49 protein-coding genes and 3 pseudogenes (1 of these 52 running past the window's edge) are annotated in these 57,671 nt (G+C 58.0%); 32 read left to right on the top strand and 20 right to left on the bottom strand.

Annotated features, from left to right (window positions below; translation table 11 throughout):
- On the bottom strand, positions 1–2,095 hold the 5' portion of the coding sequence (locus tag J2T09_RS25720) for a bifunctional diguanylate cyclase/phosphodiesterase (protein WP_306839931.1). The gene continues 83 nt to the left of window position 1, outside the view; 2,095 of the gene's 2,178 nt are visible here — the first part of the coding sequence; it begins with the start codon at positions 2,093–2,095; the stop codon falls past the left edge of the window.
- Between the two features lie 169 nt (positions 2,096–2,264).
- On the opposite strand from J2T09_RS25720, the gene J2T09_RS25715 reads away from it, so the two are divergent.
- Entirely contained in the window at positions 2,265–2,477 is a 213-nt protein-coding gene (locus J2T09_RS25715) for a hypothetical protein (protein WP_306839930.1), read from the top strand.
- Between the two features lie 524 nt (positions 2,478–3,001).
- Here the strand turns inward: J2T09_RS25715 and J2T09_RS25710 are convergent.
- Together J2T09_RS25710 and J2T09_RS25705 are read right to left on the bottom strand one after the other, a co-directional pair.
- Positions 3,002–3,418, bottom strand: coding sequence for an NUDIX hydrolase (locus J2T09_RS25710; protein ID WP_306839937.1), 417 nt, complete (start codon positions 3,416–3,418; stop codon positions 3,002–3,004).
- Between the two features lie 619 nt (positions 3,419–4,037).
- Entirely contained in the window at positions 4,038–4,316 is a 279-nt protein-coding gene (locus J2T09_RS25705; protein ID WP_306839929.1) for a DUF2934 domain-containing protein, read from the bottom strand.
- Positions 4,317–4,518: 202 nt separating this feature from the next.
- Here J2T09_RS25705 and J2T09_RS25700 point away from each other — a divergent pair, with 202 nt between their 5' ends.
- The gene (locus J2T09_RS25700) at positions 4,519–5,217 is read left to right on the top strand and encodes a TetR/AcrR family transcriptional regulator (RefSeq protein ID WP_306839928.1); all 699 of its coding nucleotides are present in this window, start codon (positions 4,519–4,521) and stop codon (positions 5,215–5,217) included.
- A gap of 287 nt (positions 5,218–5,504) precedes the next feature.
- Here J2T09_RS25700 and J2T09_RS25695 read toward each other — a convergent pair whose 3' ends face one another.
- Together J2T09_RS25695 and J2T09_RS25690 are read right to left on the bottom strand one after the other, a co-directional pair.
- Positions 5,505–6,131: a GDSL-type esterase/lipase family protein gene (locus J2T09_RS25695; protein ID WP_306839927.1), complete on the bottom strand. Its 627-nt coding sequence runs from the start codon at positions 6,129–6,131 to the stop codon at positions 5,505–5,507.
- A gap of 69 nt (positions 6,132–6,200) precedes the next feature.
- Positions 6,201–7,109, bottom strand: a complete 909-nt coding sequence (locus J2T09_RS25690; protein WP_306839926.1) for a 2-dehydro-3-deoxygalactonokinase — start codon at positions 7,107–7,109, stop codon at positions 6,201–6,203.
- A 117-nt stretch (positions 7,110–7,226) separates the two neighbouring features.
- Here J2T09_RS25690 and J2T09_RS25685 point away from each other — a divergent pair, with 117 nt between their 5' ends.
- From J2T09_RS25685 to J2T09_RS25640, 10 genes are all read left to right on the top strand, one after another.
- The gene (locus J2T09_RS25685; RefSeq protein WP_306839925.1) at positions 7,227–8,135 is read left to right on the top strand and encodes a dihydrodipicolinate synthase family protein; all 909 of its coding nucleotides are present in this window, start codon (positions 7,227–7,229) and stop codon (positions 8,133–8,135) included.
- Positions 8,132–9,298, top strand: coding sequence for a mandelate racemase/muconate lactonizing enzyme family protein (locus J2T09_RS25680; protein ID WP_306839924.1), 1,167 nt, complete (start codon positions 8,132–8,134; stop codon positions 9,296–9,298). The genes J2T09_RS25685 and J2T09_RS25680 overlap by 4 nt, the downstream gene beginning before the upstream one ends.
- Before the next feature lie 24 nt (positions 9,299–9,322).
- A complete protein-coding gene (locus J2T09_RS25675) occupies positions 9,323–10,594 on the top strand; it encodes an ABC transporter substrate-binding protein (RefSeq protein ID WP_306839923.1) in 1,272 nt (423 codons plus the stop codon).
- A gap of 70 nt (positions 10,595–10,664) precedes the next feature.
- The gene (locus tag J2T09_RS25670; RefSeq protein ID WP_306839922.1) at positions 10,665–11,591 is read left to right on the top strand and encodes a carbohydrate ABC transporter permease; all 927 of its coding nucleotides are present in this window, start codon (positions 10,665–10,667) and stop codon (positions 11,589–11,591) included.
- 10 nt (positions 11,592–11,601) lie between these two features.
- A complete protein-coding gene (locus tag J2T09_RS25665) occupies positions 11,602–12,432 on the top strand; it encodes a carbohydrate ABC transporter permease (protein WP_306839921.1) in 831 nt (276 codons plus the stop codon).
- Positions 12,433–12,434: 2 nt separating this feature from the next.
- Complete coding sequence (locus J2T09_RS25660) at positions 12,435–13,517, top strand: ABC transporter ATP-binding protein (RefSeq protein ID WP_306839920.1); 1,083 nt, start codon at positions 12,435–12,437, stop codon at positions 13,515–13,517.
- Positions 13,514–14,497 carry an NAD-dependent epimerase/dehydratase family protein gene (locus tag J2T09_RS25655; protein ID WP_306839919.1) on the top strand — a complete coding sequence of 328 codons (984 nt, stop codon included), beginning with the start codon at positions 13,514–13,516 and terminating at the stop codon, positions 14,495–14,497. The genes J2T09_RS25660 and J2T09_RS25655 overlap by 4 nt, the downstream gene beginning before the upstream one ends.
- Positions 14,494–16,176, top strand: a complete 1,683-nt coding sequence (locus J2T09_RS25650) for an SMP-30/gluconolactonase/LRE family protein (protein WP_373458645.1) — start codon at positions 14,494–14,496, stop codon at positions 16,174–16,176. The genes J2T09_RS25655 and J2T09_RS25650 overlap by 4 nt, the downstream gene beginning before the upstream one ends.
- Positions 16,177–16,179: 3 nt before the next feature.
- On the top strand, positions 16,180–16,941 hold the full coding sequence (locus J2T09_RS25645; RefSeq protein ID WP_306839917.1) for an SDR family NAD(P)-dependent oxidoreductase: 762 nt from the start codon (positions 16,180–16,182) through the stop codon (positions 16,939–16,941).
- A complete protein-coding gene (locus tag J2T09_RS25640; protein WP_306839916.1) occupies positions 16,941–18,365 on the top strand; it encodes an FAD-binding oxidoreductase in 1,425 nt (474 codons plus the stop codon). Before J2T09_RS25645 ends, J2T09_RS25640 begins: the two co-directional genes overlap by 1 nt.
- A 290-nt stretch (positions 18,366–18,655) precedes the next feature.
- On the opposite strand, the gene J2T09_RS25635 is transcribed toward J2T09_RS25640, so the two are convergent.
- Positions 18,656–20,455, bottom strand: a complete 1,800-nt coding sequence (locus tag J2T09_RS25635; protein ID WP_306839915.1) for a methyl-accepting chemotaxis protein — start codon at positions 20,453–20,455, stop codon at positions 18,656–18,658.
- Positions 20,456–21,073: 618 nt separating this feature from the next.
- Here J2T09_RS25635 and J2T09_RS25630 point away from each other — a divergent pair.
- The gene (locus tag J2T09_RS25630; RefSeq protein ID WP_306839914.1) at positions 21,074–23,986 is read left to right on the top strand and encodes a GAF domain-containing protein; all 2,913 of its coding nucleotides are present in this window, start codon (positions 21,074–21,076) and stop codon (positions 23,984–23,986) included.
- Positions 23,987–24,199: 213 nt separating this feature from the next.
- Here the strand turns inward: J2T09_RS25630 and J2T09_RS25625 are convergent, their stop codons facing one another.
- Positions 24,200–24,610 carry a VOC family protein gene (locus tag J2T09_RS25625; protein ID WP_306839913.1) on the bottom strand — a complete coding sequence of 137 codons (411 nt, stop codon included), beginning with the start codon at positions 24,608–24,610 and terminating at the stop codon, positions 24,200–24,202.
- 219 nt (positions 24,611–24,829) lie between these two features.
- Between J2T09_RS25625 and J2T09_RS25620 the strand changes: the two genes are divergently transcribed.
- From J2T09_RS25620 to malQ, 3 genes are read left to right on the top strand one after another with little or no spacing between them, the layout of a single operon-like run.
- Positions 24,830–25,606, top strand: coding sequence for an SDR family oxidoreductase (locus J2T09_RS25620; RefSeq protein ID WP_306839912.1), 777 nt, complete (start codon positions 24,830–24,832; stop codon positions 25,604–25,606).
- Entirely contained in the window at positions 25,606–27,423 is a 1,818-nt protein-coding gene (gene treZ, locus J2T09_RS25615) for a malto-oligosyltrehalose trehalohydrolase (protein WP_373458644.1), read from the top strand. Before J2T09_RS25620 ends, treZ begins: the two co-directional genes overlap by 1 nt.
- Before the next feature lie 33 nt (positions 27,424–27,456).
- Positions 27,457–29,280: a 4-alpha-glucanotransferase gene (gene malQ / locus J2T09_RS25610; RefSeq protein ID WP_306839911.1), complete on the top strand. Its 1,824-nt coding sequence runs from the start codon at positions 27,457–27,459 to the stop codon at positions 29,278–29,280.
- A 59-nt stretch (positions 29,281–29,339) separates the two neighbouring features.
- Here the strand turns inward: malQ and J2T09_RS25605 are convergent, their stop codons facing one another.
- From J2T09_RS25605 to J2T09_RS25595, 3 genes are all read right to left on the bottom strand, one after another.
- Complete coding sequence (locus tag J2T09_RS25605; protein ID WP_306839910.1) at positions 29,340–29,744, bottom strand: response regulator; 405 nt, start codon at positions 29,742–29,744, stop codon at positions 29,340–29,342.
- 506 nt (positions 29,745–30,250) lie between these two features.
- On the bottom strand, positions 30,251–30,493 hold the full coding sequence (locus J2T09_RS25600; RefSeq protein WP_306839909.1) for a hypothetical protein: 243 nt from the start codon (positions 30,491–30,493) through the stop codon (positions 30,251–30,253).
- Between the two features lie 82 nt (positions 30,494–30,575).
- Complete coding sequence (locus tag J2T09_RS25595) at positions 30,576–30,821, bottom strand: hypothetical protein (protein ID WP_306839908.1); 246 nt, start codon at positions 30,819–30,821, stop codon at positions 30,576–30,578.
- 454 nt (positions 30,822–31,275) lie between these two features.
- Here J2T09_RS25595 and J2T09_RS25590 point away from each other — a divergent pair, with 454 nt between their 5' ends.
- On the top strand, positions 31,276–31,743 hold the full coding sequence (locus J2T09_RS25590) for an Hsp20 family protein (protein WP_306839907.1): 468 nt from the start codon (positions 31,276–31,278) through the stop codon (positions 31,741–31,743).
- 151 nt (positions 31,744–31,894) lie between these two features.
- Positions 31,895–32,188, top strand: coding sequence for a DUF982 domain-containing protein (locus J2T09_RS25585; protein WP_306839906.1), 294 nt, complete (start codon positions 31,895–31,897; stop codon positions 32,186–32,188).
- A 176-nt stretch (positions 32,189–32,364) separates the two neighbouring features.
- Here the strand turns inward: J2T09_RS25585 and rpsU are convergent, their stop codons facing one another.
- The 3 genes from rpsU to J2T09_RS25570 all read right to left on the bottom strand — a co-directional run bounded on the left by rpsU (position 32,365) and on the right by J2T09_RS25570 (position 34,367).
- A complete protein-coding gene (gene rpsU, locus J2T09_RS25580) occupies positions 32,365–32,607 on the bottom strand; it encodes a 30S ribosomal protein S21 (protein WP_306839905.1) in 243 nt (80 codons plus the stop codon).
- A 440-nt stretch (positions 32,608–33,047) separates the two neighbouring features.
- Positions 33,048–33,284, bottom strand: a complete 237-nt coding sequence (locus tag J2T09_RS25575) for a hypothetical protein (protein WP_306839904.1) — start codon at positions 33,282–33,284, stop codon at positions 33,048–33,050.
- A gap of 153 nt (positions 33,285–33,437) precedes the next feature.
- Positions 33,438–34,367, bottom strand: a complete 930-nt coding sequence (locus tag J2T09_RS25570) for a LysR family transcriptional regulator (protein WP_306839903.1) — start codon at positions 34,365–34,367, stop codon at positions 33,438–33,440.
- A 163-nt stretch (positions 34,368–34,530) separates the two neighbouring features.
- Here J2T09_RS25570 and J2T09_RS25565 point away from each other — a divergent pair, with 163 nt between their 5' ends.
- The 14 genes and pseudogenes from J2T09_RS25565 (at position 34,531) to J2T09_RS25500 (ending at position 52,458) form a co-directional block, all read left to right on the top strand.
- Positions 34,531–34,824, top strand: coding sequence for a (2Fe-2S)-binding protein (locus J2T09_RS25565; RefSeq protein ID WP_306839902.1), 294 nt, complete (start codon positions 34,531–34,533; stop codon positions 34,822–34,824).
- Positions 34,821–36,221 (top strand): FAD-dependent oxidoreductase, encoded by a 1,401-nt coding sequence (locus J2T09_RS25560; protein ID WP_306839901.1) that lies wholly within the window; start codon positions 34,821–34,823, stop codon positions 36,219–36,221. The genes J2T09_RS25565 and J2T09_RS25560 overlap by 4 nt, the downstream gene beginning before the upstream one ends.
- Complete coding sequence (locus J2T09_RS25555) at positions 36,221–37,354, top strand: NAD(P)/FAD-dependent oxidoreductase (RefSeq protein WP_306839900.1); 1,134 nt, start codon at positions 36,221–36,223, stop codon at positions 37,352–37,354. The genes J2T09_RS25560 and J2T09_RS25555 overlap by 1 nt, the downstream gene beginning before the upstream one ends.
- A gap of 113 nt (positions 37,355–37,467) precedes the next feature.
- Positions 37,468–39,507: a hydantoinase/oxoprolinase family protein gene (locus J2T09_RS25550; protein WP_306839899.1), complete on the top strand. Its 2,040-nt coding sequence runs from the start codon at positions 37,468–37,470 to the stop codon at positions 39,505–39,507.
- Positions 39,508–39,518: 11 nt separating this feature from the next.
- A complete protein-coding gene (locus J2T09_RS25545) occupies positions 39,519–41,267 on the top strand; it encodes a hydantoinase B/oxoprolinase family protein (protein ID WP_306839898.1) in 1,749 nt (582 codons plus the stop codon).
- 220 nt (positions 41,268–41,487) lie between these two features.
- The gene (locus J2T09_RS25540; protein WP_306839897.1) at positions 41,488–43,032 is read left to right on the top strand and encodes an ABC transporter substrate-binding protein; all 1,545 of its coding nucleotides are present in this window, start codon (positions 41,488–41,490) and stop codon (positions 43,030–43,032) included.
- A 37-nt stretch (positions 43,033–43,069) separates the two neighbouring features.
- The gene (locus J2T09_RS25535) at positions 43,070–44,023 is read left to right on the top strand and encodes an ABC transporter permease (RefSeq protein ID WP_306839896.1); all 954 of its coding nucleotides are present in this window, start codon (positions 43,070–43,072) and stop codon (positions 44,021–44,023) included.
- Positions 44,020–44,835: pseudogene (locus tag J2T09_RS25530) on the top strand (ABC transporter permease); the annotation flags it as partial. The gene J2T09_RS25535 and the pseudogene J2T09_RS25530, both read left to right, overlap by 4 nt.
- A 93-nt stretch (positions 44,836–44,928) precedes the next feature.
- Positions 44,929–46,761, top strand: coding sequence for an ABC transporter ATP-binding protein (locus J2T09_RS25525; RefSeq protein ID WP_373458649.1), 1,833 nt, complete (start codon positions 44,929–44,931; stop codon positions 46,759–46,761).
- 76 nt (positions 46,762–46,837) lie between these two features.
- Positions 46,838–47,878, top strand: a complete 1,041-nt coding sequence (locus J2T09_RS25520) for an NAD/NADP octopine/nopaline dehydrogenase family protein (protein ID WP_306839895.1) — start codon at positions 46,838–46,840, stop codon at positions 47,876–47,878.
- Between the two features lie 55 nt (positions 47,879–47,933).
- Positions 47,934–48,746 carry an IS5 family transposase gene (locus tag J2T09_RS25515; RefSeq protein ID WP_306839894.1) on the top strand — a complete coding sequence of 271 codons (813 nt, stop codon included), beginning with the start codon at positions 47,934–47,936 and terminating at the stop codon, positions 48,744–48,746.
- Between the two features lie 345 nt (positions 48,747–49,091).
- Positions 49,092–50,246: a vWA domain-containing protein gene (locus J2T09_RS25510; protein ID WP_306839893.1), complete on the top strand. Its 1,155-nt coding sequence runs from the start codon at positions 49,092–49,094 to the stop codon at positions 50,244–50,246.
- 51 nt (positions 50,247–50,297) lie between these two features.
- Complete coding sequence (locus J2T09_RS25505) at positions 50,298–51,224, top strand: sensor domain-containing diguanylate cyclase (RefSeq protein ID WP_306839892.1); 927 nt, start codon at positions 50,298–50,300, stop codon at positions 51,222–51,224.
- A 286-nt stretch (positions 51,225–51,510) separates the two neighbouring features.
- On the top strand, positions 51,511–52,458 hold the full coding sequence (locus J2T09_RS25500; RefSeq protein ID WP_306839891.1) for an HD-GYP domain-containing protein: 948 nt from the start codon (positions 51,511–51,513) through the stop codon (positions 52,456–52,458).
- Positions 52,459–52,612: 154 nt separating this feature from the next.
- Here J2T09_RS25500 and J2T09_RS25495 read toward each other — a convergent pair whose 3' ends face one another.
- From J2T09_RS25495 to J2T09_RS25465, 7 genes and pseudogenes are all read right to left on the bottom strand, one after another.
- A complete protein-coding gene (locus J2T09_RS25495) occupies positions 52,613–53,632 on the bottom strand; it encodes a sensor domain-containing diguanylate cyclase (RefSeq protein WP_306839890.1) in 1,020 nt (339 codons plus the stop codon).
- Positions 53,633–54,038: 406 nt separating this feature from the next.
- Positions 54,039–54,515, bottom strand: coding sequence for a hypothetical protein (locus J2T09_RS25490; protein ID WP_306839889.1), 477 nt, complete (start codon positions 54,513–54,515; stop codon positions 54,039–54,041).
- Between the two features lie 167 nt (positions 54,516–54,682).
- A pseudogene (locus J2T09_RS25485) lies at positions 54,683–54,817 on the bottom strand (ATP-binding protein); the annotation flags it as partial.
- A gap of 313 nt (positions 54,818–55,130) precedes the next feature.
- Positions 55,131–56,057, bottom strand: a complete 927-nt coding sequence (locus J2T09_RS25480; protein ID WP_306839888.1) for a DMT family transporter — start codon at positions 56,055–56,057, stop codon at positions 55,131–55,133.
- 74 nt (positions 56,058–56,131) lie between these two features.
- Positions 56,132–56,998 carry an AraC family transcriptional regulator gene (locus tag J2T09_RS25475; RefSeq protein ID WP_306839887.1) on the bottom strand — a complete coding sequence of 289 codons (867 nt, stop codon included), beginning with the start codon at positions 56,996–56,998 and terminating at the stop codon, positions 56,132–56,134.
- A gap of 348 nt (positions 56,999–57,346) precedes the next feature.
- On the bottom strand, positions 57,347–57,520 hold the full coding sequence (locus J2T09_RS25470) for an SDR family oxidoreductase (protein ID WP_306839886.1): 174 nt from the start codon (positions 57,518–57,520) through the stop codon (positions 57,347–57,349).
- A pseudogene (locus tag J2T09_RS25465) lies at positions 57,520–57,671 on the bottom strand (IS481 family transposase); the annotation flags it as partial. The pseudogene J2T09_RS25465 and the gene J2T09_RS25470, both read right to left, overlap by 1 nt.

Raw genomic sequence — 57,671 nt, 5'->3', positions numbered from 1 at the left:
CTTGCAGATGGTCGCAGCCAAGTTCCATAAGTTGCTCTCGCTGCTCATGCGTTTCGACACCCTCTGCCGTGATCATCAGCCCTTTCGCCTGCGCCATGTTGATCATCGCGATCACCAGCGCCCGGCTGTCATCCTTATGCATCTCGTTAATAAATGAACGGTCGATCTTTATTCTGTCCGCCTCGATTTTCTGGATCCGAGAGAACGACGAATAACCCGTTCCAAAATCGTCGATCGCAAAACGGATGCCAGCATTGCGTAACGTTGATACAGCTTGTGCCATGCGGCCGTTCTCGTCTGCAGCAGCACTCTCCGTCAGCTCGATCTCCAGTCGGGACGGTTTTATCCCTGCCTTGGCTAGCGCCGACAGAACTCGAAGGGGATAGCCCGGCGCGGCAAGTTCGGTCGGCGATGCGTTGATCGCGACCTCGATGTCCGGAAACTCAGCCATGAGGGTGCATGCATCCTCAAGGACTATCGCACCGATCTGATTGATCGCGCCGCAATCTTCAGCGACAGGTATAAATACGTCTGGGCTTATGAAGCCGAGTTCTGGATGCTGCCAACGAACCAGTGCTTCAAGGGAGACAACGGCATTTGTTTCTGCTGAAAAGACCGGCTGATAGTGAACCTCGATGCCAGTCTTGCTCTCGACCGCCTCCCGGAGATCGTGCTCCAAGGCGCGCCGCTTCTTCAAAAGCTCGTCCATATGCGTGCCGAATACCGCGTAGGTGTTTCGACCGGCCGCCTTAGCATGATACAAGGCGATATCCGCATGCCTCGTCAGCTCGTCGCCATTGGCGGGGCCGACGGAGGTCGCTACGCCAACGCTGGCTCCAACGGTCACGAACACGCCGTCGATCAGGAAGGGAGTTCGCAAAGTCGCGACCACCGCGTTAGCGATTTCCTCAGCCTTATTCGAGTGTTGAGGCGACAAAAGAATTATGAACTCATCGCCGCCGATGCGGGCGATCAGTTCAGTAGGAAGAAGCTCACGAAGTCGGTGAGCGGCATCTGCAATAAGCTTGTCGCCCACCGGATGACCGAGCGTGTCATTGACCTCCTTAAATTTGTCCAGATCGATGAACAGAACGCTGTGGGTCTCGTGGGCACGAGCATTTTTGAGATCTGTGTCGAGATGCTGGGTGAAGTACGCGCGGTTGGCAAGACCTGTAAGTGCGTCGTGTGTCGCCTGATGTCGAAGTTCGGCCTGGCTCTCCGTGAGACGCACAGACCGCCTCCAAATAATACCTCCCGCGAAACTGGCTGCCGTGAAGATTGCTACGAAGACCAGCCCCAACGCCGGCCTCGTTGCTTGCAACACGCTCTGGCCAGGTCGGAAGGGGATCCAGTGGAAATAACCAACAGTGCCGCCCGACCGCGCAGTAAGGGCAACATAGGAAAGCTGGTCGTCTTTAGGTTTCGACACGCTGAATGAAAGTCGCTCGACGTCATAATCCTTGGACATCAATGTCGGCAGATCACCGTCTAGGAAACGCACCGCGACGTGCAGATTTTCCGAGCCCGGCGCCTGCTCGATATCACCGGTGTCCGACACGATTGGCTTTACGCTGACGACAGCGGGACGAAAGCCAACGAACGCAACATCAGCTTCCCCAATTGACAGCGCCTTGTTGTTAACGCCGCGGCGATCGCCGGAGGCGAGGCGGCTTTGTAATTTCTCTGCTAGTGGTCGGTAAGCCTTCTCTAGTTGATTTGTTCTGGGTGCATTCGGGCCGTTGGCTATGAATTGGTATATTGGCTTAAGGTTTTGACCGAGCACCACTGCTGCATCGTGATCGAAGTAACTGTGCATCCAGGCGCCGAGATTGGTGTCGAGCCAATCGATATTTCTTTCAGACGCGTTCCGCACCGCGTCGTCCCACACGGTCGCACTTTCCTGATCATGTGCAACAGAAGCCTCCAGCTTCGCGACCGTCAGGGTTACCAACACACGCTGACGCTGGGCGGCAACCTCATCGATGGCCCGACTTGCCAATGCTAATGCCAGAAGAAGAGAGAGGGAAATGATCGCCGCGGCGGTTACTGGTAAGGCTAATGTCAAAAACCATTTTGACTGGATGTTTATATGCACTGCGAACCGCCCCATTGTTTCGAAGACGGTAAATCAGCAGTGCTTAATACGCGTAGAACACCTATGGTTAAGGGACCAATATAAAGCAAGCGTACGCTGCCGGACACAGGACATTAATACGTCAATATGTCATGTTTCTAATCACGCTTTTGTTGATTCGGAGTGCAACATGCCATTTTCGACCATCAAGACGCCCGTTCAGCCAGCTGAGTTGAAAATCTTGCAGCGAGTATTTGACAGCATATGCGCAGAGCATCAGCTACCTAAGATTGGCCCAGATGCCGAAGCTCTCGCGCTCATACTCGTGAGACAGCTGCAAAATGGGGTGAAAAATGAGAGCGAACTTGCGGCTTTGGGGAGTGGGTTAATGCATCACGCCTGAGCTCGTTCAGCGCCGGTTCCGAATTCATTTCGCGCCCTTGCTGCAAATCACTTTCTTGTCTACCTGAGATCAGAAGGCTCCCGTGCGGAAGCGATGGGCTCGAATTCTCAGGACATCACGTGATACTGTCGGTCGCACCCTGCAAAGCTTGTAAGGATACTCACTTCGTGTGCAAGGCCCACCCGCATCGGGCGCGGACTGGCAGGCGGCCGTGCGTTTGCGTGAGCGTAAGTATCCCTTGCCCAGCTTGCACCAGCGACGCCGAGTGGAATAGCCCGCCACAAACTTTTAGTCAGTTCGCTGCCATTGCGGTTACAGGGTGAATTAACTGTCAGTCCAAACGCAAAGCTGGCATCACCCGAAAATCTAGTTGCCCGACTGGCGGAAGGGTCTCTGATAATGTTGCGGCAGCATTATTGATTTCGCTGCGGTATTCCAATGGGTCGACAGATCGAACCTCATCACGAGGGCAATGAAGCATCAGAGGGTTCAAGCGAGTAGCGATATCGGCTGTCCACCCCTTATCAAACCGGGCGGATCGCTCGTTCCAATTTTCCGCTTCTAACCATCTCACGATTAGAGGATCGGCGATCTTGTGACGCGAAGACGGCGCGTTCATCCAAACGCAGCAATATTTCCTTCAGCTCCTCTTCATCAACCATCGAAGCTGCTGTTGCTGGAGAGACCCATATTTGCTGGCGCTCGCCATGTTCGGGGAACTCGTTCGCTTGGTCCGTCGCCTTCAAGAGGTGGGTTATGACAACCAGCCGCAAGTTATGGTCCTTTGAATACTCATAGTAGCCGCTTGCTGCCTTCCGAATCTTACCGGAAATGCAAGCCTCTTCAAAAGCCTTTCGCTGCGCTGCCCGGTAAGAGTTTTCACGCCGGCCGATATTGCCTTTGGGAATTACCCATCGGCCGGCCTCTCGGCTTGTGATCAGGAGTATTTCCTGGCTACCTCAATCCGATATCCTCCAGCATAGTGCAGCTGCTTGGTCAGCTCGTCGGCTGTTGATTTTCGGAATTTTCGCCAGAAGGTTAGCGATCTGCTTTCGTGCACCCATGCCGTTCTCCCCAATTCCTCAAAAATATAGCCTTACTGCGTGTCGGTAATAGGAAGCCGTAAAATGAAGTTCTCATATGACTTGGCGGCACCGCAGTGATCTGCGGTCGATTGAGATGACAAACCATGGAGGCTGCTGCCATTTACGCGCGCAAGAGATGCGCGGCTTGTCTCATAACTCTTTCAGATGGCTGCAGCCGCCGGGTTCAGATCGTTGGTTCGGATTTTACCAGGGAGATAAACGCGCCGAGGTCTGGCCCGATGGTTTGCGGGGATACCGTATCGCACGCTGGCGCTGAGAGGTGCCTGACTTCAAACTCACACGCGATATCGGTGGCACGGGTAACGATGAAATGGATCATTAGTCAGCACAGGTCATCACGGTAAACGTGTTTTTGGATCGCAATTCTGCAATCCAGCGAGATGAGCGACAGCTTCCGGAAAGGTGTCGCCATTTACAGATGGTCTTCGATCCGCATCAGGAGGGTCGAACCTGCCTATGGGGACGGGGCCGAATTTTCAGTAGTCGAAGGAGGAGCGGCGGCGGGCCAGTCGTTGGACGGCTCTTGGACCTGTTCGTCTTCTACGGAGCCTGTGCTGGTCGGAGGCGAAACGCCACAATGATGATCGCCGGACCATGTCTGGGCAGCGCCAGTCGCGTTACCACTGACTTCTTTTTCGGCCTCGCTCCAGTGCCGATCCTGCTGCCCGTCCGGTCGTCCTTCCGCCTCCCATTTCGACTGAGCGGCGTTGCGGATTGCGTCTTCGTTGCTCATGTTGTCCTCCTGTTTCCGTGTGACAGAACAAGTGACACCGACGCGAGTTCCCGAAGGAACTGAAGGTGTGGTTACGCAGGTTTGGGCACTCACGGCCGGAGCCTAGTTGAGCTCCTGCCGCGCACGATCGCTTGACTCTCATTCTGCGGGATCGAATAGGTTCTGAAGAGAAGGTATCGAATTCGCCTGCATAGGACCCAAAATGAGCATTCAGCGCCGCCCCGGCAAACCGCCAAAAAAAATCCTGCGTCGCGTGCCGAAACAGGAGCGAAGCAAGGATCGGGTGTCGGAAATTCTCAAAGTGTCTGCCGACCTTATCGGTGAGAGGGGTATCGATGCTGTCACGATGAAGGAAATTGGTTCGCGATCTGGCGGGCCGATCGCGTCGGTTTACCAGTACTTCCCGGACAAGGAGGCAATCGTCGCATCGCTTTACGAGCAGTACGTCACTGAGACCCGCTTCATTCTGAAAGGCGCTCTCGGGAACATCCATACCGCGGCAGATGCGATAACGGCAGCGGAGCTTCTGGTTGATGCATACTATGACGTCATGCGGCAGGGTCCGTCAGCGATCGACATCATGAACGCCATAAAAGCCAGCAAGCTGCTCGGCCAGCAGGACGTCGTCGAGACACGCCGCCAGGTCGAAGACTTTCTCGAAGCAACTGCGCGGTTCGTGCAGGAGGGAAGGCATGACCAGTACAAGAGCACCCTATTGCTGCTTTTCAACATGGCGGACGCGAGCGTGCGCCTTGCTCTGATGCACCCGCCGCAGGAAGGGGCCGAAATCCTGGAGCAATTCAAGGACATTGTCCGAGCGCAAGCGTCCTATTTCTTGCTGGGGAGGTTTCCGGATCAAGTGACTAACCCGGTCCACGGAGCCCGTGTGCGGCCCCATTAGAGTACCGAAGACACCGAGCGTTAAGCTTTCCCTCCGTGCGGTGAATACGCGAGGCAGCTTGGTGGTCCGGAAAGATGGTAGTCTTTAGACGATATACGGTGTGAGACTGTGTACCCGATCTGCCACAAACAGTAGGGAATTCGGCTCAGCGATGCTTTACCTGCTTTCACGCGCAGAAAAATCTTGGCTGACGTTTTGCTGCAGCATCGTTGAATTTCACTGGCGTATTCCAACGGGCCGATAGTTCGCACCCCATTAAGACCTTGGCGATGAAACCGGCTCATGTCCTAATTCAGGAGCCCCTGAAGTCTTCTGAGGGCTGATGACCAAACAGCGTATCCCGCCGCATTCAAGTGGACCAGATCGGGCAGATAATATCGGAACATCGGCAGGCCGTTCTCGCCGATAAGGCCGGTGCTGGCCTCGACCCATGTCGTGTCGTCACGCTCGTTGCACCAGTCGCGGGCCAGCTGGTTGAACTGCGCGAACTCGTGTCGGTAGATCCAGCGGGCCGGGCTATCCTTAATCGACAGGACGAACACCTCGGACTGCGGCAGCACCTGCGAAATTCGGTCGCGCAGTTCCTTCAGATGCCGAAAGGCCGTTTGAGCCGTGAGGCCGTCGCTGGCGATATCGTTTTCGCCGAAATAGAGCGCGATCCTGCGCGGCTTGAGCGGTGTCAGAAGCTGGTCCAGATAATGGATGCCGGAGAGAAACGTGCCTCCGCCAAAACCCAGATTGACGACGTCGAGAGACCCGAGATCTTCTGCGATGGAATTCCAGATCCGGAAGGAGGAAGACCCGTAAAAGGCGATCGGACTATCGGGAATGCCGAGCCGCTCCAGCCGTGCCAATACGGTGATAATATCGTTTTCGTGTCGGCTCGTGCCGATGCTGGCGGGGAAATTGTACATGTCATTCCTCAAGCAAATGGTGGCGCAGCGCCTTGCCGGCCATTGCGACGTCGCGCTGCGCGCCGGGTTTCATGAAAGCGTTTGGCGCAGCACATCCATGGCGCCACGCGTCAGCACGTCGTCGGCGCCCATGGCTATGCCCAGTCCGAACACCTCCGCAGCGATGACGTAAAGATCGTTCAACCCGTCATTGCCGACGATCGTTGCTTCGTCACCGGCCGAATACCAGCCGGCTTCGCGTGCCTGCCTGAATTCCTGTCCGATCACCATGCCGTGCACGTACGAGCGCAGCTGATCGGCGGAGAGCTTGCCCGCAAGGCCGCCCGTTCGCGCCGAAAACAGTAGGGACAGCATGGCGCCGGAGTTCTTCGCCTCGTCGAGACCCCAGCGGTATGCTTCGAGATCGTTGACGGGAGGCTGCGTCGCTCCGCGCGCGATGAACGAATGGTTCAGCAGCAGCGCAAAGATTTCGCCCGTCACGAATGTCTGGAAGCCCTTGATCCGGCCTGCCTTGACCTTCGCCCATTTGCTGTGTGTTCCGGGGATGATCACCGTTGCATCGTGGTCCAGCCCATGACCCACGACCTGGGTTTCCTCGCCGCGCATGACGTCGGGGAAGGGCCGGCGCGCGGGATCGGTCAGGCCCGGCAAAAGCACTAGTTCCGAACCGTTCGGCAGAACCATCCGAACCGTGCCGCGTGCAAGCTCTGCCGAACCGGCCGGGCAGGGCACATAGGGAATTTCGACCCAGCCATTGCGGCTGGTAATCATGCCAAGGGCGACGACCGGCAAAGCGCCGTGAGCGGAAAACCAGGGGGCAATCGCTTTCATGAGTGCGGCCTCGTGGTCGCCTTTGCCGAGCGACGAGATGCCCTGTGGCGTTTCCAGACTGTCGAGTTCTTCGCCGTCATTGCCGACGAGTGCCGCTTTCAGTGACGTTGTTCCCCAGTCGACCACAATCGATGCTGCGTGTCCCATGCCGTGAGCCTCCTCCGCTCGTTTCATCTGGGGGCTTGTCATAGGGCCGTGGGGCGTATAGTGTCAATCTGTGAGTTTATAGTACCACTATATGATACTTCATTGGGAGGTGAGGAAATGGTAGCTGGGCTGAAGGGCATTTTGCCTGTTCTGCCGACGCCCTTTTTGGCGGACGGTGCCGTGGATGAGGCGGGCATGTCGCGGCTGGTGCAGTTCGCTCTCGAACAGGGTGTGGATGGCGTCGTGTTTCCCGGCTTTGCCAGCGAGGTGGAAAGCCTTGATGCCAACGAGCGCGCCAGGCTTCTGAAGATCGTGGTAACCACTGTGGCCGATCGGGTGCCGGTGGTGGCGGGTGCCAGCGCGGCCGATTGGCGCGACGTGGTTGCGCATGGTCGCGTGGCCGCAGATCTTGGCATCCGTTACCTGATGGTGCAGCCGCCGAAATCGGTCGGCACCGATGCGCCGGCACTGATCGAATTTCTCGGCAAAGTCGTCGAAGCGCTGCCGGACGTCGAGATCATCCTTCAGAACGCGCCGGCGCCTCGCGGTTCAGATCTGGCGCCGCAGGCAATCGTCGAGATCATCAACGCCCTGCCGCAGGTCGCCTATGTGAAGGAAGAGACGCTTCCGGCCGGTCCTGCCATCAGCCATATCATTGCACACGCCCCAAGCACGCTGAAGGGTGTGATCGGCGGCGGCGGTGCACGTTATATTCTCGACGAGTATGCCCGCGGCGCGACCGCCGCCATGCCGGCGCTGGAGATCGCCGGGGAGCATGTTGCGATCGATCGGGCGCTTGTTGCCGGTAAGCGGGATGAGGCGCGCAAGATCTATGTGCGTACCCTGCCGCTTCTGGTATTGCAGGCGGTCTATCGCATGCGGCTGACCAAGCATGTGCTTGTGCGGCGTGGGGTAATCGATGGTGTAGGTGTGCGCGCGCCGACCCCTGATCTCGATGCGGCGGCGACTGCCGATATCGATGGCAATCTGGTCGAGCTCGGTCTGCTTTCGCCGGAGGCCGCATGACCAGCCCCATTTCCACCGTCGAGGTTTTTACGCTCACCCAGCCGCGCAAGGTGCCCTATCTCGGCGCATTGCGCGAAGGTGAGGTGGTCAACCCGAACGGTTACATCGTGCGCAAGGGTAATCGCACCGTCTATCCCACTTTCGACCGCAGCGTTCTTGTTCGTCTGACGACACGAGATGGCATCGTCGGCTGGGGAGAGACCTATGGCATCGTCGCGCCCGGCGCGGTCGCGGCCCTGATCAACGACCTTCTCGCCGGTTTCGTGATCGGCCGCGATGCCGCCGATCCGTCGGCAATCTACGATGATCTTTACGACATGATGCGGGTGCGCGGTTATACCGGCGGCTTTTACGTCGATGCGCTGGCAGCGCTTGATATCGCGCTCTGGGATATTGCCGGCCAGGAAGCGGGAAAGTCCGTTCGCGATCTGTTGGGCGGCGGGGCCGAAAGTTTTCCGGCCTATGTGTCCGGCCTGCCAGAAAAGACGCTGCAAGCGCGTGGAGAGCTGGCGAAATACTGGCAGGATCGCGGTTTTGATGCTTTCAAGTTCGCAACGCCGGTGGCCGATGACGGCCCGGCGGCCGAAATGGAAAACCTGCGCAAGGTTTTGGGGCCGGACGCAAAAATCGCCGCCGACATGCACTGGAACCAGGCCCCCGAGCGGGCGCTGGAGCTGATTGCCGAGATGGCGCTGTTCGATCCGTGGTTTGCCGAGGCTCCCGTCTGGACCGAGGATATCGCAGGCCTGGAAAAAGTGTCGAAAGGCACGGATATCCCGATCGCGGTCGGCGAGGAATGGCGCACGCACTGGGATATGCGCGCTCGGATCGAGCGCTGCCGCATCGCCATCGTGCAGCCGGAAATGGGCCACAAGGGCATCACCAATTTTATCCGCATCGGCGCGCTTGCCGCCGAGCACGGCATCGACGTGATCCCGCATGCAACGGTCGGTTCCGGCATCTTTCTGGCAGCCAGCCTGCAGGCGTCCTCGACATTGAAGACGTTGAAGGGGCACGAATTCCAGCATTCTATCTTTGAGCCGAACCGCCGCCTTCTTTCCGGTGACATGGATTGCCGTGAAGGTCGCTATTACCTGCCATCGGGGCCGGGAATAGGGGTGAAGCCATCGGAGGCGGCGCTCGCGCTACTCGAACGTATCTGAATTGGTTCTTTGGAGGAGGAAACCATGAACAAGAGAGTGAAAAGACTGGCGCTCGGCGCCGCGACTGCAACCGTGATGATGATGGCAAGCCTTAGCCCCGCGATGGCTGAGACGGTCCTGAAATTCATCTCGTGGCAGACGGATGATGCCGGCACCGGCGAATGGTGGCATTCGGCCATTGCCGAATTCGAAAAACAGCATCCCGGGGTGAAGATCGAATTCACCAAGGCGGAGCGCAGCTCCTATGCCGATACGATGACGACGTTGTTTGCCGCCAACCAGCCGCCGCAGATCGTCCATCTCGCATCTTTCGAATTCCAGATGTTCGCCGATAGCGGCTGGCTGGAGCCGCTTGATCCGTGGCTGAAAAAAGACGGTATCGACATGACCGGCTGGGCCGGCCAGAAGACATGCGAATGGAATGGCGAAACCGTCTGCATCATGACGAACTATTTTGGTTTCGTCATGGCCTACAACAAGAAGCTTCTGGATGAGGCCGGTGTGGCCGTGCCGAAAACCTATGACGAGTTCATCGCCGCCGCAAAGGCCACCACCAAGGATCTGAACGGCGACGGTATCGCCGACCAGTTCGGCACCGGCCATGAAACCAAGGGTGGTCCGGGCCAGTATCTCACCGAAATGCTCAACTACATCATCGATGCCGGCGCTTACTGGACCGACAAGGAAGGCAATATCACCATCGATACGCCGGAAATGGTCGAAGGCCTGACGCGCTGGAAAACCGTCATGAAGAGCGGCATCAGCCCGGTCGATATGAGCGCCAGCGATGTCCGCAAACTCTTCGCCGACGGCAAGATGGCCATGCGTCTGGATGGCCCATGGCTTTACGGCACTACGGAAAAGGGAACGGCCAAAAGCGATATCGTTTATGTGGCACCGCCGCTGACACCACCGCTTGGCGGTTCGTCGAACGTGCTGGCCATGCCGTCCGATATTCCCGACGACCAGAAGCAGCTCGTCTGGGATTTCATCAAGCTGACGATGACGCCTGAATTCCAGCGTACCTATGCGACCATGGGCGGCAATACGCCGCCAAGCCCGAAGGCAGATGTCTCCGGTGTGGAAAAGACCATTCCGCACTTCCCGGTCTTGCTGGAGACGATGAAGGCGGCCTCGGAAAAGGGCATCGACCGCGTACCGACCGGGCTTGAGCTCTATTACAACGAATTCAGCAAGATGGTGATGGAAGAGAGCCAGCGGATGATCATTCAGGATCTCGATCCGGCTGAAGTGGCCAAGACCATGCAGGCCAAGGCGGAAAGCATCAAGGGCTGATCCGTCGCGAAACCATGGCCCGCAAAGTGGGCCGTGGTGACCACATGAGCATCCGGCAGGAGTACCATTCATGACCGACACCGTTCAGGCGGGGCGGCGCAAGTTCTTTGACCTTGCGCGTCCCAGCCGGCAGCATCTTCTTGGCTATATCCTGATCGCCCCTGCGGTGCTGATGGTTGCCGCCATCATCGTCTGGCCGCTGATCCTGGCGATCGACCTGTCGTTCCAGCAGGTCAAGATCCCGAGGCTCGGCGGCGCCAGCCGGCCGTTTTCGCTGAGCAACTATACGTGGCTGTTTTCCTCGCAGGAATTCTGGCTGGCCTGCTGGGTGACGCTCAAGCTGGTGGTCGTGGTGACGGCCGGCAGCGTCGCGGTCGGCTTGAGCACGGCGCTTCTCGTCAACAACAAGTTCAAGGGCCGTACGGTCGCTCGTCTCGGCATGGCGCTGCCATGGGCCGTGCCGGAAATCATCGCGGTCGTGATCTTTGCCTGGATGTTCGACACCTCTTTCGGCCTGTTCGGCTGGTTGGCGATCCAGCTCGGTTTCGCCGATCAGATGATCCCCTGGGTGAGCAGTTCGACGGCGGCCTTCTGGGCGGTGGCGATCACCATGGTCTGGAAAGGGTTTCCTTTCGTGTCGATCATGTGCCTTGCCGGGTTGCAGTCCATCCCGTCCGATTATTACGCCGCCGCCAAGGTGGATGGCGCCAGTGTTTTTCAGCGTTTCCGCTGGATCACCATGCCGCTGTTGATGCCGGTTCTGGGCGTCACGCTGGTTCTGACCCTGCTCTGGGTATTCCGCGATTTTTCCATCATCAAGGTTCTGACCGGCGGCGGGCCTCTGCGTTCGACGCAGACCCTGTCGATCATGACCTACGATCAGGCTTTTCAGTATCACAACTTTGGCCGCGCCGCCGCTGTCGGTGTGCTGACGCTGGTCATCTGCATCATCGCGAGCCTGCTGATGCTCGGCCGGCGTTCGAAATCGATCTATTGAGGAGGTTCGGATGAAACGCACATTTGCACAGAGCCTCGCGCTTTACGCCACGGTGATCTTCACGCTGTTGATGATCCTGTTCCCGGTCTACTGGCTGGTCGTCACGGCCCTTTCGACGACGAACGAACTTTACCGCCTGCCGCCGACCTTCTGGCCGACGGATCCGCAATGGGACATCTTTGCCCGCGTCTGGGCGGCAAAACCCATCCTCATGTGGCTGTGGAACTCGATGCTTGCCGCCGTCGGTTCGGTTGCATTGTCGATGCTGGTGTCCGTCAGCGCTGGTTATGCGCTGTCGCGCTATTCGATGCGGGGAGGGGCCACGATGGGCCTGTTCGTTCTCACCGCAAAAATGCTGCCGGCTACGCTTCTGGTCATCCCGCTCTTCTCGATCTTTTCGAGCTTTGGGCTGATCGGCAGCCTTTGGACACTCGTTCTGGCACATTCGACGATGATCATTCCTTTCGCGACCTGGATGCTGAAAGGCTATTTCGACACGATCCCGAAAGAACTCGAGCAGGCCGCCATGGTCGATGGTTGCTCGCCGATCGGGGCAATGGTGCGTGTGGTCCTGCCGATCGCGACGCCCGGCCTTGCCGCAACGGCACTCTATGCTTTCGTGCTCAGCTGGGCAGACTACGCCTATGCGCGCACCTTCCTCGTCAACTCCCCCGACAACTGGACGGCCAATCTCGGCATCACCACGATGCAGGGCGAATATGTCACCTACTGGAACGACATCTCCGCCGCATCGGTGTTCATCGCCCTGCCGATCATCGCAATCTACCTCTTCCTCGAACGTTATTTGGTCGGCGGCCTGACCGCTGGCGCGGAGAAATAAGCATGGCCAATATTTCCATTCGCAATGTCAGCAAGTCCTATGGCGCGCTCAATGTCTTACGACCCTTTTCGCTGGAAATCGAAAACGGCGAGTTCGTGGTGCTGGTCGGCCCTTCCGGCTGCGGCAAGTCGACCATGCTGAAAATTCTCGCCGGTCTCGAACCCGCGACCGAGGGCCAGATCTTCATCGGCGACCGCGAGGTGACCGACCTTGCCCCCGGCGATCGCGATATCGCCATGGTGTTCCAGAATTACGCGCTCTATCCGCACCTGACGGTGCGCCAGAATATCGGTTTCGGGCTGAAAATGCGCGGCACCGACAAGACGGAAATCGACCGGCGTGTCGATGACGCGGCACGCATTCTCGAGGTGACGCCATATCTCGATCGCAAGCCCAAGGATCTCTCGGGTGGACAGCGCCAGCGTGTGGCTTTGGGCCGTGCGATCGTGCGCCAGCCGCAGGCCTTCCTGATGGACGAGCCGCTCTCCAACCTCGATGCCAAGCTGCGTGTCCATATGCGCGCCGAAATCGGCGCGCTTCACAAGCGCATCGGCGTCACCACGGTCTACGTTACCCACGATCAGGTCGAGGCGATGACCATGGCCGACCGTGTCGTCATCATGCAGGGCGGTCTCATCCAGCAGATCGCCGCGCCAGATGAGCTGTTCAACAACCCCGCCAATCTCTTCGTTGCCGGTTTCATCGGTTCGCCGGGGATGAACTTCCTCAATGCGGAACTGCGTGATGGCCAGCTTACGGCCTTCGGGCAGCAGATTTCGCTGCCGCGCGCCACCACCCATCAGGGACCGGTCGTCGTTGGCCTGCGGCCGGAACATCTGACGCTCGGTGAAGGACCCGTGACCTTCAGTGTGCGGCCGACGCTGGTCGAAAGCCTCGGTTCTGAGAAATACGTCTATTTCGAAGCCGAAGGGGCCCGGATCGCCGATGGCGAAGACAGCAAGTCGAAAGGCCTGATCGCCCGCGTGTCGCATAGCGGCGCCCTGCCGAGAAACGAGGAGATCAGGCTCGGTTTCGATCCTGCCCAGCTCTACCTCTTCAACTTCAAGACGGGTGAACGGCTATGATCCTCGTCACGGGATCGGCTGGTCGAGTCGGTCGTGCCGTCGTCGCTGCGTTGCGGGCAAAAGGCCGGGCCGTGCGCGGCTTCGACCTGCGACTGTCCGCAGCCGAGGGCGAGGAAATCGTGGGGTCGCTTGAAGATGCGGATGCCGTGGCACGAGCCGTCGAGGGCGTGACCGACATCCTGCATCTCGGTGCCTTCATGTCCTGGGTACCGGCGGATCGCGATCGCATGTTTGCCGTCAATGTCGAAGGCACGCGTCGGCTGCTGGATGTAGCGTCCACGCAAGGCGTGCGTCGCCTCGTGTTTGCGTCCTCCGGTGAGGTCTATCCGGAAAACCGTCCGGAATTCCTGCCGGTAACCGAAGATCATCCGCTGGCACCGAATTCTCCCTACGGCCTGACCAAGCTGCTGGGCGAGGAACTGGTGCGTTTCCACCAGCGAACCTGCCGGATGGAGACGGTGATCCTGCGTTTTTCCCATACGCAGGATGCGGCCGAACTGCTGGATGAAGACAGTTTCTTCTCTGGCCCGCGCTTTTTCCTGAAGCCCCGCATCCGGCAGCAGGACAATTTCGGCAACACGGCCGTGGCGGATCTTTTGCGCTCCAAGGATATCGGCAAGCCCGCGCATGTGCTGGCGCGAAACGAAGACGGCCGGCCGTTCCGCATGCATATCACCGACACCCGCGATATGGTTGCCGGCATTCTGCTGGCACTCGATCATGCCGATGCGGCGGGCGGCGTTTTCAATCTCGGCTCCGATGAACCGGCAGACTTTGCTGAACTTCTGCCGCGCATGGCGGAGTTGACCGGCCTTCCACTCGTGCCAGTCGATTTTCCCGGCGCCGGCGTTTATTACCACACTTCGAACGCGCGGATCAGGAACACATTGGGGTTTGAAGCGGAATGGACGATGGACCGGATGCTGGAAGAGGCGGTCGCCGCAAGGCTGCACCGTCTCGCCGGGAGGGCGAGGCAATGAAACCGGAAACACCCGGCGGCACGGCCGCACTCGCAAAGGGGCTGACACTTCTCGATATGGTGGCCGATGCGCCCGAACCGCTGCGTTTTGCCGAATTGTTGCGAGCATCGGGCCTGCCCAAGCCCACCTTTGCCCGTATTCTGCGCACTCTGATCGCTTACGGGCTGGTGCGACAGGACGAGGCGCGCGGCACCTATGTGCTCGGGCAACGTTTTCTCGAAATGTCCCACAAGGTTTGGGAGAGTTTCGATCTCGTCTCGGCGGCGATGCCGGAGCTGGAGCGGCTTGCGGCCGAACTCGGCGAGACCGTCGCCCTGTGTCGCCTCGATGGAGTGATGGCGCAATATCTGGCAGAACGTTCTCCCAACGGGCTTTCCGTGCGGGTCGAGGTCGGTCGTCGCGTACCGCTGCATTGTACGGCACCCGGCAAGGCGCTTCTCGCGTTCCAGGATCCTGCCGTCGGGCGCGCGCTGATCGACCGGTTGACGCTGGATGCTCAGACGCCGCAGACCATTACCGGGCTCGATGCCTTGCAGGCCGACCTGACGCTGACGCGGGCAAGGGGATATTCAATTTCCTACGAAGAACATCTTCGCAGCGTGAATTCGGTCGCGGCGCCCGTTATGGGGCGCGACAATACGCCGATCGGCGTGCTGGTGGCGCTTGGCCCGTCCTCGCGCCTCGATGCATCCAACATCCATCCGGCCGGCCGTGAGCTGATTGCGGCCGCCCGCCGGATCACCGGTGCGGCGGGCGCCGTTGCCATCAGCTCGCGCCCCCGTCCGCGCAACGCCGTCGGCCGGCCGATGGCGGATCTCAGCTGTATCCTGCCGTGGGGTGCGCAACTGGGCGAAAGCCCTGGCTGGCATGAGGCCGAAAACGCGCTTTACTGGGTGGATATCTTGCATCCGGCGGTGCATCGCTTCGATCCGGCCACCGGCCGCAACGAAACCACCGAAACCGGCAAACTCGTCAGCGCCGTCATCCCGGTGACGCAGGAACGCCTGCTGGTCGCTTCGCAGGACGGTATCGAATGGCTGGATTTTGCCTCCGGTCGCCTGACACCCTTCGTCAGTCCGGAAGCCGGTATCGTCGACAATCGCCTCAACGATGCCAAATGCGGCCCGGATGGTGCCGTCTGGGTGGGCTCGATGCGCATTGATGCTTCCAAGCCGACCGGAGCGCTCTACCGGATCAACGCCGCCGGCGCTTTCGAGCGCAAGGAAGGCGGCATCGTCGTCTCGAACGGACTGGGCTGGAGCCCTGACGGGCGCACCTTTTATTTCGTCGATACGGTGCCGGGTTTTATCCATGCCTATGATTGCGATCCGCTGACCGGCGCCTTGTCGGGGCGGCGTGAATTTGCCCGGATCCCCGTAGCCGATGGCCGGCCGGACGGACTTGCGGTTGATGCCGAAGGCGGCGTCTGGTGTGCGATCTGGGATGGCTGGAGCGTGCGCCGCTACCTGCCGAACGGAAAGCTCGACCAAGTGATAGAACTTCCCGTGCCGCGTCCGACCAGCATCGCCTTCGGTGGCGAGGACCTGTCGACGATGTTTATCACCAGCGCACGCACACGTCTGCCGGCGTCTGCCCTGGCGGACGCCCCGCTTTCGGGTGGTCTGTTCTCCTGTCGTCCTGGCGTTGCCGGAGCGCGTATTCCCTTGTTTGAAGGATAGATGATGCGCCTTGAATCCGTCTTTGGCCTTGAGGGCCGCACGGCACTCGTTACCGGCTCCAGCCGCGGCATAGGTGCCGCGATTGCCGAGGGTCTGGCAGGTGCAGGTGCACATGTATTCCTGCATGGCACAAAAGTCGGTGGTGCAGCTGCCGTGCAAGAGCGTATTTCAAGTTCGGGCGGCACCGCACAGGAACTGGCTGCTGATCTCTCTGCTCAAGGTGCCGGCCGCGACCTGATCAATCGCGCCGAAGCGATCGCTCCGGTCGATATTCTTGTCATCAATGCCAGCGCCCAGATCAACGCTGCACTTGCCGACCTGACGCCGGACGATCTTGCCTTTCAGCTGTCGGTCAATCTGGGCTCCACCGTGGATATGCTGCAGGCCGTCTTGCCGCTCATGTCTGCCCGAAAGTGGGGACGGGTGGTGTCAATCGGTTCGGTCAATCAGCTTCGCCCCAAGGGCATCGTCACCGCCTATGCCGCAACCAAGGCGGCGCAGCACAATCTGATCCAGAGCCAGGCGCGCGATTACGCGCGCGACAATGTCCTTCTCAATACGCTTGCACCCGGCCTGATCGATACCGACCGCAACGCTCATCGACGAGATGCAGATCCAGAAGGCTGGGAAGAATATGCCCGCACATTAAACTGGATGGGACGGGCCGGGCAGCCGGAAGAAATGGTGGGTGCCGCCATCTTCCTGTCATCACAGGCCTGCAGTTTCATGACCGGCGAGACCGTATTCCTGACCGGTGGTTACTAATGGATTTTCCGGCACAGCTCAGTTCGCTTCTGCCGGCCGGTGCAGTCCTCACGGGCGATGACATGTCCGCCTATCTACAAGACTGGTGGGGGCGGCAGACAGGTTCGGCGCTCTGCGTGACCCTGCCCAAAACGACTGAAGATGTGGCTGCAATCGTCCGCGCCTGTGCAGACGCCGGACATGCTATTGTTCCACAGGGTGGCAGGACCGGCCTGACCGGTGCTGGTGTGCCGGGTGCTGGCGACAGGCCGCCGGTCATTTTGTCCCTTTCGCGAATGCGGCGCATCCGCAAGATAGATGCTATCAACGGTTCCGTCGACGTCGATGCCGGCTGTGTTCTATCCGATGTTCAGTCTGCCGCTATCGCTGCAGACCGCCTCTTTCCCGTCAGCCTTGGCGCAGAAGGTTCGTGCCAGATTGGTGGGATCATCAGTACCAATGCCGGCGGCACCAATGTCCTGCGTTACGGCACCACCCGCGAAAACGTCCTCGGTCTTGAAGTCGTACTGCCCGACGGTACGATCTGGGACGGCATGAAGGCACTTCGCAAGGACAATTCGGGATACGCCTTGCGGCATATGTTCATCGGGGCGGAAGGAACGCTTGGCATCATCACCGGTGCAGTGTTGAAGCTTCATCCATTGCCCAAGGCTCATGCAACCGCCTGGGTTGGAGTTTCCGATCCCGAATTAGCGTTGCGGCTTCTGAACAGGCTTCAATCTTGTTGCGGCGAACGGCTCACGACATTCGAGCTGATGAATGCGGAACAGCTTGCAAGCGTTATTGCTCATCGACCGGTTGTCGCATCGCCGGCCGACACTCCCTGGCATCTGCTGATCGAACTCGCAGATATGTCAGCGCCCGAATTCATCAGTGAAATGCTGCTTGCCGCTCTGGGAGCGGCAATGAATGCAGGTGAGATTTTGGATGCCGTCATTGCGCAGAACGGCATCCAGCGTGATAATTTCTGGGCGCTACGACACGGCACGGCCGATGCCAACCGCAATGTCGGACATCTGCTGCCCGCCGACATTTCCGTTCCTGTGTCCGCTGTCCCGCAGTTTCTGAACGCCGCGTCCGCTGCAGTGCGTGACCGTTTTCCAGGGGCAGAAATCGTTGTCGTCAGCCACATGGGAGATGGCAACGTGCATTTCGGAGTCAGATTTAGCCATCGGGATTGGAGTAGCTACGATGATCCGGCCGGCACGGTGGTTGCCGTTCGCACGATCGTGAACGGTTGCGCAGACGCACTGGGCGGCAGCTTTACGGCAGAGCATGGCATTGGTCGCAAGTTGGTCGATGAATTAAGAACGCGAACCGACCAAGCCGGGTATCAGTCAATGCAGCGACTTAAAGACGCATTCGATCCGCACGGCATAATGAACCCGGGTTGTGTTCTGCGTGAGCGGGAGAAAGTCAGTTGATAGCTGCTTCATATGCAGCCGACATACGGAGCAGCCACGAGGGAGTTTCGAAAGCCGCATTCGAATTTCCGTTTATCTAGCAAAGGTCTTCCGCGACCCACCGTTATCCATTCAAGGGGAAAAGCGGGTCGTTGGTTCGATTCCCATCAATACCAACTCCATACGCTTGGGTCGCCTTGGGTTTTGCGAGGCTGTATTCTTGGGTTCGTCCCGAATATCCATTGTGCCGGTGGAAATCTGAGCGGTCGTGAGTTCCGGCCCAGTTACAGGCCGGAACTTTTGCATCATTACTAGGCAGCCTGTCGTGAACCCCAATCAGGCGCCCTTTGAACGACACGTTCTGTATCGAGGGCGAAGAAGGACAAGAGAGCAGTTAGCGATTGAGCATCGTTTGCAAGGCTACGGCTTGCGGCCGTCGATTGCTCTACCATTGCAGCATTCTGCTGAGTACCTTGATCGATCGAGTTCACAGCGTTGTTGACCTCGTTGAGGCCGATCGCCTGCTCTCGCGATGATTCCGCGATGGCGCTGACATTGCGGCTTATGTCTTGTACGCCCTCTACTATCTTGCGCAGGGCAGCTCCAGTCTTGTCCACTAGGTCCACGCCGATCCTGACCTGCTGGCTTGATCCATCAATCAACACCTTGATCTCCTTCGCTGCGGTCGCAGACCTTTGGGCCAGCTCTCGGACCTCCTGGGCGACAACTGCAAAACCCTTACCGGCTTCACCGGCGCGGGCTGCCTCGACACCGGCATTGAGCGCCAGGAGGTTCGTCTGGAATGCAATGTCGTCGATGGCTGTGATGATATGGTTCATCTTGCTGGAGGAGTCCGCAATCTTGTTCATGGCCACGACCGCCTCCTCAACGATATGACCCGATTGTTCAGCGCCGGCTCTGGTGTCGTTGACAAGCGTTTGCGAATCCTCGGCACGTCTGGCTGCGTCGCGGACCGTTGTCGTGATCTGCTCGAGCGCTGCAGCGGTTTCCTCAACAGACGCTGCCTGCTGCTCCGTGCGGCGAGAAAGATCGTCCGCTGCAGATCTCACTTCGCCTGCGCTTCCGGATATTCCGCTTGCGCGTTCGCCAACCTCGGCGAGCGTTTGTTGAAGCTTTTGGAGGCTGCCATTAAAATTCTGGCGCAACTCGTCCAGATCGGAAACAAAAGGTTTTGTGATGCGGTGTCCGATGTTGCCCAGCGACAACGCGCTCAAGCCTGCCGCAAGTTCGCTCACCGCAAACTGAACATCGGCAGCATCTTTAGCCTTTCGTTGCTCATTCTCGGAGCGCTCGAGATCGGCATGGAGACGGGTGTCCGCCGCCTCGACCTCAAGGGCTGCCTGCTCAATCGCATTCGTCCTGAAGACGGCTACCGCAGTAGCCATGTCCCCGATTTCATCTTTCCTGTGGACTCCGGCGATTGCAGTGGTTGTCTCTCCGTCTGCGAGTGCCAGCATGCGAACCCGTAAGGCTTCGATAGGTGATGCGATGCCACGCGACGTGACCCACAAGCTTAGTACCGAGAGAAGCACAGTCAGACAGCCAAGTGCGAGAACTGAATGGAATATCGTCTCGTGGGCGTCCTTATCCAACTCAAGCGTCTTGTCATGGATGGTTTTGAGGTTCGTGTTGATCCAATCCCGCATATTCGGAAGAACAACCGCGACCAGTTTGTCAGCGCCCGAAAGGTGGACTTTGGCTGTTTCCGGATCACCAGCACCTGCTGCCGCAACCCCGAGCTCGACCATTCTGATGATGTTGTCCGACGAAGATTTCATTCGATCTATCGTCTGACGTTCCTGTGGCATTTTCAACGCAATTTGCTCGAACAATCCAGATAGGCGGCCGGTGCTTTCAGCAATGTCAGTATAAGCCGCATCCCACGAAGGTGACCCCTGACGGTCATTCAGCATTTTGTATCCGTCGTAGACGATTGCAACCAATCGCTGGCTAGCGATCGCGAGATCGATCTCGGCTTCGCCGTCATTAATGATGAAAGCTGAATAGGTTTCGACGGCGTGGCGATAGTTGACGGAAAGATAGGTCACAGCGCCGATGGACATCAAAACGAATGGCAGGATGAGAGCCATGATCTTCGTCCGGATTCGCGTATTTTCGAGTGGTCTCACAAATATGTTCCGTCGCTTGAGGGAATGCCAAAAGAAAATCAGATGGCAAAAATCGATCCCCTTGCTGACGTTCAAATCCTAATCTTTCATGATTTAATGTAAGAAAGCACTTTATTGTGAACAACAACAGAGCGATCGTCTGATAGCGTACGTTACGAAAAATAATTATTAGTATTTCGCGTTATATTATTGGTTGTAATTTTGAAAATTACTTGAAATATCGTGGTTCCAGCCTATAGGCGTCATTCTTCCGGCAAAAGCGGTTGCCGACTGGGGAGGCGAATCAAAAATTGATGCGGCCGCTCAACAACGTCTTGTGGCACAAGCCTTTAAAACAACGGTTTGAAACGACGAGCAGTGGGTCGAAGGTTCACATCCATTCAAGGCGAAAAAATTTGTCGTCATTGGCGCGCCGTCACCGGGCGGACGATCGTGGCCTTAAAAGTACCGTCGGCTTTGGGCCGACTTGCGCCAGCACGACCTCGCCGTTTTTGCAACCTTACCTGCCGCCCATACCCTTAAGTTGGTCAGGCTCTAGATACATCAGCCTATTGGGTATTTCGGGCAGGGAAGCGGCGGATGTTTAATTTGAACACAAACTCGGACGATTCGCACCAGCTGATGGGCGCCATTGACTGGAACACGACTCCTTTGGGGCCGCCTGCGACATGGTCGTCGCGGATACTCGGTCAGGTTGAGATGATCTTGTTGTCGCGGCAGCCGATGTATATCGCGCTTGGGCCCGATCTCAGGTTCATCTACAATGACGCATATCGCACCATCATCGGAGCACGCCATCCTTCTGCCTTCGGCACTCCGATGCGAGAGGTGTTTGCCGACATATGGGCGGAACTCGATCAGCTGTTTGATGATGTGCTGCACGGAACGCCACAAGTCGTCGAAAACACCAAGATTTCCACCCCCTGGCGCGAGGGCCGGCCCTTTGGATGGTTCAGTTTCGGTCTGGTTCCAGTGTACGATGACAGCGGAAAAATTGCTGGCTTCACCGCATCAATATTCGAAACCACTAAATATCAAGAAGCTAAGCAACTGCTGCTCGAGAGTGAGGAGCGCCAAGCATACCTTCTTTCGCTAAGTGACGCTCTGCGCGACTTGGGAAGCGCGGATGAAATCCGTGTGGCGGCGGCAGAGGTGCTCGGAAGACACCTGGGAGCGTGCCAGGTCGCCTATGCGGAGCATGACGATGATGCGCACTTCATCATCACAAAAAACTATGTTGATGGAGTATCCGACGCGTCCGGCCGGTATAGCTATGCCAACTTTGGCACTGATCTACTTGTTGACCTTCAGGCTGGACGACCACGCATCGTCCCGGACGTTCGAGCGGATGACCGTTTAGATCAGGCCGGGAAACTGGCATTGTTGCATCATGGCATACAGGCGTCCCTGAATATCCCGTTGGTCAAGAGTGGGAAACTTGTAGCCTTTATAGGCGTGAACTACCCCGCACCTCATGATTTCAAGGAGGAAGAGATCGAACACGTTCGTGAGACCGCAGAACGGACATGGGCAGCGGTCGAGCGCGCCCGCGGAGAAGCTATCCTTCGCGAGGAAGAGGAATGGCTCGGGGCACAGAATGAAGCGTTCCAGCTCGCAATGGATGGTGCACCCATTGGCAAGACGCTTGAGCTGCTAGGCCAATCGGCAGTCTCCCGGATTGCGGGAGCGCGGTATGCGTTCTACGTCAGGTATCCGAATGCAGACGAACTCAAACATGTCGTCGGAATGTCGGACGACTACGCCGCTAGCGTCGATCGGTTCAAGATCAGCGAAGACTCGCTTTCGTGCGGGCTAGCCGTGGCAACAGGCTCACCGATCATCACGTCCGACGTTCACCAGGAACCACGTTGGAAACCCTGGCTCTGGATGGCTGACGCCCATTCCTTCCGTGGCTGTTGGTCGTACCCGATCAGAACCTCTCGCGGAAAAGTCGTCGGTTCGTTCGCCTTGTATTTTTCTGATCCCCGTCACGCGACCCAGCGAGAGCGGGATATCGCTGGGCGTGTCACTTACGCCGCGGCGATCATCATTTCGCGTAGCCAGGAGGCAGAGGAACGCGCACGTGCCGAGGACGCCTTACGTTTAAGTGAGGAGCGCTTCCAGCAGTTTGCAAAGGCCTCAGCGTCGGGGCTTTGGATCCGAGATGCCGAAACCTTGACCATGGAGTTCATGAGCCCAGCGCTTAGTACGATCTACGGTGTGGACTCTTCCGAACTGCTGGGAGAGGAAAAACAATGGGCGTCGATGATCATTCCGGAAGACCGTGACAGTGCCGTCAATCACCTCCTACAGGCGCGACAGGGCGCGTCAGCAGTGCACGAATTCAGAATCCAGCGCGTTTCGGACCAAGCTTTCCGCTGGATCAGAAACACGGATTTCCCACTTCGCGACAACGGCGATATTCCACGAGTAGGAGGTATCGCGGAAGATGTAACGGAGGCGAAACTCTCGGCTGAGCACCAAGGCGTACTTCTTGCGGAGTTACAGCACCGAGTGCGCAACCTCATGGGTATGATCCGCGTGATGGCCAATCGTAGCGCTAGCGGTCCCTCGTCGGTCGAGGAGTATCGATCGTCACTCGAAGGGAGACTTCTGGCGCTGGCACGTGTTCAAACCCTTTTGACACGTCAGGCAAATCTCGGTGGATCCCTCCGGAACATAGTGGAAACCGAAATTGCTGCTCAAGCCCATCATCCCAGCCAATACACGCTCTCGGGTCCAGACGTTATGCTTTCACCAAAGGCCGTGGAGGTGTTAACGCTCGCGTTCCATGAGCTCTCTACAAACGCACTGAAATACGGTGCGCTTTCGATTCCAGAAGGCACTGTGACTGTTCGCTGGGTGGTTGAGGAGGAGCGAGGAAAACCGTGGCTTTCGCTTGACTGGATAGAGAGCGGGGCACCGTTTCGCGAGCCGCCAAGCCGAAGGGGCTTTGGGTCCGAGCTGATCGAAATGAAGATACCGTACGAACTGCGTGGCACCGGCAAGATCATGTTCGATGGCGGGCAGGCCAGCTGCCAACTCAGGATACCTTTGCGTATCGCCGAAAGCATCCTTGCGACCGACGCACCGACGCCGGTCAAGATACATGGAGGCAGCCTGGACATGACAGACGCACCGGACCTTTCGGGCCGATCAATCCTGATCGTCGAAGACGATTATTACATGGCATCGGATTTCGCATCCGTACTTCGAAGTGCTGGCGCAGAGGTTCTCGGTCCCTGCCCAAGCGAGGAGGCCGCGCTATCAGTCCTTGAACATACAACGCCGACTGGGGCGCTATTGGATCTAAACCTTGGCGGCGGTGGGCCACGCTTCGAGATCGCTCGCATTCTAGAGGGGCGCGGTATACCATTCATGTTTATAACCGGATACGATCCCGACGTCATTCCCACCGAGATGGAGACCATCGCGCGCCTGCAAAAGCCAGTGCCTCTCCGAGCGATCGTTGAGGCACTGGCTTTACTTTAGCCAGATAGTGTCGATCCGTTGGTGTGGGAGCGGGCTATTGGTGCTCAGGGAGTGCATGCTTTCCGCGTCCATCCCTGAAACGATTGCACAACTCGACGGTGGGATTGCAAGGGGGACGGCCCAGACCTCTGGCAGCTTGCCCCGAGGGCTGCGGGGCGGAGATTTCTCTTTGCGCGAGCCGGAGCCTCGGGGTTGCATCAAGAAACCGGAGGATCATGGCCCACGCTCAACTGAAATAGCGGCTGCCGAGCGATGCGTTGGCGCGTCGCAGACTGCTTCTATATTGTTGCCATCCGGATCAAGCACAAAGGCCGCAAAATACTGATCATGATATGGCCTGAAACCAGGTTCACCATTGGGCCGCCCGCCTGCTTCGATCGTATCTGAGTAAAAGCGGCGCACGTCATCGTGAGTTTTGGCCTGAAACGCAAAATGAATACGTGAGACGTAGTCGGTCGCCGCGTCTACATAAATCTCGTCAAACGAAAAGTATTCCCCTCCGTCAACGAACGTATGTTCGAGGCCGAGCGCGTGACAGGCGGCACGGTAGAAGCGCCTGCTCGCTTCTATGTCAGAGACACAAAGATGGATGTGGTCGATGACTCTTCCGAGATAGTGTTTCATCCGTCTCTCCTTGCAGCCGGAAAATTCCTGCGGTCTCGCACTCAAGGGAACGGGGGGCGAGGAGGTCCGGTTCCAACATACTGCAAAGCCAACAAAGAAAGGGCAGACCGCACCATTGGTTCGAAAGAACAACTGTCCAACAACGTACACAGATGGGCGGTTTGGAACTTCGGTGCAGATCCAGCTGTTACCCCGACCGCCATCAACCGGGAGTCTGCAATGAAACAAGCTATTGCCCTCGTCACTGGAGCAGGATCGGGGATTGGAAAAGCGGCAGCGCTGGCCTTGGCGGCAGATGGTATGAACATCGGTGTGCTGGGGCACACCCTGGAGGACATTTCTTCCACGGTAGACGAGATTAAGGGCAACGGCGGGCACGCCATAGCACTGCTGGCAGATATAGCGGATGAGGAGCAAATGGCCGCGGCCGTGCGGCAGGTCGTCGAACAGTATGGCCGCCTCGATGTTGTTGTCGCCAATGCCGGTATCAACGGGGTTTGGGCGCCCATCGACGATCTGACGCTTGCCGAATGGAACGACACGATCTCGGTCAATCTCACCGGCACGTTTTTGACAATCCGTGCGGCCGTACCCGAGCTCAAGCGGTCGGGTGGCGGATCCATCATCGTCGTATCGTCTATAAACGGCACGAGGACGTTCACGACCCCCGGCGCGACGGCATACACCGCTACGAAAGCGGGACAGGTGGCAATGGTTCAGCAGCTTGCGCTGGAACTTGCACGCCATCACATCCGCATCAACGCTGTGTGTCCCGGTGAGATCGATACAAATATCGAGACGAACACCAAGCTTCGAAAAGAAGATGAGACAGCGATACCTGTTGTCTGGCCCGATGGGCAGGTGCCTATCACGGGGGGACGTCCAGGCCGCAGCGAAGACGTCGCCGACGTCATTGCCTTCCTCGCATCAGATCGATCCCGGCATATCACCGGTTCACCTATCTGGGTCGACGGCGGTCAAGGTCTGCTTCGCTGATGTCAGATTTCATGCAAGATAAACAAGGTGATGTCTTGGTCGATTATACATTTGGTCCCGTTGTCTCAGCTAGCGGTGTTGATTTCCGGCTTTGGGCTCCGCTGGCAAAATGCGTTTCTCTCGTTATTGACGGGCGCGGCCCGCAGGAAATGGAACGCTCAGAAGACGGATGGCATCATTGTTTTGTGGCCGGCGCCCGGTCAGGCACCCGTTACAGATTCGTGTTGCCGGACGGACCTGAGGTGCCGGACCCGGCATCACGCCATCAACCCGAAGACGTCCACGGGCCCAGCGAGGTGGTCGATCCCAGCTCCTTCGATTGGAGTGTCGCGGATTGGGCAGGGCGTCCGTGGGAGGAAAGCGTCATCTACGAACTCCATGTCGGCTCTTTCACCGCTGAGGGAACCTTCCGTGCCGCGATCGAGCGACTTGCCCACTTGGCAGATACCGGCGTCACGGCAATCCAGATTATGCCGGTCAGCGATTTTCCTGGCCGCTACAATTGGGGCTATGACGGCGTTCTGCCCTATGCGCCGGACAGCAGCTACGGACGGCCCGAAGATTTCATGGCGCTGGTCGATGCTGCCCATCAGCGCGGCATTAGTGTCTTCCTGGATGTCGTTTATAATCACTTTGGACCCGACGGGAATTACCTGCCGAATTACGCCCCGCTATTCACCGAGCACCACAAGACGCCATGGGGCAATGGCATCAATTATGATGGTGAGGGGTCGAAGGCGGTCAGAGAGTTCGTTATCCAGAACGCGATCTACTGGATCAAGGAGTTCAGGCTGGACGGGCTACGCCTTGACGCCGTGCACGCCATCAAGGACGACAGCGAGGAACATCTTCTCCATGAGCTTGCTCGCCGGGTACGGAAAGCGGCGGGCAACCGGCATGTTCACCTGATAGTAGAAAATGAAGATAACGACAGCGATTTGCTGGCGCGCGATGAGAAAGGTCGGCCCAGGAGCTTCACGGCGCAGTGGAACGACGATGTCCATCACGTGCTGCACATTGCCGCGACCGGCGAGACGTTCGGTTATTACCAGGACTATGCCGATGACGACGGCAGGATCGGTCGCGCGCTAGCTGAGGGTTTCGTTTTTCAGGGAGAACATATGCCCTATCGAGGGGAGAGCCGCGGCAAGCCTAGCGCCGGCTTGCCTCCTACCGCGTTCATCTCCTTCATCCAGAACCACGATCAGATCGGAAACCGGGCGCTCGGCGATCGCATGATCACCTATCGACCCGTGGACGCCATCAAGGCGGTAACTGCCGTCTATCTGCTATTGCCTCAGATCCCCATGCTGTTCATGGGCGAGGAATGGGGAGCGCGCGAGCCGTTTCCTTACTTCTGTGACTTCGACGAGGAACTGAACGAGAAAGTCAAAAATGGCAGGCGGGAAGAATTGTCGCGGCTTCCGGGCTTTGATGCCGACGACCTCCTTGATCCGACCGCGCGATCGACTTTCAACATGTCGAAACTCGACTGGTCCCAGCTTGAGAGCGGCGACGCTGCAGAAATGCTTGGCTTCTATAAGTCGCTCCTAAACCTGCGGCAGACCCGGATTGTACCGCTTTTAAAAGGAGTGGGTGGTGGAGGCGCGTCATTCCGGCACGACGGACGCCTCACCTTGGTTGGATGGACACTCGCAGCCGGCGGAAGGCTTCAACTCCTCGCCAACCTTTCCGACGAACACGCGGCTTTGCCAGCCCCGCTGACAGGCGAGCGATTTTTTCTGCTGGGCTCGGCCAACGAGAGCACTGTAGCTCCTTGGTCCGTCTGCGCCAGCATCGGCACGGCTCAGGAATGATATTGGCAGGTTTGATGCCAACGGGAGATCGCCATGAAATCGCAGCTCGATCGGATGGCCGAACAACATGGGATCAGCCTGACGCGGCCGTCGCCTGAAAATGTGGACGTACCGATCTCCGACGAGACCAAGCGGAAGATCTTATCCGCGTTAGGCGTCGATCAGAATTCGACAGATGAGCGGCCTAAGTATCCGCCATCAAAGGGCATCGCTAAGTCATATTTGCCAGATTTCCTGGAGACGGGCCGTGTCTGGGGTGTCAACCTCCAGCTCTACGAGTTGCGGTCGGATCGTAACTGGGGCATCGGGGACTTTTGGGACTTGATCGAAATGGTTCGGTTGGCCCGGTCCCTGGGTGCGGATTTCATTGGGCTTAACCCGCTTCATGCGCCCTTTCTGGCGGAGCCCGACCGCTGCAGCCCCTATGAGCCATCCAACCGTCAGATGCTCAACCCTCTTTACATAGCGGTCGATCGGCTCGCCGGCTTTGAGGCTAACGAGACACGCGAAAATCAATTGGAGGTCCTGAGACAGAGCGATTTGGTTGATTACGTGGGCGTTGCCAAAGTCAAAGTCCCCGCTCTGCGCGAAATCTGGCAAGCGGGCCGCGTCACCGAGACGGCAGACGACGCAGCATTCGAACAATTCATCCTTGAACGCGGAGAGGTTTTGCGCCGGCATGCGCTGTTTGAGACCTTGTCGGCACACATGGAAGCAGATGGTAAGGGTGCAGGTTGGAGATCCTGGCCGACCGAGTATCAGGCTCCCGATAGCGCCGCGGTCTCTCAGTTTGCTGATCCGTATGCCGACGAGATCCGCTTTCACATGTGGCTGCAATGGCTCGCCCATAAGCAGTTAAGCGAGGCAGCTGCGGTCGCCAGCGAGGCAGGCATGCGAATAGGCCTCTATCTGGATCTGGCTGTCGGAGAAGCCATCGACGGGTCCGCGACCTGGAGCGAACAAGAGGTATACATCTCCGACGCCACGGTCGGGAGCCCACCCGATCCATTTGCCACCGAGGGGCAGGACTGGCACCTCGCGGCCTTACATCCTGCAGCGATCGCATCAGGTAAAGAGCCTCCTTACCGACGCATGGTCATCGCTGCCATGCATTACGCCGGCGCCATCCGTATAGACCATGCTGCCGCGCTTCGGCGACTATTCCTCGTGCCGCTCGACGATTCTCCCGAGTGCGGCGCTTACGTGAACTATCCGCAAGATGCGTTGATGCGGATCTTGGCAGATGCGTCTACGGAGTTCGAGTGCCTCGTCATAGGGGAGGATCTAGGGATGCTGCCTGAAGGACTGCAAGGCGATCTGGCCGACGCTGGGATATTGTCTTATCGGATCCTGTCTTACGAGCGCGGCGAGGATGGCTTCAAGCCTGCAAACGCCTATCCGCGTTTGTCGCTTGCCTGTATTTCCACGCATGACCATCAGACACTGGCCGGCTGGTGGCGCGGTGCGGACATCAGAGCGCGGGAGACTTACGGGATTGTGCCTCCGGATATCAGCGCGACGCATGTCGACGAGCGGAAGCTGGAGCGCCGAGACCTCAAAATCGCGCTCGAAGATGCTGGCACAGAGCCGCCTGATCGTCTGTCACCAGCCACCGCGACCGATGACAAGCTGCAGAAGCTCGTTGTCAGCGCGCACCATTTCATTGCCAAGACGCCATCCATAATGGTCGCCGTCCGGCTGGCAGATATGACGGGTGAAAAGCACCCGACAAACATCCCCGGCACAGGCGACAGCTATCCGAACTGGAAGCCGAAGCTGAGCGTCTTGGTCAACGACTTGGCGAATATACCGCTTGTTCGGGAAATCGCGGAGGTGATGCAGGAACGGAGATCATGAAGGCGATCAGTTCCCGGTCGAATGGGTTTCTAGCAGGCGGTCAAGCACCGGCGGCTTTACTACATCTGTTCGGCCGCCAACCCGAGATCTCTGGTTGATGATATCTCGCTCAACGCCGCTATCAGGTCCGCTTCAACAGTTGGTTTCGACAAGCACGGAGCCGCCGAGAATTCCTTTGGCATCGCTGCACAATCATACCCCGTGACGAAAATGAATGGCGTGCCTCGCCTGGCAAGGAGTGCCGCAGCCGGATAAACCATTTCGCCGTGAAGATTGATGTCGAGCACAGCAGCGTCAATCTCGAGGCTCGGTTCTGAAAGCACCTCCATCGCTTGCCGGACATCCGACACTGGCCCAAAAACTCTCGCTCCGGCGCTTTCAAGCATTGTCTGCATATCGGATGCGACCAGATATTCGTCTTCAACCACAAGGTATGTGCGGCCAGACAGAGCTTCATTTGGCATGATTATACCCTCACTGGTCTCCGAACTCGAGAAACTGGAAGAAGTTCGCGCTCGATGAGTGTATTTGCGAGGTACCGCGTCGTTGGAGAGGCCGAGTTCACGGAGCGCCACCTTGCGGAGAAGCAGCCGGAGCGCCTTGTCCATATTGGGCGCGGTGACGAGGTCAGGGTCCTCGGACGCGGTGTAGATCGCAATGCTGACGATCCGACGTCTGACAGTTTCAAGCGGCGAGTATCTTGAAGCCTGCGCATAAAAAAATCGTTAAGAGTTATGAACCTGGATCTGAGTCTCATGATCGGCCGTCCTGTCGTCATCGCAGGCGGGAGCACATAGTAACCCTCAGTCGTCACCGCCTACTTGTACGTATGGCAACGATTGGACGATCATACCCGCATAACACCGCGAGTCCACCGGAAACCTGCTGAACAGGTTTCGACACCTCGGCAGAGGAAACGGCTTGCTCAACGCTGAGGCCGAGTACGAAGACCTCTCCATCTTCAAGAACTTCAGGCGAAGTCGCCTACCTTACCGGACTGAAAGATGATTTCGGGTTCACCCTCTTCTCCGACGACTGGATCCCCCTTTCTTTTCCACACGATGACGCCAGCGTGCCGAGCATCCAGATCTCGACCTTCCTCTATAGCCGCCTCTTCGGTGGCGGCAGGGCGCGGATCGAAAGCTTTGACGGGTTGGTCGCGGTCGTCGAGATCGAAGGCCAGGACATAAATCGACACAAAGGTTCCAGGCATAATAGTTCTCCTTAACGGCGCGAGAACGTCCCAGTGACCGCGTTTGTTTCGCGAGACATAAATGAACTCCGGCTGGCTTCCCTTAGTCGTCGTCTGCCAGTCTCTGCTGTCGATTTACATCGGTCATCGCGTTCTGCTGATCGAGGAGATACCGCTCGACGTCGCCGCCACAAGCCGCTTTGATCTCGGCAACGGTAAAACCTTCGGCTTCGGCGCTCTCTACCAAGACTTTCGCCTCGTTACGAAAATCGGGCTTCTTATCGTGTAACCCCGGGGAGCGGATGATTTCCTGTACTCGATCGTCGAGCCAGTCGGCGATTACAGCCATACCGTATCCTTTCTTAAAGCGGTCCAGAGCGGACGGGGAGGTGTAACATTGGTTTTGGCCTCGAGATCGTCAAGGTGCCAGACATTCATCGCAAATTCCGCAGCCATCCTCGTCCATCAATGAGCGCGGACGCTGTAGGCAACAACAAACGCAGATGGCCGTTTCGCATTCGGTGACATGCTCTGGCGGCAAGATTTCCAGGTCAGAATCCCAAAATAGGTCGCTCGCCAAGTCGTCCATCTCAATGCTCCCAAGTCGATTGGGCATCGAAATGGGATGGCTTTCGCGACGAACAAGATGCCATCAATCGCATCCAAAAATTTTCGTCCGAGGTCTTGAACGGCCAAATCTGAGAAACCAAATCGGTCGGCGCCGACGGCCCAATGAGGGGGTCGGCTGACCGAGGAAGCGGATGAGCTGCTTCCTTCCATGTTGCTTTACGGAGGATATGGTTATGAGAACTGAACTTGATTTCGCCCCGCTGTACCGCTCAAGCATTGGTTTTGACCGCGTGTTCAATCTGCTGAGCAACACGCAGCGCCTGAATGCCATCGATACCTGGCCCGCCTATGACATCGTCAAGACCGGTGAAGACGACTATCGCATCACCATGGCCGTGGCCGGCTTCGGCGATGGCGACCTGAATATCACCCAGGAGCGCAATGTCCTGGTGATTAAAGGCGGCAAAGCCGAAGAGCTTCAGGGCGAGTATCTCCACCGCGGCATTGCTGGTCGTTCGTTCGAGCGGAGGTTCGAGCTTGCTGACCACGTCAGGGTCGAGGGTGCTGATCTCAGGCACGGCCTGCTGACGATTAGCTTGAAACGCGAAGTGCCGGAAGCGATGAAGCCCCGTAAGATCGAGATCGGCGTCGCATCGTCTAACGAACCGCTTCGTTTGGAAACCGACCGTCAGGTTGCCTGAGCGAGAGCTCGGCGGTCGGCGAGGGCGTCGCTCAATACACCGCAGATCACCATCGGTGACATTCGACCAAAAGGTCTCGTATCACCTGTATCTCGGCCGGCCTCACGGGGCCGGCTTCCCCCTTTCATGCAGAGCAAAGAAGGAGGTTCCAATGTTCGCTCTGTTCAATAAACCGCTCTATGCGCAGCGCCGGTACTTTGTACAAGAAATCACCGGGCTGGATGACGTGTTCGATTTTCTGGACGAGTGGCCGCAAGAGAAACGCAACCTCGCTTATGACACGCTTGTCAGATATTGTCGCGAGGCAGCAAACGGTCACTGGCCCATCGATGCGGTCCGCGAGAACTTCCGCGTGTTCCTGAAGCAAAATGGCAAGCTTGCCGAACTCGAAGATGTGCCACCGCATCTCCGGCGAGACACCGGTGCCAAGATCGGTGGATCGTAACTAACCGGGTCAGCCTAATGGTGCCCAAACTAAGCCGGCACCTTCGCCTAAGCACGTCTCTCGGGGCACAGCTCTTGCCTCAGAGAACGTACCAATGGGCTCCTCCGGAAGCATCTTTAGCCTCCAACGGCGTGCTTAGGCCGGCGACTGAAGGGACGTCAGGCTTACAGAGAGAGTTACTTCGAACGAGCCGGCTTCGATTTTTTTGCTGGGCCAATGCCCAGCTCTCTGTTGAGCTTTTTTTGAGCCAGCTTGCGGGTGCGGCGGATGCCTTCGGCCTTTTCTCTCGCGCGCTTTACAGAAGGCTTCTCGAAATGCTCCCGCAGACGCATTTCCCGCACAACGCCTTCCTGGAGGAGTTTCTTTTTGAGGAGGCGCAAGGCCTGATCAACGTTGTTGTCTCGAACAAGAATAAGCACTTTTGCCCTCGGGAAAGCGAATTGGTTCGCAAAACGCTTTGTCGCATATCGATGGGAAAATCAAGAATGCATAAAGGGGCTGATCGGTTGCGGTAGAAGACCCTAGCCACTGTTCGCCGCAATATCATATGACTCGAGATCTTTTCGTGCGGAACTATCCGCCATCTTCACCATCCGAGACCGTAGGCGGTGGCGACTGGAGGTTTCCGTGTACTGACAGTTTTCGCTTAGACCGGCGGGTCATAAGGGCATTGTATCGAGACCTCAGCTCAGAAATGTCGTATTCGCCGCTGATCCAGAGCTCGACCCATCCCAGGAACTCTGGGTCATCGTCGATGGGCATTCCCCGCGCAATCGCTTTGTCGCGAACCTGATTGAAAATCATCCGCCGTCTGTCGCTGTCGATCGCCAATCTGCATCTCCGCCGATGTTGAAACGGTCTAGAGGAAGACCGCGAGACCCTCCGTATTGACGACGTAGATGAATTCTTCCCACGCCTCATGAGCAGAAGCGAAGGACTCGTTCCAGTCGGTGATCTGGTCTTCTAGGCTCGTGACCTCCATCCGCCAATCGTCACTGCCTGACGGACGGAAGATTTCCACAAAGACCGTGATGCCGCCTTCAGTGTAACGGCCGGAGAGTTCTGAACGTTCGAATTGCGGCTGATGGTGGTTCATTGGGTCACTTAAAATGTTGATGCATAGCCAATAATATGTTTTGCCGGCGAGGTTGCAATAAGGACGGAAACGAAGGCCGAGCTAGTCCGTCTGGGTGAGGCAGTAATCAACGGGTCGTGGGTTCGATGCCCATCAGCTGCTTCGCGCCGTTGCTTAAACCAGGGAACCCCAGCCTTTCTTTACCTCATCGATTTGGCGGGCGGCTACGGCTTTCGTTTCCTTCACGAATCTCGAGATGAGATGTGCACTTCGAGCATCGCGCAGATAGCAGAGGAGGAAGTCGAACGGGATGCCGGGCTCGAAAGGGCGCACGGCGATCCGTCCTTCCATCCCCGCGACGAAGAGCGGGTGTACCAGCGATATGCCAAGTCCACCGGCCACGAACTCGCAGACCGTTGGGCTTGCCGCGGCTGTCAGTACGATGTTCGGATCAATGGAATAGCTGTCGAAAATCTTTTCGATTTTCTGCCCTGTGTAAGAACCTGGCTGGAAGGATATTAAAGGTGTTCGGTCCAGGTGTTCGGGCCGTATGACGTCCAGTCCGGATAATGGATGGTCGGGTGGCATGATGCAGATGAGATTGTGTTCCATAACCGGTTCAGTCACCAGGTAGGGATTGTCGACACGCGAGCTGACCAGTCCGACGTCCAGCTTGCGGTTGAGGATATATTCGGCCACCCATTGCGAACTCAACGACTCGATCGAGCAGTAGACGTCCGGGTTCTGGTCGAGGAACTGCATCGTTGCCCGCTGGATGAACGCGCCTGCCAGCGCCGGTATGACGCCGACGAACAGGCGGCTCTGTTCTTCCCGCTTGATGAAGGCGATCGCGCTTTCCACTTGCCTGACGCCGGCGAAAATTCGGTCTATCTCTTCATAAAGCCTGAGCGCCTGGGCGGTTGGAATGAGCCGGCCCTTGTGCCGGTCGAACAGTGTCAGGCCGTGGTCGGATTCCAGTTGGACGAGGAGCTTGCTCGCCGCAGGCTGTGAAATGAACGCGGATTCCGCCGCCCGGCTAACCGTTCCCTGTTCTATAACGGCTTTGAAAATCTCGACTTGTCGCAGGTTGAGAGAGCGCGGCATTCTATAACCTTGAGAATGGATCCTGGTATTTTTTGCATTGGACGTAATAGGACTGAGTAACATAGGTTCGTCAATGAGAACAGGCGAGAAATGCGGCCGCCAGGCTGCGCCACGCTTTCATATGCGCCGCGACTTGCGCGCGACAGCCAGATCGAGACGACGGATGTTCAAGAAAATTCACGATCCATCCCCGAACAGCGTGACTGTCCATGTCGACGGCATGCCGGTTTGTGCCGAGCCCGGTGAAAATGCCGCGACGGTGCTTTTGCGGCAGGCGGAGTTGTGGGTGCGCACGACGCCGGTCTCGGAGAAAAGGCGGGCGCCCTATTGCATGATGGGTGTCTGTTTCGACTGTCTCGCCCTCGTGGATGGCGCGCTGGTCCAGACCTGTCTTGCGCCCGTGCGCGACGGAATGACGATCGAACGACAGCTTGGTCGCCGGAGCGTTGCATCGTGACGCGGCGGGTCGACCTTCTGATTGTCGGGGCGGGGCCGGCCGGCATGTCGGCGGCAGTCGCTGCCCGGCAATACGGGCTGGATGTTCTCGTCGTCGACGAACAGCCTGTTCCTGGCGGGCAGATCTGGCGCAATATCGAGGCAGTTTGCGGCACGCCGCGCGAAAAGATTCTCGGCAAGGCTTACTCGGAAGGTCTGTGGACGGTTCGCCGCTTTCGGGCAAGCGGTGCAGCTTATGAGCCCGCAACGCAGGTCTGGCAGATAGAGCCCGGCCCGCGTGTGCTGATGACGCGAGACAAGATTGCCTCAAGCGTCGAGGCGGGCGCCGTCCTTCTGGCAACCGGCGCACAGGAACGTCCCGCGCCATTTCCGGGCTGGACATTGCCGGGTGTGATGACGGTGGGTGCCGCGCAAATCGTCATCAAGACCGCCGGACAGATACCTGACGAACCGGTATGGATCGCTGGTAGTGGTCCTTTGCCGCTTCTTTATGCCGTACAGCTTCTGAAGGCCGGCGGGCGGATTGCCGGTTATCTCGATACCACGCAGAAAGGTCGATGGATGTCGGCGCTGCCCAGATTTGCGACCGCCGCTGCCGGTGCTCCGCTCGACATGCTCAAGGGCATTTTATGGCTGGCGACATTGCGACGCCGCGTCCGTTATATCTCCAATGTCAGCGAAATCGAAGCCATTGGCGATAACGCCATGGAGCGTCTTCGTTACGTGACGGCAAGTGGCAAGTCCGAGACTGTCTACGCACGCCTTCTTCTCGTCCATGAGGGGCTGGTCCCGACAATACATCCGACATTGGCGCTCGGCTGCACCCATCAATGGAACAGCGATCAGGACAGTTACGCGGCTGACCTCGATTGCTGGGGCGAGACCTCGCAAAACGGTGTTTTCGTGGCTGGTGACGGTGCCGGGATCGGCGGCGCGAAGGCGGCCTGTCTGCGTGGCGAGATCGCGGCAACCGGTATCGCGCTCAAGGCAGGGGTGATCGATGATCAGCAGGCCGCGCGCCTGGCCAGGCCTTTGCGCGCGCGTCTGGCCCGTGCGCTTTCGGCAAGACCGTTTCTCGACAGCCTGTATCGTCCGCGGCGATCTATCTTCGTGCCGTCCGACGAAACGGTCGCCTGTCGTTGCGAGGAAGTGAACGTTGCCGGGGTACGTGCGGAGGCGGCCAGGGCAGGCCGGCCCGGCCCGAACCAGATCAAGGCGTTTACCCGCGCCGGCATGGGCCCTTGTCAGGGCCGTCAATGCAATTACACCGTTGCGAATATTCTGGCGGATGCCGAAGGGCGAGAGACGCCGGATGTCGGCCTGTACCGGGTCCGCCCCCCCTTCAAGCCCCTGACCTTGAGGGAACTCGCCACGCTCGACTCTAGGGATGCCGGCTGATGACCATGAGCAAAACCGATGTCGTCGTTATCGGAGGCGGTCTGCACGGCCTGTCTGCCGCACTTCATCTGGCCCGCGCTGGGAAAGCCGTATCCATCCTGGAGCGGTCCTGGGTCGGAAGGCATGCATCTGGAGCGACGGCTGCCGGTGTCCGAACGCTCAATCGCCACCTGGCGGAGGTTCCAATCTCGCTCGAAGCCATGGACATGTGGCACAATATTGAGAGCATCGTTGGTGACCATTGCGGTTTTCACGCTCATGGCCAGATCAATGTCGCTGAATTCGAAAGCCACCTGCCGGTGCTGCAAAAGCGCGTGTCGACGATGCAGGCGGCGGGTTACGACCACGAAGAACTGATCGATCGTGACGAATTGCTGCGGCTCGTGCCGACCATTTCGCCGCATGTTACCGCTGCCTTGATCGCGCGGGGCGATGGTGCCGCCGATCCTCACAGAACGATTGCTGCCTTTCGCAGGGCGGCAGAGGCTGCAGGCGTGGCAATCATCGAGGGTGCCCGTGTCACCGCAATCGAGCGCGATCGTGGCGACGACTGGACAATCCGCACCGAGGTCGGCACCTATGCTGCGCCTGTGGTGATCAATGTTGCGGGAGCATGGGCGGCAGACATCGCCGCCATGGCCGGCGATGACATTCCGCTTGGGCACAAGGCGTCGATGATGATCGTCACGGAGCGTATCGCGCCGCTGTTGAAACCGGTTGTCAGCGTCGTGGGACGGCCGCTGTCCTTCAAGCAGTCGGATCAGGGCACGCTTGTGATCGGTGGCGGACTTCAGGGGAAGGCGGATATTCCGGCACAGAAGAGTTTTGTCGATTTCAATGAACTTGCCAAAGGTGCCAGGGCTGCAACAGATCTCTTCCCTTGCGTGGGTCCGCTGCGCATCGTGCGAAGCTGGGCCGGTATGGAAGCGAAAACGGAGGACTATCTTCCGGTGATCGGCGTCTCGCCCAATGTAGACGGTATCTATCATGTGTTCGGGTTCTCCGGCCATGGGTTTCAGCTCGTGCCCGTCGTCGGTGCCATCATGGCGGATCTGATCGTTCGCGGTAGCACCGGCCGAAAGATAGAGGCATTTGCGCCTTCGAGGCTCATGGAGCAGAGACATGTCGCATGATGGCAAAATCATTCGCGCCCGCGCATTCGTGTCCGGTCGCCGTCAGTTTTTTCATATCCGCAACACTTGCCGCCTCGGTCGGGAATGCGGCTCGATCAATGGAGTAGATCCGAATGTATAGAATTGGCGTCGATGTCGGCGGCACCTTTACCGACTTCACTGTCACCAATACGGCCACAGGTGAAAACCGCTATTTCAAGCTTTCATCGACGCCAGCGGATCCTTCCGTCGCGATCGTCGATGGCATCGAGCAGGTTCTCAAGACCTTCGATATCGCACCGGCCGACGTCTCCTATATAGGGCATGGCACCACGGTTGCGACGAACATGATCATCGAGCGGCGTGGTGTGCCGACCGCGCTGATCACCACGAAGGGGTTTCGGGATGTGCTGGCGATCGGTCGCCAGACGCGTCCGGCGCTATACGACGTGTCGATTACCAAGCCGGATCCGCTGGTCGAACGTTTCCGTCGTCGCGAGATCAACGAACGCCTGAACGCGAAGGGCGAAACCCTCAAGGGGCTCGACAAGAACGAACTTGAAACCGTTCTTGATGAGCTTTCGGAAACCGGCATCAAGGCGCTTTCCGTCTGTTTCCTCCATTCCTACCGCAATGCCGCCCACGAAGAAGAGGCGGCGCAGATCATCGCGGCAAAACTTCCGGGCGTCTATGTGAGCGTCTCTTCGCGCGTGTTGCCGGAGTTCCGCGAGTACGAGCGTACCTCGACCACCGTTCTCAATGCCTATGTCGGCCCCAAGATGGCGGATTATTTCGACAGGCTTGAGGAGCAGCTGCGCGAACGCGGCATCCCGGTCGCGCCGATGACCATTCACTCCAATGGCGGCCTTCTCTCCATCGAGACCGCAAAACGCCTGCCGGTCACGACTTGCCTGTCCGGTCCGGCTGCCGGCGTTATCGGGTCGGCTGTTGTGGGTGCGGCGGCCGGTGTCGGCAAGATCGTCACCTATGATGTCGGCGGAACCAGCACCGATGTTTCCCTGATCGTCGATGGCCGGCCGAAATTCACCTCCAGCCGTGACGTCGCCGGTTATCCGGTCAAGCTGCCGATGGTCGACATCCATGTGATCGGCGCCGGTGGCGGCAGTATCGCGCATGTCGACGATGCCGGTGCACTGAAAGTCGGCCCGCGCAGCGCAGGCGCCTTGCCCGGACCCATCGCCTACCAGCGCGGTGGTGAGGAGCCGACACTGACGGACGCAAATATCTGCCTGAACCGCCTCAACCCGGTCGCGCTTCTCGATGGCCGCATGCCCATCGACCGCGCAGCGGCCGTGCGTGCGATCGAGGATCGTATCGGCAGGCCACTGTCTATTTCGGGAGAGGAAGCCGCCTACGGCATCCTGCAGGTCGCCGTCGCCAACATGAGCCGCGCCATCCGTGCGGTGACCACTGAACAGGGGCATGACATTGCCGAGATCACACTGTTCGCCTTTGGCGGAGCCGGGCCTCTGCACGCTGCCGAGGTGGCACGCGAGGCCGGCATCCGACGGATCCTCGTGCCACAGGAACCGGGTACGATGTGCGCGAGGGGCGCGCTTCTTCTCGACGTCAGTCTCGATTTCGTTCGCATGCAGCTCGTTGAAGCCACGGCGGATGGATGGCAGCAGGCATGCGAAGCGCTTGGCGAAATGCTCAAGGAAGGCAATGCCTGGCTGGAAGGCGAAAAGGTCGATGCGGATCTGCGCGAATTCCATCTGGCCATCGACGCGCATTACGCCGGCCAGACCCACGATATCCGTATTCCGCTGACCGGCGTCGATAGCGACGGTCTCGCGCGGTTCCTGGCGGATTTCGCCCAAGCGCACAAGGCGGGTTACGGCTACGATATTCCCGGCCAGTCCGTCATCATCGTCAGCTGCCGTCTCCAGGCCGTCGGACGCGTACCGAAAGCCATTACCGCGACCTATAGCGGCGGCGAAAGCGTGGCTGCGGCCAAGTCCGGAGAGCGGGAGGTTTATTATGGTCCCCAGGAGGGCTGGTGCACGACACCGATCTTCCGCCGCTCGGCATTGCCCGTCGGTGTGGACGTCGCCGGTCCCGCCATCATCGACGAAATGAGTTCCACGACAGTGGTGCTTGCCGGCCAGACCGCGGCGATCGACGCGTTCGGCAACATCATCATCACGAACTGAGGGACGCCGTCATGACCCCACAAGCTCAAAAAGCAATCCGAGACGATCTGATCACGAGCGACAAGCGCGAAATCAATGCGATCGCCATGGAGGTCTTCAGCAACCGCATGCTCTCGATCACCGAGAGCATGGCAATCCAGATGATGCGTTCGTCATTCTCGACGCAGATCAAGGAGCGCCGCGACTTCTCCGTCGGCATATTCGATGCGCGCGGAAACCTTATCGCGCAGGGAACCCATATTCCCCTGCATCTGGGCTCTTTGCTCGGCGCGACAGAGGCTCTTCTGGAGCGGTATGACGTTGCCAACATGGTCGAGGGCGACGCGTTCATCTGCAACGATCCCTATCTGGCCGGTGGCACACATCTGCCGGACATCGCGGTGATCACCCCCGTCTTCATCGAGGGCCGGCTGATGGCATTCGCGGCCAATATCGGCCATCACTCGGATATCGGCGGTTCCGTACCGGGGTCCATTTCGGCAAAATCCCGGTCTATCTTCGAGGAAGGCCTGCGCATTCCGATCATCCGCATCGCCCGCGCCGGGGTTCTCGATGAGGATCTGCTTAATCTCATCTCGACCAATTCGCGCCTTTCGGAAGAGCGTCGCCTCGATATCCAGGTGCAGATTGCCGTCAACAACCGTGGCGGTGAAGAAACGCGAGCGCTGTTCACGCGCATGGGCCTCGATGCAGCGCAGACCGCCATCGAAGACGTGCTGTTTTACACGTCCGAGCGGCTTCGCCGCCGGATCGAGCTGCTGCCGGCTGGAAGTTTCAGCTTCACCACCTGGCTCGACGACGATGGCAGCGGCAGCGATCCCCTGCCGCTGGTTGCCACCGTATCGCCACGCGGCGACGCGCTGCATGTCGACTTCGACGGCACGGGACCGCAAGCGCAAGGCGCACTCAACGTGCCGCGCAACGCTCTTCGCGCCACCGTCTATTATTGCATCAAGGCGCTGCTCGACCCTGAACTGATGGCCAATAGCGGCATGTTCGAACCGTTGGTCATCTCTGCTCCCAAAGGGTCCATTGCCAATCCGAATTTCCCCGCCGCCTGCGGCGCCCGCAGCATCACCTGCCAGAAACTTGCCGGTGCCGTCTTCGGGGCTTTCAGGGAAATCCTGACGGTGGACCGTCTCGTCGCCTCCAGCAACGACCTGTTGCCGACGATTTCGTTTTCCGCTTCCAAGCCGGATGGCGGCCTTTACCATTACGGCGAGACGATCGGTGGCGGCAGTGGCGCGCGTCATGACGGTGACGGGATGGACGCGATCCACGTTCATGTCACCAATAGCCTCAACCTGCCGGTCGAGGCGCTGGAGAGCGAATTTCCGTTCCTGTGTGACGAATACAGCCTTGTCGTCGATTCCGGCGGCGCAGGCCGCCAGCGCGGAGGCCTTGGCATCGCGCGCCAGATCCGCGCGCTTCACGACGGTACGATCGTGTCGGTACGCTCCGACAGCTATATCCATGGAGCCGAGGGGATTGCCGGCGGTGCGACCGGTGGCTTGAGCACCTTGACGCGCAACCCGTCCTCTGACCGACAGGAAAGCCTGCCGCTGAAAGTATCCTACATGGTGATCGGCGAGGGAGAAACGGTCCGGATCCATACCCCCGGCGGTGGCGGTTTCGGCCTACCTTCAGAGCGTTCCATAGAGGATATTGCAAGGGACTTGCGTGACGGAATAATCAGCAGGCCGGCTGCGGAACGCGATTACGGATCTGAAAAAATCGAAGCGGCTTTGAATCTGCTCTGAGATCGACGTGCGATCGGCACTCTGTTCCGATCGCCCTTGGGGCACGTATAACCTCAAGAATACAGTTCGAAAAAATATGACTTGGATTTATGGGTGGCGATGTTGTCAAATTTCATCGCAGCGAGCGATCAACGACACTGCGGCAAATCCGGTTCTTTAAAAGAGGCTCTCCGAGAGCCTGAAGGACAGCGAAAGTCTAACGATAAAAAGGGAACATATAATGGGTTATTCCATCACACGTCGTAATGCCCTCCTGCTGGGTGGCGGGGCCATGGGCGCAAGCCTGTTGATGCCCGGCCTTTCCTTTCCCACTGCGCGCGCGGCAACGCCTGGGACCGTCACCTACGCGCTTTCTGCCTACCCGCCGAATCTGCGTCCTTTCGAATATTCCGGCGCAGCCTCGCGCACTGCCAAGCTGATGATGTTTCGCGGTCTGCTGAGCTTCAGCGAAAGTGGCACGATCCAGTCTGAACTGGCGGAAAGCTGGGAACTTCCTGATCCGCGCACATACATTTTCAAGCTTCGGGCGAATGCGACCTTCCAGAACGGCGCGCCGGTCACGGCCGATGACGTGAAGGCATCCTTCGACTTCATCCGGGCGGAAAAATCGACGGCATATCTGCGGCAGGCGTTTCAGTCGGTCGATACCATTGAGGTCATTGACCCGAAGACGGTTCGCATCGTCCTCAAGCAGCCGACACCCGCCTTTCTCAATCTGCTTGCCGGGCAGAACGCGCCCATCGTCCACGCGCAGCAGATGGACAATCCCGATGCGATGATCGGCGCTGGCCCGTTCACGCTGGAAAGTTCGGAAAAGGGTGTTTCGCTGGTCTTTAAGGCGCGTAAGGACTTCTACAAGCCCGGCCTGCCGAAAACGGAAACCATTCGTCTCGTCGTTTATGCCGACGACAGCCTTCGTGTTGCGGCCCTGAACGCCGGTGATGTCGACATCATCGAATATGTGCCGTGGCAGAGCATGGCGAGCCTTGCTCAGACCCCGGGCATCGAGGTTCAGTCCTCGCTCGGGCTTTACATGTATGTCGTCTTCAACATGAAACAGGGCCCCTTTACGGATCCGCGCGTTCGCCGTGCCGTCGCTCACGCCGTCAAGCGCGAGGATATCGTGCAGGCCGCCTTCCTCGGAAACGGCAAGGTTCTGGATGGTGTGCCGCTTCCGGAAACCTCACCCTTCAGGGTCGAGGAACTCGATCATCTCTGGCCTTACGACCCGGACCGCGCCAAGGCGCTTCTGAAGGAAGCCGGTGCTGAAAACCTGCAGGCAACGCTGCTTTCCACCAGCACATACGGGTTCCACAAGGATATCGCCGAAATCATGCAGCAACATCTTGCCGCGGTCGGCATGAACATTAAGCTGAGCCTGCCGGAATGGGGTGTTCGCATTTCGCAGGGCAATGAGGGCCGATACCACCTCGCCATCAATGGCGGCGCTCCGGAACTCGGTGACCCCGACGACCTGACGGCGCTGTTCGGCTCCGGTTCGAATTCCTATCGCCGCTCATTCGGGTTGAGCGACCCGGCCCTGGACGATCTTCTCAACCGCGGTCGCCACGAAAGCGATCAGGAGAAGCGTGTGCAGATCTATACGGATCTGCAGAAGGCTGTCGCCGAGACCGTGCCGGTCACATTCCTGAATTACCGGCTCCAGGCCTATGCGATGCGGGAGACGGTGAAGGACTTCAAGGCCCTGCCGGACTTCCTGCTCAACCAGTCGGGAATGGCTTTCGAGACGGTCCATATCGGCTGAGTTACATTCCAAAGCATATTGAATGGGAAGGGGCGTAATGCTCACCTATATCGTTAGAAGATGTGCCGTGGCGGCCGTCATGATCTTTATGGTCGCCACTGCGGTCTTCATGATTCTGCACGTGGTGCCGGGCGATCCGATCGAAGTCATGCTATCTGCGGACGGCATGGCTCCCGATCCGGCCACGGTGGCTGAAATGCGGGCGCGGCTTGGCCTCGACCTGCCACTTTACCAACAATACTGGGACTATCTGACTCGCCTGGGATCTGGGGATCTGGGGCGCAGTTTCCAAGATAACCAGGATGTTCTTGGCAACATCGCCCAACGACTGCCGCGGACGCTCGAACTGATCGGCATGGCGACGCTGCTCTCGCTGGCGGCCGGCATTCCGCTGGGCGTTGTCGCTGCGCGCAGGCGCGGCAGTTGGATCGACAAGGCTTCGGGCTGGATCTCCAGCCTGGCGTTGTCGGTGCCGACTTTCGTGCTTGGTACACTGTTCGTTCTCGTCTTCGCCTTGATGCTGCGTCTTGTGCCGGCTGGTGGATTTGTGCCGTTCAGCCAGTCGCCGGCGGATCATCTTACACTCCTGCTGATGCCGTCCCTGGCAATTGCGGTCGGCTTCACCGCGGTCATTATCCGCATGACGCGGTCTACCGTGCTGGACGTTCTCGAGCAGGACTGGGTTCGCACTGCGCGCGCCAAGGGAGTGGATGAAGGCAAGGTTCTGCGCCGTCACGTCGTTCGCAATGCGCTCGGACCCGTACTGACGGTTACAGGTCTTCAGATGGGCTCCATGCTGGGTGGCACCGTGCTTGTCGAGTTCATCTTCAACTGGCCCGGAATGAGCGGTTTTCTCGTCAAGGCCGTGGAAAACCGCGATTACCCGGAGGTGCAAGGCATCGTGCTGGTGACCGCGTCGCTCTTCATCTTGCTCAATCTCATCGTCGACGTGCTCTATTCCGTCCTCGATCCGCAGGTTCGAAAGTCATGACCATATTCTCTGAGCTCTGGAATAACGCGAGATACAGGCATCTCGCGCCCTCGGTGATTGCGCTCTGTTTGCTCATCCTCGTTGCCGTTCTTGCGCCTGTGATAGCCCCTACCGATCCGTTGGCGATGGACATATCGGGCCGCATGGCCTCGCCTTCGGCGGCTCATTGGCTTGGTCAGGACGAATTCGGCCGCGACGTTCTCAGCCGCCTGCTCCATGGCGCCCGCATTTCGTTGAGCGTGGCCTTCGCCACCGGCGTGCTTGCTGCGATCATCGGCACGTCTGCCGGCATGGTCGGCGGATATTTCGGTGGTGTTGCCGAACTTCTCACCGTTCGCGTTGCCGAGTTCATGCTGGCCTTTCCCCCCATTCTGCTCGCGCTGCTGGTGATCGCGTTCACCGGTCCGGGCACGGGAACGCTGATCGTGACCATGGCAATTTTTTATGCTCCCGAATTTGCGCGCATCGCCTATGGCGAAGTTCGTTCTGTCAGGCAGAAGGAATATGTGGAGGCGATGAGGGCGATCGGCGCTGGCCCCATGAGGATATTGCGCACAACGATCCTGCCGAATATTGCAGCGCCTCTGTTCGTGCAGTTTTCGCTGGTCGTCGCTGCGGCAATCGTGGTGGAATCGGGCTTGAGCTTCCTTGGACTCGGCATCGTGCCGCCAACGCCGTCCTGGGGTCTGATGATCCGCGGGGCGCGCAGCTATCTCGAACTCAATCCGATGGGTCTTGTCTGGCCGTGCCTGGCACTCGTTGTGACGATCTTCATCGTCAACTCGCTCTGCGATGCCGTTCGCGACGTCTTCGACCCGCGGACGGTCAAGGTCAAGGGGCTGTCGTTCGGCAGGCGGCGTGACCGCGACAGCGGGAATGGCACGAATGAGACTCTTGCCGACAACGTGCAGCTTTCGGTCAACGGTTTGCGGACCGAATTCGCGACGCCGAATGGCGCTGTTGCGGCCGTCAAGGATGTGTCCTTCGAAGTCCGTCGCGGCGAGACGGTAGCTATCGTAGGCGAATCCGGCTCCGGGAAATCGGTGACCAGTCTTTCCATCATGGGGCTCCTGCCCGAAAAGAGCGCCGCCGTGACCGCCGGCCGCATCGATTTTTCTGCCAAATCCGGGAAAGTGCTGGATCTGGCGCGGATCGGCCCGGATACGGCGCGTGCGCTCAAGGGCAGCGATGTCGCGATGATCTTCCAGGAGCCGATGACCAGCCTCAATCCGGTCTACCGTATCGGAGAACAGCTGGTCGAAGCCATTCTTGCCCATGACAAATGCAGCAAGGCGGATGCGCGAAAGCGCGCGCTCGACATGCTTCGCAAGGTGCACATTTCCGATCCCGAACGGCGGTTAGATCAGTTCCCGTTCGAATTGTCGGGCGGCATGCGCCAGCGTGTGATGATTGCCATGGCGCTCGCCAGCCGTCCGAAACTTCTGATCGCGGACGAACCAACCACCGCGCTGGACGTGACGATCCAGGCCCAGATCCTCGAGCTGATCAGGGAACTGCAAAAAGAGGATGACATGTCCATCCTCTTCATTACGCACGACATGGGGGTCGTCGCCGAAATTGCCGACCGGACCGTGGTTATGTACAAGGGGGAAGCCGTCGAGGCTGGGCCGACCGAGGAGATCTTCAAGGCGCCGAAACATGCCTACACACGCGCCTTGCTCTCTGCGGTTCCGCGGCTTGGTTCGATGGACGGGCAGGCGTCTCCCATGCGTTTCCCGATGGTGGATCGGGAAACCGGTGAGCCCAATGTTCCCGACGTGCTCGCCAGTAAGATGCACGAATCCGACCAGCCTTTGTTGCAGGTTCGTGATCTGACGAGCAGGTTCAATATTCGCGGTGGATTGCTGTCTTCGGTACAGGGAAGGGTTCATGCGGTCGAGGGTGTGTCATTCGATCTCAAGGCGGGCGAAACACTCGCACTTGTCGGTGAATCCGGATGTGGAAAGTCGACCACCGGACGCTCGCTTCTGAGGCTACTAGAACCGCTTTCCGGCTCCGTCATGCTCGATGGCGTCGATATTCTGGCGCTGGACAAGGCAGGGCTTCGCCGACAGCGCCAGAACATGCAGATGATCTTTCAGGATCCGTATGCGAGCCTCAATCCCCGCCTTGCTGTGGGCGCTGCGATTGCAGATCCCCTGATCATCAATGGTCTCGCCAGCCCTGCCGAGGCAAGGCAAACCGTTGCGGAACTCCTGGTGAAGGTCGGGTTGAGTGCCGATATGGCCGCGCGTTACCCGCATGAGTTCTCGGGCGGGCAGCGTCAGCGCATCTGTATCGCCCGTGCGCTCGCTCTCAAGCCGAAACTGATCGTCGCGGACGAAGCCGTGTCAGCGCTCGATGTGTCGGTCAAGGCGCAGGTCGCCAACCTGATGCTCGATCTTCAGGCGGAAATGGGTCTGAGTTACCTGTTCATCAGCCATGACATGGCGGTCGTCGAGCGGGTCAGCCATCGCGTCGCGGTGATGTATCTGGGTGAAATCGTCGAAATCGGTCCACGCCAGGCGATTTTCCAGAACCCGCAACACCCCTATACCAAGCGCCTTCTGTCGGCGGTTCCGATCGCTGATCCAGCAAGACGCCACAAGCGTCGTCCGATCGCCAATGCCGAACTCAAAAGTCCTGTGCGGCCCGCAGATTATGTTGCGCCGGTGCGGCAATATCGGGATGTGGGCGATGGACATAAGGTGATGGTCTGGGACGGCGAATGTGATTGATATCCGCCGCCGCCGAACCATGAGACGCGCCAGACGGGCGTCTCCGGACATTTGAAATTCCACGAGGATTTACGAGATGAAGGTTGGTATCGCCGGTGCCGGCGCGATCGCGATGGGATATGCCGCATTGCTTTTGAGCCGAGGGCACGAGGCAGGGATCTGGTCGCCTTCCGGCAACAGGACAGTTGACCTGCTGGATGGCAAGTCCTTGAAGGCAACCGGGGCGATCGAGGGGGAGTTTCATCCCGCCGTATGTCAGAGCGCTTCTGAACTGGCGGATGCCGACGTGATCGTGCTCGCGCTGCCAGCCTACGGGCAGCGCTTCGTCATCGATGCTCTCGTGCCGCATCTTCAGAACAGGCACACCGTTGTGATCAGCGGGCATCTTTCCTTTGCGTCGCTATATCTCGCCGGGCGGCTGGCGGAACGTGGCCTGCAATTACCTGTCATTGCCTGGAATACCACGGCCCTGACCTGCAAATCACAGTCCTTTACCGAAATTCGGATAGGCGCATTGCGCAAGATTGTTTCCATCGCTGTCGTGCCTACGCGAATGGCCGACCAGGGTCTTGAGATCTGCATCGCCCTCTTCGGAGAACGGTTTGCCTTGCAGAACGATCTTGTCACCATCACCTTGAGCAACCTCAATCCGCAAAGCCATCTGGCGATTGCGCTATGCAATCTGACACGGTTCGAGCGTGCGGAGGTGTGGGGCCAAAGGGAAAACATGACGCCCACCGTCGGCCGGTTTATCGAGGCGCTGGATCAGGAGCGTCTGTCTCTTGCCGCGGCGCTGGGCAAGACCGTTGGTTCGGTGTTCGACCATTACCGCAATTCCTTCGGGCTTTCCGGGCAATCCGTCGCCGGATTGTCAGCCCAGCAGGTGGAACGCGGCGCGGATGTTGCCGGTCCGAAAACGATAGATAGCCGATACGTTCTCGAGGATGTGCCATTTGGATTGGTGCCGTTGTTGCGCCTCGCGGAGATGGCGGGAATTGACCTGCCTCTTCACCGCAGCGGTGTCGCAATTCTCAGCGCGTGTTACGGTCGTGATTTCATGAGTGAGAATGACTTATTGCTGAAATCACACTTAGAGGCTGTCCGAGAATTGAGTTGAGTGATCAGGTCGATGATGATTCCAAGACGGTGTTCAAAGCCAGAATGGAAGCGCCATGTGGAACCCGACCACCCGGCGGCAGTATAGTCGCAACCAACCCCGATATGAAACCGATCTGACGGACAGCGAATGGGAGGTGCTCTCGCAGCTGTTTCCTCCACCCGCGCGCAGGGGTCGCAAGCCAGTTTGGCCTGGGCGTGAGATCGTGAATGCCATCTTCTATGTATTGCGTGGCGGCATCCCGTGGCGGCTGATCCCGACAGACCTGCCGCCCAAGAGCACCGTGTTTGGTTATTTCTGCCGATGGCGCGACACCGGGCTTTTCACGCGGATCAACCGTCGCCTCGTCACGATGGATCGCGAGCGGATCGGACGGCAAGCCTCGCCGAGAGCCGCTGTTCTGGACAGCCAGAGCGTCAAGACCACCGAGAGCGGCGGCCCGCGCGGCTATGATGCGGGCAAGAAGATCAAGGGCCGTAAACGGCAGGCAATGGTGGACATGGATGGCCGGGCACTTGTTCTCGATCCCCAGCCTGCCAACATTCAAGATCGTGACGGAGCGATCCCCGTTCTACAGGTATCCCGCGGGTCCTTTCCCTTCGTGGAGAAGGCGTTCGCCGACATGGGATATTCGGGCGACAGGCCGCAGAATGCGTTGCTTGTCGATGTCGAGATCGTCCGCAAGCCCAAGTATCAGGTCGGCTTTGCCGTTCACCCCAAGCGCTGGGTCGTCGAGCGCTTCTTCGCTTGGATCAGCCGAAATCGGCGACTGTGGAAAGACCCGGAGGCGACGATAAAGTCCGCCGAAGCCTTCCTATATGCTGCATCAGTCATGACGCTGACCAGACGCATCGCACGGTCATCATGAATTATCGGACGGACTCTTAGTTTTTGCAACTGGGATAGTATCAGGCGTGATCATTTCCAGAACACGCGCGTTGTTTGTATAGAACCATGGGTACCCGGCATACCCAGAGTTCGCAGTGATCTTGCTGTCATCGCCGGCCTCGAGGACAGTGAGAAGATCTAAACCCGATGGCATGAGTGCGTCGAGCCAAACGCCATAATACGTCGATCATGCCATCATCAGCGCATACCTGTCCGGTCAAACCTTATAGTAAAAAATTCGTTCTTTTTTTTCTGAAGTGTTTCATTCACTGAATTTTGGACGACCGCCGCCATCTTCGAAAAAAATCGAGCTTGGGGGCATCGTGTGACAATATCTGGCAACAAGACCATAACCATTTTTCACGACCGCAGCGGTAATTTTGGAATAATGACGGCAATTCTACTGCCAGTCCTTCTCGGGGCTGCTGGAATTGCAATCGACGTGACGCGCGCAATGGAGCTTAAGGCGTCGCTTCAGGAACAGGCAGACTCCGCTATGCTTGCCGCCGCGACGGTGTTGGCAAGAAAAGAATATAGCAACGCAGCTGCAAAAGATCTGGCTGCGACCCAATACGCCACGCTGGCCGCGGCAATTGATTCAGGCTGTGCTAACAATCAGACGATCGAAAGCCATAAGCAGTCGACTTCGACGTCCATTACCCAGACGGCTAATGGCGCGAAAGGAAAGAAGTTTGAGGTAGTCTTCGCTGCAACCTTCAAGATGTGCGTTAACCCATTGACCGCGCTCATTGCCGGCCCCTCGCTAAATATCGCCGTTCGTTCAACAACTGTAAGTGCTACCGCCAGCAAGAACGCCTTCTCCATGCATTTAGTGCTTGACCGATCAAGCTCCATGGACGAGATCGCCTGTGAAAAGCGCAGCAGTACCAATACGTGCCTCCAGATGGGTAACACCGTCAAGATCGACGCTCTAAAGGGTTCCGTTGACGAGCTTCTCGATGTGGTAGCGGAAGCTGACCCCGAAAAGAAATACGCTCGCTTCGCCGGTGTGGAATTCTCGGGCGGCAAGGGGAAAAGCGTCGCATTCAACTGGGGCGTTGACGAAACCCGGAAATTTTCCAGAGCCCTCAATCCGAGCGGTGGCACCAACTCGGCTCCAGCGATGCAACATGCCTACGACGTCCTCAAGGCGACAGGCTACAACTCGGAAAACGCCGCTCATGCCGTCAAGGAGAATGACGATCCGACGAAATATATCGTCTTCATGACGGACGGTGACAACAACAGCAAGGATTCAGACGCCGCCACTCTTGAGATTTGCAAGCTTGCAAAGGCGAAAGGCATTGTAATCTACGCCGTCGCGTTCGACATCAAGCAGGGCCGGGCGACAACTCTCCTGTCCTCCTGCGCCGCTTCCGACGGACACTATTACGCGGCAAAAACGGCGTCCGAGCTCTACGCCGCATTTCGAGAAATCGGTCTGCGCGCAAATTCCGGTATCGCGAGAATGACCAATTAGTCGCAGGTGCCATCCTTGTAGAAGCTTGTCGGCCTGAAAAGGAAATGTCTGATGTCTCACATGTTCAATACAGATCTGGATCGAGATGAAGCCTTCGCCAGACTGACACGCCTGATTAAGAATACTCTGGGCGTCGATATCGCGGCCGTTTCGACGATCGATGCCGGGGTCCAGAGTTTCAAGTCGATCGACGGGCTTGTCTTGCAACAGATTCCGCTGGACGAAAGTTTCTGCCGCGTGCCTTTCAGGGACGGCTGTACGGTGATCATTCCCGACACCGGTCGGACCGAAGAGTTCGAAAATCACCAACTGGTCACCGGCGCGGGATTTAAGGCCTATGTCGGCGTGCCGCTGAAAACATCATCCGGCGCGGTGTTCGGCACTATCTGCGGCATCCACAAATCGCCACGGCAGTTTTCCGAACGTGAACTCATCGTACTCGAGGATATTGCCAATATTGCCGCCAGTGAACTGGAATTGCGCGAACATGCCAATGTGGATATGTTGACCGGCGCATTGACGCGCCGCGCCTTCATGCGCGACAGCGTGAGACTGAAAGAGCTTCTCAGGCGGAAAGGCCTGTCGCTGACAGTGCTGATGGTCGATGTCGATCATTTCAAGACAATCAATGACAAATACGGCCACGCAAGCGGCGATGAGGTCCTCCGCTCCGTCGCCATGGCCCTGAAAGTCAATCTCAGAGAGTATGATCTGCTAGGGCGTCTGGGTGGCGAGGAATTTTCCGTTGCCCTGGAAGGCGATTCGGACAGGGCCTCCAAGATCGCCGAGCGGCTAAGACAAGCCGTTTCATCCCTGCAGTTCACTTTCGCAGAGAAGCAGATAAGCGTTACCGCGAGCTTTGGTGTTGCGGAATTGCGATGCGATGAAGATTTCGACGAAGCGCTGAACCGTGCGGACACGGCGCTTTATGCGGCCAAGTCAGGGGGCCGCGACCGTATCGAGATCGCTGCGGCTTGATACCGACGGGACATCGGGCACGGCGTTCGCCAAGGTTTGGTTGCCTCCCAGATCTGTAGTCACCAGCCCGCCAGCTGCTTGCCCATCCCATTGGTTTACGAATGACGAACTGCCGCGCGCGACAGGTTGTAGAGATGTTTCTTAAATCGAAGCGAATATCGTGATGAGGAACTGCAGATTATCCTGCTTTCCAGATTGGGGCGCATGACGAGCCTAGCAAGAGATACAGCGTTATTACCGGATTGCCCCGGCGACCGGTCTATTTTTGGTGCATGGTTCGATCGATATGCTCAAGCGAATTAGACGATCCGACGTTTGCGTCGGCATGTACATCGACGATATCGAGGGAACTGACGGGCGCTCGCTCGGCTTGGTCGTAAGCCGTGCAACAGTCGCCGATATCCACGAGCGCAACCTGTTCAGTAGCATCATCGACACCTCCCGGGGCAGGGATGTCGCGGTCTCTGATGAGCAGTCCGCCGCGGGTTCTGTGCCGCCGGCGACGCTTGCCTGTCACGGAAATCCATCGCGTCACGACGTTGCCCGGGCCAGGAGAGTTCCCGCGTCCACCAAGCCGATCATGGGGAAGATGTTTTCCGATGCCCGGCTGGGGAAAGCAGTCCAGTTCAATGATGCGGCCAAGGCAGTAGACCAGATCATATCGACCCTCGATGAAAACCCGATTGCTCTCATCGAGGTAACGCGACTGAGATCAAAAGACGAAAACTCCTTCCTGCACTCGATCGGCGTGAGCACGCTCATGATCCACTTTGGTCGCTGGCTGGGTCACGATCCAATGGCGGTCAGATTGCTGGGCGTGAGTGGCTTGGTGCACGACATCGGCAAGATGGCGCTGCCATCGAGCCTTCTGCAGAAAGCCGGATCACTGACAGGCGATGAACTTGCGCAGGTCCGCACTCATCCTTCCGAAGGCCATGCATTGCTTGCAAGACACGGGACTATGCCGAATGTCGTCATGGAGATATGCCTAAACCACCATGAACGGCTCGATGGCACCGGATATCCCCGGGGCATCGCACAGAATGAAATTTCGAAGGCGGTGCGGATCGCATCCATCTGCGATGTCTATGATGCGATGACGACGATAAGGCCTTACAAGCGTGCGTGGAGCCCGACCGAAGCTTTCTCCAGCATGTTCCGGTCCGAGGGACAATTTGACCGCCAATTGCTTTGGCAGTTCATCCAGTGTCTGGATCATCCGGGCGGGCCTTAAGATACGAGGGCGCCGCTGCAGGATGCCTCAGGATTTCCGAAGCAGACGGGTTTGATAAAGCCAATCCACCTACCGGTTTCTCGACTGCTTGCCGGCGGCTGCACTCGCCGGCATTGACGTGCGCATCAGCCACGGCCGCCCAGGCGCGATTTCCTCAGCGATGCTTTTCCAGTATTTTGCCAAAGCAGACAACGGCGACGCGCTGACCGGTGGCCTTGGCCATGTACATATATTCGTCGGCGCGCTTTACATAACTTTCGGGTGTGTCGTCCGCCTGCAAAAACGTCGCGCCGACCGCTGCGCCGACATAGGTAACCTGGCCGTCGATGGCGATTGGTTTGAACACGCGTTCCATGATGTTCAGGATATGCGACTGGATACCTCCGGTGAACCTCCTGTCCATGTCGAGGAGTACCACAAACTCGTCACCCCCGACCCTGGCAATGAAATCGGTAGCACGAAAATTTTGGCGCAGACGATCCGCGACAGTCCTCAGAATTTCGTCGCCTGCACCATGGCCCAACGTATCATTGACCTGCTTGAAGCCGTTCAAGTCGATATATGCGATAGCAAGTTTCCTGTTGTTTTGCAGGTTACGATCAACCGCGATCTTGAGCGTTTCGTCGAAGCATGCGCGGTTGGGAAGGCCTGATAGGACATCCGTCTGGGCCGAGGTCTTTAAGGCATTCTCAATCTCTTTCTGTTGCCTTACGCGCGCAGACACATCCATGATGACTTCGACGTCGAAAGACACGCCATCGACCACCGTTCGCTGCGCCGATATAAGAGTCGGGATAACCGTCCCGTCCGCATGCGTGATGTCGACCTCTTCGAGTTCGTAAGAACCTTCTTCCACAAGCAGACGATGACGTCGGTCACGTGCGGGATTATCAATCGCAGCTCCCTCGAAGATCAGATGTTTTCCCTTAATGTCGTCCCAGTTTCTTCCCGTCAGTCGCAGGTATGCATCATTGACCTTGACGTAGCTTGACGTCCGGGTGTCACTTGTCGTGATGGACATTGCGATCGGTGCAAATTCGAACATTCGAAGAAGCATGGCGATCAGGTGGTTTTCCGGCAGGACCTCACCGTCACCGAAGCTTGTGGTCGTGGCCGCGAGTGCAGGATTTCCCTTTTCATGGGATTGGTCGCTTGCGAACAAACCGCTCGACATGTGCGGGCGGGAATTGTCCGCTAGGAGCCCACTATGATCGATTGCGCCCCTATCGCAATGGCAGGGATCCGTGAATTCGGTCTCACCACCCTCCGGCCGAAGAGAGGGAAGAGCGCATCGTAGAGCCGTTGTCATGAGTTCCCTTTCTTGGCAGGCTGATCGGGCGGACCCGGCTTGCTTGGATGTCTTCACAAGGTACATGCAGGTGCACGCGTATTAATTGTGTTGATTGATTAAAATACCTTTTCTTTCGAATATGATCCCCAGCTTAACCATAATTTATACCGCCAAGTTTCGATGATATTGACAAACTCTGCGTCTCACTGTTGTGCAGGTATCGTAGTGTCTCGGATCACCAGTCTGGTATCCAGCGCATTTCAGCACAGAGGCCAACGTCTTACATCACTCATATTGCTGAACGACCAACCGCTTTATCAAGCTTCGCCACCACCCATCCAATTGATGCACCGCTCACAGAGGCTGCCGGTGCTAGAAAAATCATTTGGTCCATTAGGGATATGTATGATGTTCCTTCCACCAAGTGCAAAAAACCAACCGTAACCGCAGAGCCGACAAAAGGACCCAGGCATGCCCCAGCCAGCGCTGTATGCATTGGTCTCTTGAGGAGCCTGGCGACAATCAAAGCAAGTGGGTATGCAATGATTATGGCTGGAGCCACAAACAGCAGCGCCGCAATTCCAAACCAAACGAGAAACAGTATCACGGCAAAAGGAAGAGCCGCCGTCACATCATAGCCCGGCTCGAGTAGAAGGAGTGCTGTCGCTTTCAGCGCTACGGTGATCGTCGACGCCGCAACTGCGACGAAGTAGGAGATGGAGAGATTTCTTAAGTGCGAGACTAGCATACGGCAGCAAACATCCATCTTGGCCTTCGATGCCCGCCTTAAGTTTGAGCAGATGAGTGTTCTCATTGCCGGATTAATAGACCGTCAAACTGAATTTAAGAGCTGGTCAAAGAGAAAATTAATCAATGCAAGCTGGTGCTCTAATCTGAATCCTTCAGACTGGAGCAGTTTTTGGAGATGAGTGCAGTCCAGATGAAGCGGACCCTGCGACGGTGATGCTCGATCGACTGAACACCAAGGGCGGTCACGACTTGTTTTCCAATGCCTGGTCCGCCCACAAGCACGACATTCTGCGCTCTGTCGATGAACTCGCGTTGATGCGTTGCAATTCGCGCACCGTTGCTTGGAGGATCTCGTAGGAAAATAGTCCGCGCTCTCAAAACGAAGGATCGTGCACCGTTCCAGCGTCGCCACGGGCTAAGAAGATTTTATCACGCTAGATCGTGTGCGGCAGGTCGACGGTTCACATTCCATCTTTTCAAGACTTTAGTGATGTAACCGGGCTGCGTGCTTGGGGCCTGCCGGTGTGTCAGCAGTCGTCAATTGCACTGGGGCAGGCCGAAATGCAGCCTGTTCGTATCGGTTCAGGAGCACAGCCAAGCACAACTTTAGAACTCAGCCTCAGGAGATTTCTCATGGGCATTTGTGGCATCTAACCTGCCCGCGGTCGGCAAGGAGCCCGGTAAAGGTTCCCGCTACAATCAGCACTGCGCCCAACGCCGCGGCACCGTTGACGGGTTCGGACAGGAGCAAATGCGCCAAGGCGAAGCCGAACAGCGGCTCCGTCCCCATCAGAAAGCCGACCCTCGTCGGGCTCGTGCGACGAACTGCGGCGTTCTGAACGTAGAACGCGGCGATCGTGCAGAACAACGACAGGAACGCGACGCTGCCCCAGAAGCTTGCGTCGGCTCGTACCGCGAGAGCGCCGATGTCTTGAGTCACCGCAAGGGCGACTAGCGCCACAGCACCGACAGTAGCGGCCTGCACTGCCGTCAGTGCGACCGACGAGAGCGAGCGCGCTGACATTAATCGCTTGGTGGAGACGACCATGACGGCGCGAAGTACAGCGGCGAGAAGAATGAGCCCATCACCGAGCGTCCAGTCCGCAAGGCCTCCGACGAGGAAGCTCACGCCGATACATGCGACCACGGCACCGACGACGACGGTCACCGGGGGCAGGCGGCGCGAGAGGCCGTAGTCGAGGAATGGGGTGAAGAGCGTACAAAGGGAGATAATGAGGGCCGCATTTGTCGCACTTGTGAGGGCAAGGCCCGCGATCTCTGCAATGAAAATCGCGGCCAGGATCGCCCCGAGCATCGAGCCGCGCAGGATGTTGCCCCACGGGGTGGTGACGAGTTCCCTACGCGCTGCGATCCCCATGACGCAGGCCGTAGCGACGAACCTGTAGAAGATCAGGACGAGGACGGGAGCCAAGGCCAGCGCGCTCTTGGTAACGGGGTAACTCGCACCCCATACGACCGCGATACCAAGGACCGCCGCATCTCCAGCGAGCGTCGAACGATGGACGCCTTGCGCCATTTTGCCGGATGGATGGGTCATGTTTCAGCCTCGCAAACCGCTGGACCACTTTTGTCCTGCTTCCGATCGGTTTGGTAGAGTGCGAGGCCACAGGGTTATAGAACGAAAGTGCGACCCCGGTCAGCTCGCGCATAAGCCATCGGCGTCATGCCGACAATGGCCGAGAAGTGTCGGGCCATGTGGCTCTGGTCGGCGAACCCCGCTTCCATGGCAGCTGCGGCAGGCGCATGCCCCTCTCGCAACCGATCCTGAACCAGCCTGACCTTCAGGCCAATGTGGTAAGCATGCGGGGGCAGTCCGGTCTGGGACTTGAAGAGGTCGATTGTCTGCCGACGACGAAGGCTAACGAGCGATGAGAGCGTATTAAGGCTAACATCCGTCTCAACGTGGGCATGGAGATAGTCGACAAGCCTGCCGGCACGGGTGTCGGCCACAGGGAATTTTGCATCATCTACGAGCCCGCCTCCGGCAAGGATGGCGACAACGTCCGCAAAAGCTGCCCATGCTGCGTCGCGTGTCAGCGTCAACTGGGAGCCGTGAATGCTGTCATGGATATTTGCAAGGCGCGCTGCAAGTAAGGGGTCGTGGTGGTCGCACCGCTTGAAGTCGGGAAGCGGAGCTGACGATATATCCAGTCGTTCCCCGAGGATCTCCGCCATCGTGTCCTCATCGACGTAGAACATCCGCTGCATCCAGCCGGATTCAACGGCCGCATTGCCGTGATGGACGTCGCCGGGCCGCATGGACATGAGTGTTCCCGGTAACGCAGTATGCCGCTCGCCACGGCACCAGACCGAATGCACGCCGCCGGTGATGACGCCGATCAGGTACTCGGCGTGAGAATGCGGCTTGAACTGCTGGCGGACGTAGTGGGCGGCGAGCGTCTCGACGCCGGGGAGGTCCAGTGGGCGCCGAAGTGAAACGCGCTCCGATCGGACAACCGCATCTGTTAGATCATCCATCACTTCTGCCTCATTATTCACAGGTCGACAGCACGTCGGCGCACTTATCGCGAACGGAAGTTGTTTGCCAGCGGATGGTGAAGAAACCGTCATACCCTGCCATTCGACCACACCTCGTCGCACAGCCTGTCCGACAACAAAGGGGCTCAGAATGCCGCCAAATATCGTGGGCGTTTACGATCGATTGCAGTGACGCTGGATGTCGCCGCAAAATGAGAACTTTCGCCGCAGCCTAGCGTGTCGCTGAAGCGACCCAAGCCGCCATAATAGCTTCAAGAAAGCTTGTTGACGAAGCGGCTTTCTTTTCGGACAGGCCCCAAGGGATGCGGCTTCGAGCCATTTATATAGTCACACCTGCGCGGTGCCTCCGTTAGGATAGACTTTCCTGCCAGTCATGAGGCTACTGTCCTCAGAAGCTGGAAACAGCGCTACGGCCGCAGTCTCCTCGGAGTTTTCGACCCGACCAAGCGGGATCTGCGCTGCAAGACATTCAAGCAACGCGGCCTCCCCGGCAGATTTCACTAGGTGTTTGGTCCCAACATGTCATGGCTTGGTATTCGAGAGAAGATTTCAGGTTTTTTCTCACTGAGTCGCCTAATGGCTTCGTAGGGCGTTTTGAATCGTAGCGCCTTGAGCTGTTTGGCGTAGTTGTATGCTAGTAGCCAGTCCCGGA

The organism is Neorhizobium huautlense, from assembly GCF_030811685.1.
GTDB classification, from domain to species: Bacteria; Pseudomonadota; Alphaproteobacteria; order Rhizobiales; family Rhizobiaceae; genus Neorhizobium; species Neorhizobium huautlense_A.
Note: the sequence above shows the minus strand (reverse complement) of the source record. Positions and strands in the feature narration are given on the sequence as shown.

Bases quoted from the DNA above. Each gene is read 5' to 3' on its own strand.
- J2T09_RS25715 (WP_306839930.1), top strand. From the start codon at position 2,265: ATGCCATTTTCGACCATCAAGACGCCCGTTCAGCCAGCTGAGTTGAAA.
- J2T09_RS25705 (WP_306839929.1), bottom strand. From the start codon at position 4,316: ATGAGCAACGAAGACGCAATCCGCAACGCCGCTCAGTCGAAATGGGAG.
- J2T09_RS25700 (WP_306839928.1), top strand. From the start codon at position 4,519: ATGAGCATTCAGCGCCGCCCCGGCAAACCGCCAAAAAAAATCCTGCGT.
- J2T09_RS25695 (WP_306839927.1), bottom strand. From the start codon at position 6,131: ATGTACAATTTCCCCGCCAGCATCGGCACGAGCCGACACGAAAACGAT.
- J2T09_RS25690 (WP_306839926.1), bottom strand. From the start codon at position 7,109: ATGGGACACGCAGCATCGATTGTGGTCGACTGGGGAACAACGTCACTG.
- J2T09_RS25685 (WP_306839925.1), top strand. From the start codon at position 7,227: ATGGTAGCTGGGCTGAAGGGCATTTTGCCTGTTCTGCCGACGCCCTTT.
- J2T09_RS25680 (WP_306839924.1), top strand. From the start codon at position 8,132: ATGACCAGCCCCATTTCCACCGTCGAGGTTTTTACGCTCACCCAGCCG.
- J2T09_RS25675 (WP_306839923.1), top strand. From the start codon at position 9,323: ATGAACAAGAGAGTGAAAAGACTGGCGCTCGGCGCCGCGACTGCAACC.
- J2T09_RS25670 (WP_306839922.1), top strand. From the start codon at position 10,665: ATGACCGACACCGTTCAGGCGGGGCGGCGCAAGTTCTTTGACCTTGCG.
- J2T09_RS25665 (WP_306839921.1), top strand. From the start codon at position 11,602: ATGAAACGCACATTTGCACAGAGCCTCGCGCTTTACGCCACGGTGATC.
- J2T09_RS25660 (WP_306839920.1), top strand. From the start codon at position 12,435: ATGGCCAATATTTCCATTCGCAATGTCAGCAAGTCCTATGGCGCGCTC.
- J2T09_RS25655 (WP_306839919.1), top strand. From the start codon at position 13,514: ATGATCCTCGTCACGGGATCGGCTGGTCGAGTCGGTCGTGCCGTCGTC.
- J2T09_RS25650 (WP_373458645.1), top strand. From the start codon at position 14,494: ATGAAACCGGAAACACCCGGCGGCACGGCCGCACTCGCAAAGGGGCTG.
- J2T09_RS25645 (WP_306839917.1), top strand. From the start codon at position 16,180: ATGCGCCTTGAATCCGTCTTTGGCCTTGAGGGCCGCACGGCACTCGTT.
- J2T09_RS25640 (WP_306839916.1), top strand. From the start codon at position 16,941: ATGGATTTTCCGGCACAGCTCAGTTCGCTTCTGCCGGCCGGTGCAGTC.
- J2T09_RS25635 (WP_306839915.1), bottom strand. From the start codon at position 20,455: ATGGCTCTCATCCTGCCATTCGTTTTGATGTCCATCGGCGCTGTGACC.
- J2T09_RS25630 (WP_306839914.1), top strand. From the start codon at position 21,074: ATGTTTAATTTGAACACAAACTCGGACGATTCGCACCAGCTGATGGGC.
- J2T09_RS25625 (WP_306839913.1), bottom strand. From the start codon at position 24,610: ATGAAACACTATCTCGGAAGAGTCATCGACCACATCCATCTTTGTGTC.
- J2T09_RS25620 (WP_306839912.1), top strand. From the start codon at position 24,830: ATGAAACAAGCTATTGCCCTCGTCACTGGAGCAGGATCGGGGATTGGA.
- treZ (WP_373458644.1), top strand. From the start codon at position 25,606: ATGTCAGATTTCATGCAAGATAAACAAGGTGATGTCTTGGTCGATTAT.
- malQ (WP_306839911.1), top strand. From the start codon at position 27,457: ATGAAATCGCAGCTCGATCGGATGGCCGAACAACATGGGATCAGCCTG.
- J2T09_RS25605 (WP_306839910.1), bottom strand. From the start codon at position 29,744: ATGCCAAATGAAGCTCTGTCTGGCCGCACATACCTTGTGGTTGAAGAC.
- J2T09_RS25600 (WP_306839909.1), bottom strand. From the start codon at position 30,493: ATGCCTGGAACCTTTGTGTCGATTTATGTCCTGGCCTTCGATCTCGAC.
- J2T09_RS25595 (WP_306839908.1), bottom strand. From the start codon at position 30,821: ATGGCTGTAATCGCCGACTGGCTCGACGATCGAGTACAGGAAATCATC.
- J2T09_RS25590 (WP_306839907.1), top strand. From the start codon at position 31,276: ATGAGAACTGAACTTGATTTCGCCCCGCTGTACCGCTCAAGCATTGGT.
- J2T09_RS25585 (WP_306839906.1), top strand. From the start codon at position 31,895: ATGTTCGCTCTGTTCAATAAACCGCTCTATGCGCAGCGCCGGTACTTT.
- J2T09_RS25575 (WP_306839904.1), bottom strand. From the start codon at position 33,284: ATGAACCACCATCAGCCGCAATTCGAACGTTCAGAACTCTCCGGCCGT.
- J2T09_RS25570 (WP_306839903.1), bottom strand. From the start codon at position 34,367: ATGCCGCGCTCTCTCAACCTGCGACAAGTCGAGATTTTCAAAGCCGTT.
- J2T09_RS25565 (WP_306839902.1), top strand. From the start codon at position 34,531: ATGTTCAAGAAAATTCACGATCCATCCCCGAACAGCGTGACTGTCCAT.
- J2T09_RS25555 (WP_306839900.1), top strand. From the start codon at position 36,221: ATGACCATGAGCAAAACCGATGTCGTCGTTATCGGAGGCGGTCTGCAC.
- J2T09_RS25550 (WP_306839899.1), top strand. From the start codon at position 37,468: ATGTATAGAATTGGCGTCGATGTCGGCGGCACCTTTACCGACTTCACT.
- J2T09_RS25545 (WP_306839898.1), top strand. From the start codon at position 39,519: ATGACCCCACAAGCTCAAAAAGCAATCCGAGACGATCTGATCACGAGC.
- J2T09_RS25540 (WP_306839897.1), top strand. From the start codon at position 41,488: ATGGGTTATTCCATCACACGTCGTAATGCCCTCCTGCTGGGTGGCGGG.
- J2T09_RS25535 (WP_306839896.1), top strand. From the start codon at position 43,070: ATGCTCACCTATATCGTTAGAAGATGTGCCGTGGCGGCCGTCATGATC.
- J2T09_RS25520 (WP_306839895.1), top strand. From the start codon at position 46,838: ATGAAGGTTGGTATCGCCGGTGCCGGCGCGATCGCGATGGGATATGCC.
- J2T09_RS25515 (WP_306839894.1), top strand. From the start codon at position 47,934: ATGTGGAACCCGACCACCCGGCGGCAGTATAGTCGCAACCAACCCCGA.
- J2T09_RS25505 (WP_306839892.1), top strand. From the start codon at position 50,298: ATGTCTCACATGTTCAATACAGATCTGGATCGAGATGAAGCCTTCGCC.
- J2T09_RS25500 (WP_306839891.1), top strand. From the start codon at position 51,511: ATGCTCAAGCGAATTAGACGATCCGACGTTTGCGTCGGCATGTACATC.
- J2T09_RS25495 (WP_306839890.1), bottom strand. From the start codon at position 53,632: ATGTCGAGCGGTTTGTTCGCAAGCGACCAATCCCATGAAAAGGGAAAT.
- J2T09_RS25490 (WP_306839889.1), bottom strand. From the start codon at position 54,515: ATGGATGTTTGCTGCCGTATGCTAGTCTCGCACTTAAGAAATCTCTCC.
- J2T09_RS25480 (WP_306839888.1), bottom strand. From the start codon at position 56,057: ATGACCCATCCATCCGGCAAAATGGCGCAAGGCGTCCATCGTTCGACG.
- J2T09_RS25475 (WP_306839887.1), bottom strand. From the start codon at position 56,998: ATGGATGATCTAACAGATGCGGTTGTCCGATCGGAGCGCGTTTCACTT.